Genomic DNA, 44048 nt, shown 5'->3' with positions numbered 1-44048 from the left:
ATCGGCGCGCTCAAGGATTCGCTCGCCCATCTGACGCGCGAGGGCCGCGTGGTCGAACTCGACGTGCTCGACGTCGACCCCTCACCCTTCCCCGATCGCCTCGATCCCCATGACGGCGGCGCCACCGAGGCGGCGCTCACCCAGTCGATCCGCATCAACGGGCAGGAAGTGCCGGTGCTGGTGCGGCCCCACCCGACGGCCCGCGATCGCTATCAGATCGTCTACGGCCACCGGCGCCTGCGCGCGGTCGCCGCCATCGGTGGCCGCAAGCTGCGCGCGGTGATCCGCGACCTTTCGGACGCCGACCTGCTGCTCGCCCAGGGCATCGAAAACTCGGCCCGCGAGGATCTGAGCTGGATCGAGAAGGCGGTGTTCGCTGCCCGCCTCGAACGCTTTGCTGCCGACAATGGCATCGATCCCACGCGCATGGTCACCCAGGCGCTTGCCATTCACGCGCCCGACGCCAGCCGTTTCCGCACCACGCTGGAAGCGGTGCCGGCCGACGTCATCGATTTCATCGGCACCGCACCCAAGGTCGGCCGCACCAAGTGGCTGGCGCTGGCCGATGCGCTGCGCACCCGTCCCATCCGCCTCAAGACCGTTCGCGCGGTGCTGGACGCCAGCAGCTATGGCGACCTTTCCAGCGACCGGCGCTTCGATCTAGTGCTGAAGGCGGCGCTGTCGGACAAGGTGATGGAGGCCGAGGCGCAGGGCGTGCGCCCGCTGGTCGCGGAGGATGCGTCCGAGCTTGGCAGCTTGCAGGAATTTGCCCGCGGCGCGCGCCTGCAGCTCGCCGACAAGGGCTTCGCGCGCTTCCTGGCCGATCGCATCGACCGGTTGCATGCTGAATATAAAGAGAAATCAGAAGTTATCCCCGGTCCTGGCGAACGGGGATAAGATCGGATCATCGTCCGGCGCCGGCGCATCGGCAGGCGGGCGGACAGTCAACGGATAAAGCTCGTGCCGGCCCGGCCGGTGCGAGCAACAAGAGGATCACCACAGGCAAAGAAAAAGGCCCCCGAAGCGGCGTACCACCCGAGAGCCTCAATCGTAGTCTTAAGCAAACCAACGATTAAGCCTCTCCGAATCACTTGTCAAGATTCCGCGGCGTCATTTCGGCGAACCCTTGAGCTTTGCCCGAACGGTACGGGCTTGGACCGCATGGTTCCGGGTTTCGTACGCCGTCTTCGGATCCATTCCGCCCCGCGGGATAGGCCCGAAGCCGATTAAGTCGGCAAAGGAGGGCTGCTCAGCCCATGGAACATATCCTGTCGGCGCCCTTCGGGGCGCGCGGCCTGTCGGCGGGGATGCTCGCAGGACAGGCGATGGCGGAGGCTTGCCCTCAGACGGCCAGGGTCGGCAAGTGGAGCCTGGTGCGGGCGCTGTCGGAGGCGCGCGCCGCCTTCCGCCTCGGCGATCGGGCGGTGACGGTGCTGTCGGCGCTGTTGTCCTTCCATCCCGGCGACGAGGTGACCGGCGACGGCCAGACCATCGTCTTCCCGTCCAATCTCGAACTGTGCCGCCGCGCCCATGGCATTTCCGAGCCCACCCTGCGCCGGTCGCTGGCCCAGCTGGTGGACGCCGGCCTGATCGTCCGTCGCGACAGTCCCAACGGCAAGCGCTATGCCCGCAAGGGCGAGGGCGGCGCCATCGAGCGCGCCTTCGGCTTCGACCTGAAGCCGCTCGCCGCCCGGGCCGAGGAGATCGCCGCCGCCGCCCGAGCGGTTGCCGCCGAACGGCGCGAACTTTCTGCCCTGCGCGAGGAAGTGACGCTGCTCCGCCGCACCATCATCAAGGGCCTGGAGCTGGCCGCCGCCGAAGAGCTGAGCGGCCCCTGGGCCGAGATCGCCGCCGGCTTCCTGCCGCTGTCGCGCCCCTCCAACCGCGGCCTGTCGCGCACGGAACTCGAAGAGTTGCGCTTCGAGCTTGGCCTCCTCGCGGCCTCTGTGGACAAGTCACTGAAATCTGAGATGAATTTCCTCAATATGAAGGGCAATGACAGTCAGACTGAGCGTCACAAACAAGATTCAAACCCGAATCCCATATTTGACTCTGAAACCTTCGAAACCGAAGCTCCGCAAACGGACGGCACTCCATCCGGCGAGCGCCGCGCCTCGGACGATCTGACGGCGGTCGAGCATCTGGCGACCCGATCGGGCCTGAGGGATCCCGACCGGCTGCATCTGGGCACCATCCTCAAGGCCTGTCCGTCCATCCTGCCCTTCGCCCGGCACGGCATCGGCAACTGGGCCGATCTGCTGGAAGCGGCGGAGAAGATCCGCCCTGCCCTCGGCATCTCGCCGGACGCCTGGGCCAAGGCCGTGGCAGCCATGGGCGAAAGCGGCGCGGCGGTGACATTGGCGGTTATCCTCGAACGGGTCGACGCCATCCGCTCGCCGGGCGGCTATCTCAGGGCGCTGACCGCCAAGGCGGGCGATGGAGGCTTCACGCCGGCACCGCTGATCTTCGCCCTGTTGCGATCCACTGCCGGCAAGGCCGCCGATTAGCAGATGCTAATTGCGTTCGATGGTCTTGCGGTTCACACTGCACCGCTCAACGAGCAACGGGGAGCCTGACAGCATGAGCGACCTGGTCACCTGCCTCTGGTTCGATCACGGCCAAGCGCGCAAGGCGGCGAGCTTCTACGCCGCCACCTTTCCCGACAGCGCGATCACCAGGGTGAATGCCGCGCCCGGCGATTTCCCCGGCGGTGATGCCGGCGTCGAGTTGACGGTCGAGTTCACCCTGCTGGGACGCAAGTTCGTCGGTCTCAACGGTGGACCGGTCTTCACGCCCAACGAGTCCGTCAGCTTCATGGTGGTCACCGAGGATCAGGCGGAAACCGATCGCTACTGGGACGCCATCCTCGCCGCCGGCGGTTCGCCCAGTGCCTGCGGCTGGTGTCGCGACCCCTGGGGCTTCTCCTGGCAGATCACCCCGAGGTGCCTGCTGGAGATGACCACCAGCCCCGACCCTGCCCTCGCCCGGCGGGTGTTCGATGTCATGATGACCATGGGCAAGATCGACATCGCCAGGCTGGAGGCCGCCGCGCGCGGCTGAGCCCCCTGCCCTTCGCTCCATGGCCGGAACGGCGCGATCAGATCCTCAGATCTTGAGTTCGTGGTCGCTCCACAGGCGGAAGCCGCCCTCGAAGGCGCTGGCGTTGCTGCCGCGCCGGCATTTGGGCGGCAGCTCCTCGAGCTTCTTCACGTTGCCGCCGCCGATCACCAGATATTCCGGTGCCAGCGCGTCGGTCAGCCGGCCGACCACGTCGAACACATGCGTCCGCCATTCGTCATTCCCGAGCCGCTTGCGGCCGCGATCGCCGACATAATCCTCGAAGGTCATGCCCTTGCGATAGGGAAGATGGGCGAGTTCCAGCGGATGGGCCACGTGTTCCATCACCATGGCCGCGCCGAGACCGGTGCCCAGGCCCAGGAACAGCATGCGCCCGCCCTCGTAGCTGCCGATCGCCTGCATCAGCGCGTCATTGACGAGGCGGATCGGCTTGCCGAGGGCGCGTTCGAAGTCGAAGTCCACCCAGCCGGGGCCGAGGTTATGCGGATCGACGGCGATGCGATTGTGCATGACCGGGCCGGGATAGCCGATGGAGATGGTGTCGAAGGTCAGATCGCGCGCGATCTCCAACGCACCAGAGACCATCACCTCGGGAGTCAGGCCTGGGCCTGACGCGAACTTGCGCGATACCCGCTCGTCGCTGGTCATCAGCTTCACATTGGAACCGCCGATGTCGATCGTCAGGACGACGGGTTCCTTCCCCGGAGCGTCTTCAGTCATGGTGCCCGATACCCCTTGGCTCACCCGAATTCGGTATCCTCGCATATACTATAATCGCGGCCTCCGGAAAGCCGCAGGAAAGCGTATCTCCCCAGCCAAATGAGGGCATCTCGTCATGGCCCGCCGGGCGGACATGAAAGAGGCCGGGTGACGGTGCTCCGCCTCCCGGCCTTGCCAATTAGCAGCTGCTAATTTCGCAGCGCCAGCCGAACCGCCCTGCCCGCTCGGCGCGCGCTGTCACGGACAGGCTTGAAGCGTCTTCACATGCTCGGCTGTTTCAGGCTGCGACCTCAGATCGATGTCCCGCGTCACCGTGACGAAGCCTTGGGTTTCCGAGGTGGCGAGATAGGTGGTGACGGGCAAGGCGCCGTCGGAAAGCTCGCCGAGGCGGCAGAATTCCTTCGTCGCGATGCCGAGGCCCAGCGTCGCCTCGCCGCCGGCGTCCACTTCGGCATAGAGGCGGTTGCGCAGTTCGGAGAGGCGCAGCACGTCGGCCGACATCATGCGAAAGACATGGACGCTGCCGCTCTCGCCATCGTCGGGCACGGCGGCCCGCTCGACGGGATCGTCGACCGGCGCCAGCGCGTAGCTGGTGGTCTGGTCCGGCGCGCCGGGGCGCTTGACCACGGCATCGAGCTTCACGCCGCCGGGGCGCGGCTTCAGGGCGTCCGGCAGGCGCACCGCCACGCGCAATTGGCCGAGGTCGGTGCTGCGCGGATCGATCCTGGCGAGGCTGACCAGCGACGTCAGCGGTACGGAGGTGCAACTGGCGGCGACGAGCGCGAGGGCCAGGGCAATGGAGCGGGAAAGCGAGGTCATGAGGTGGGTCCGATGATGTCAGCCGGCAACGCGGCGATGGTGGGGAGGTCGCAGATAAAAGAGGCCCTGCCCCCCGGGACAGATGCAACAGCCGGAAGACAGGGCGAGGAGGCTTTGGGACTGAGAAGCTCAACGGGCCGGTGTTGCCGAGAGCATGTCCCCTTCGTCGCTGGACGCGACGGCATTGCCGGCTGAAGCGGCGGTGATCTTCAAGGTGCCGCTATAGGTTCCGCCCCAACCGCTGGCGTTGTAGACGAAGACCGAATAGGTGCCCGTGGCCGGGGCCGTGTAGATCAGCGGCAGGCCGACGGGGTTGGCGAGCACCTTGCCGTAGCCGTCGATGAGGCGCAGCGCGATGTTGGTGGCGCCGGCCGGCAGGCGGAGGGTGTCACCCTTGTTCAGGACAACGCGGAACTTGGTGTAGTCGCGGACATTCGTCCTCAGCACCGACGTCAGCGAGTTGCCGGAGACCACGGTCTTGTAGGTGGCGGAGTTGGCATTGCTGGCGTAGATGCGGATCGACATGGTCGACGCCGTGTCGGGAGTGATCATGAACTTGTAGGTCCCGTCGGCCATGATCGGCACGGGCAGGGTGATCACGTTGGTATTGGCGCCGCCGCGGAAGCTGAACAGCGTCTTGTTGCCGGGCCCGATGACGCTCAGCTTGAAATCGGCGGTGATCCCGCTGAGCCGCCAGCTCATCACATGCCCCGCTTTCAGCGCGAAGACCTGGACGAGCGGCGCAGTCCTGGTGGCGGTGAAGGTGTAGGACTGGTTCGTTGCGTAGGTCTGGCCACCCACCGTGAAGGTTGGCTGCGCGATCGGCATGTCGCGGACGAACAGCCAGTCGCTGTAGACGCCGATCCCCTTGTAGGTGGCGCTGGAACTCAGCACGAACCGCTTGTTGACGGCGTCATAGGTGTAGGTCTGCCGATAGGCGTCCGCCGTGGAATAGCCCGTGCCGGAAAAGCGCAGATTGTCGAAGGTGACAGCGGTGTTGCTCTCCATCTTCGGCTGGCTTCCCTCGAAATGCGGCGTTCCCGCCGCCAGTGCCGGGCCCGCCAGGGCCAGCAACAAACCGGTCGCAGCAATCCTGCGCATGATCGTGATCTCCTTCGCCAGAGGCATTCCGTCGGGGACTGCCGAGGTCGCGAAGGGTAGCGGCGAGGGGAGGGGAGGCAACCGCGCCGGCGTCCCCGGTACATCGGAACGGCGCCTGATCGGGCAGGGGAGGCTACATCAGCCGGGCGCGAACCGTCGCCGCATAGGTCCGCCCCACCCGCAACTCGCTACCGTCGGACAGAACCACCATCAGCGCGCCGAAAGCGCCCTGGCGAATGCGCGTCACCGCGCTTTTCCGCACGATGGTGCTGCGGTGAATGCGCAGGAAGTCGTCGGCGTCGAGCCGGCTTTCGAGGGAGTGAAGGCTTTCCTGATAGAGATAGTCGGCACCCTCGGTGTGGAGGCGGACGTAATCCCGTTCGCCCTGAATGCGCAGCACGGTCTCGGCGGCGATGCGCAGGTGTTCGCCGCGGGAGCGGACCCAGAAATCCGCGCCTGCCCTGGCTCCGGCCCGCTGCTTGTGGCGCAGCACCTGCTTGAGGGCTTCGATCGTCTCCTGCAGCTCGGCGATGCGGTCGGCCTGCAGGCGCGAGCTGGCGGCGAGCCGCGCCCGTTCGAGCGCCAGACCGAAGCGGCCGGGTTCGATCGGCTTGGTGACATAGTCCACCGCATTGGCCTCGAAGGCCTTCAGCGCATGTTCGTCGAAGGCGGTGACGAACACCGTCGCCGGCGGCGTCGGGCCGAGGCTGTCCAGCAGGTCGAACCCGCTGCCGCCGGGCATCTGGATGTCAAGCAGCAGGATGTCAGGCTGCATGCGGGCGAGGATGCGCCGGGCATCGGCCACATTGCCGGCCTCTTCCACGGCGTCGACCCAGTCGAGCCGGGTGATCAGCCGCACCAGGCGCCGCCGCGCCAACGGCTCGTCGTCGACGACGAGAATGCCGAGCCCGCTCATGCGGCCCTCCAGGGAATGTCGAGACTGACGCGGAAGCGGCCTGGCCGGATCAGTCCCCAGGACACCAGCCCCTCCTTCTGGAACCGGGCGCGCAGCCGCTCGGCCACGTTGGTGAGGCCGACCCCGATGCCGGCCGCGCCGGTGTCCGGGCGGTCGCCTCCGGCTTCGTGCGGCGGAACGTCGTTTTCCAGCGTCACCCGCAGCCGGCCCTGTTCGCGCCGCGCCGTCAGCGCCACTTCCACCGGCCCGGCATGCCTGCCAACGCCATGCTTGATGGCGTTCTCAATCAACGGCTGCAGAATGAGGCTCGGCACCAAAGCCTCCCGCGCGTCGTCGCTGAGGTCGATGGTGAGCGCCATGCGGTCGGAAAAGCGCTCGCGCTCGATGGCCAGATAGCCCTCCTGCAGCGCCAGTTCGTCGGCGAGCGTCACGTCCTCGAGCGGATCGAGCGTCAATGTGGTGCGCAGGAAGGACGACAGTTGCAGCACCATGGCCTGGGCCCGGCCGTTCTGCTGCTCCTCGACCAGGGCGGCGACGGAGTTCAGCGTGTTGAACAGGAAATGCGGGTTCACCTGATAGCGCAGCGCCCGCATATGCGCGGCGAGCGCTTCCTCGCGCGCGGCCGCCAGCCGCCGTTCGCGCTCGCGGATGTCATGGTCGAACAGCTTGCCGATGAACAGGCAGGACCAGCCGAAGAAAATGGCGGCGCCATAGACCATGTCATAGCCGAAATCCGTGGCGTTGAAGGGCAGGGGCTGCGGCGCGGTGCAGAGCCTGGCGATCTCGTAGCCGATCAGCGCCCAGAGCGGGGCGGCGGCAAAGGAAAAGACGAAGGACAGCACGCCCAGCACCGCCAGCGTATGGCAGGAGGAGAAGCGGTTCATGGCGCGGTGGGTCAAATAGAGCGCAAAGCCGAGCGCCGCGATGATCAGCGAGCAGGAGGCATAATGCGCGATCTTGCCGCGCGCCGAGTCCCAAGGGTCGACGCCGAGCAGGCCGAACAGCAGGCTCGAGAAGACGAAGACGCAGATCCAGTAGATGAGGCCGAGTTTGACGGCATCGCTACCGATTTCGGCGGCTCTGGAAGCCGGGATTGCGCTCATGGTGTCCCTCGTCTCGTGCTGTGGCAGAAGCCGTTCGTCGGCTCCAGACAGCGCTTCGCAGATTTTTCGGCCCCGCCGTCGTCCCGGCATGGCCCTTCGCCGGATGGCGGATGAGCCCTCGTGCCGGGGATGCTACTCCGAAGACCGATGTTTGCACTGGATGTTTGCGCATGGAACTGAATTTTGCCAGAGAAAACCGCCTCGGTTCGGCCGTTTACCCGCCGCTGCCGCCAGAGGACGACGAGACCATCACGCTGGTGCTGCGCGCCCGTGATGCCGATGGCCTGATCGAACGGGTCTGCGAGGCCCTGCCGCCGGGCTGTCTCGTCTACGCCCGCCGGGATGGCGCCGCTCCGTCCGGCTCGTCCGAGCTGACGGCGCGGCAGCGCGAGATCCTCGAGCTGCTGCTCCTCAATCTCTCCAACAAGGAGATCGGCCGCCGGCTGGGCCTGTCGCATTTCACCATTCGCAATCGCGTGTCCCAGCTGTTCCGACACCTGAATCTGTCCTCGCGCGCCGAGGTGATCCGTCGTTTCGGTGCCGCCCATGCAGCCGGATCACCGCGCCCGTGAGGAAGGTTCCGGACGCGGTGTAAGTTTTCGGCCTTTTCCCGGCAAAGGCAACTGCCGCCCGTGTACCGGGTGCGTTGCGCCTCGCCGAGCGGTCAGAGCTTGCCGAACCACACGCCGAAGCCGGACAGCTCCACCGTCTGTCCCGCCAGCGTCGCCGTCGCCTCGAAGCCATGGCCGGCGAGCGGCGTGGCGGGGGAGGGGAGGGCGAGGTGCGCCGGGGTGGCCGCAAGGTTGAAGGCGCAGACGATGCGGTCGGCCCCGAGCCTGCGCTCGAAGGCGACGATCTCGCCGGCAGGCGCCAGGAAGGTCAGGTCGCCATCGCGGAGTGCAGCCTGCGTGCGCCGCCAGTTGAGGAAGCGGCGGACGGTGTGAAGCGGCGAGGTGGGGTCGAGCTCCTGCCGGGCCACCGACATGGTCAGGTGCCGGTCAGGCACCGGCAGCCAGGGCTTGCCGGCCGAGAAGCCGCCGGTCGGGTCGTTGTCGGACCAGACCATGGGCGTACGGCAGCCGTCGCGACCCTTGAAGTCGGGCCAGAAGCGGATGCCATAAGGATCCTGCAGCGCCTCGAAGGGCACTTCGGCCTCGGTCAGCGCCAGTTCCTCGCCCTGATAGACGCATGCCGTGCCCTTGAGCGAGGTGACGAGCGCCACGCCGAGCGGCCCGAACCGGGCGGCATCGGCCTCGTGGCCCCAGCGGGTAACGACGCGGGTGAAGTCGTGGTTGGAAAGCGCCCAGCTCGGCCAGCCGTGCGGCGCGCCGTCCAGCATGGCGGTGACCGAGCGGCGGACGTGCTCGGCGGTGTTCTTGGCGCTCAGGAGTTCGAAGCTGTAGGCCATGTGCAGCCGCTTGCCGGTCTCGGTATAGGCGTCCATCATCTCGTAGAGATTTTCGTCCGTGCCGAGTTCGCCCACCGAGGTGGTGCCGGGATAGCGGTCCATCACGGTGCGCAGGCGCGACAGGAAGACGAGATTCTCCGGCCGGCTCTTGTCGTAATAGTGGAGCTGCCGGGCATAGGGGTTGGAATCTTGCACCGTGGCGACGAAATGGTCCTTGGGGGCAGGGGGATTGTCGCGCAACTCCGCATCGCAGAAATAGAAATTCACCGTATCCAGGCGGAACCCGGCGACGCCGCGATCGAGCCAGAAGCGGGCAACGTCCAGAAGCGCGTCCTGGACGGCGGGATTGTGGAAGTTGAGGTCGGGCTGCGAGGTCAGGAAGTTGTGCATGAAATACTGCCGGCGTCCGGCGTTCCATTCCCAGGCCGGTCCGCCGAAGATCGACAGCCAGTTGTTGGGAACCGTGCCGTCTTCCTTGGGCTCGGCCCACACATACCAGTCGGCCTTGGGATTGTCGCGCGACCGGCGGCTTTCCTTGAACCAGGGGTGCTGGTCGGAGGTATGCGACAGCACCAGATCGATGATGATGCCGAGGCCAAGCTCGTCGGCGCGCTTCACCAGCGCGTCGAAATCGGCCAGCGTGCCGAACATCGGGTCGACGTCGCAATAGTCCGACACGTCATAGCCGAAATCGTCCATGGGCGAAGTGAAGAAGGGCGACAGCCAGACGGCATCCACGCCCAGCGAGGCGATGTGGTCCAGCTTCTCGGTCACGCCCTTGAGGTCGCCGACGCCATCGCCGTTGCTGTCGGCATAGCTGCGCGGATAGACCTGATAGATCACCGCGCCGCGCCACCAGTCCGGGTCGACGCGCCGCCGCTCGGACATGGTCATTCCCCCCGTTGCCCCAGCCGTGACCTTGGACATGATCGCTTCCTTCCTCGTTGCGTCAGTTATGGCGCCCGTCAGCCCTGCAAGCTGCGGCAGCCTCGTCTTGTCTTGATGACTTCTTCAGGATCGCTTCTCGCGGTCTTCAGGCGCCAAATTGGCGGCTCGAAGCGCTTTGAAAGCATGCTGCGGCGCAGATGTCCTGTCAAGGTGGGTTGGTTCGGCGCGCCCGCGACCGGCTTGAATCGCTCAGCTGCTGGCGGTCGCCGCGCCGCGCAGGAAAATGCTGATGGCCCGGCGGATATGGCGGCGGCGCCAGTCCGGATCGGGGGCCTGAAACTCGGCTCGATAATGGGTCGCCAGTGCGCCGAAGGTCATGTCGAGCAGGATGGCGGCGGTGTCGAGCGGATCGTCGCCAATGTCGAGGCGGCCCCGGCGCTCCTCGATCATCAGCCAGTCGGCCATCAGGCGCGTGCCGCGGTCGACGCCCTTCTCGCAGATGAGTTCGGCCACTTCCGGATGCTCGACGGCTTCGCTGTTGATCATCTCGAAGAAGCGCACCCGCTCGAGATCGTCCGCCGGATCGATGTCGATGTCGAAGATCTGCTCCAGCGTCCAATCGAGCGGCATCTCTTCATCGGGAGGGCGGGGCAGGGCGAGCAGCGACCGGTGAAACACCTCGGCCACCGAGGTGAACAGATCGAACTTGTTGGAAAACAGCCGATAGAGCGTCTGTTTCGAGATCCGGCAGCGCGTCGCGATGGTGTCCATGGAGGTGGCGCTGTAGCCGCCTTCCAGGAAGACGTCATGGGCGGTCGCCACGATGATGGCACGGCGTTCGTCGTCGCCGACAAGCCGTGGACGGCCTCGCGGACGGCGCTCTTCTGCCAGTTGGGACCCCATGAAACTGTCTCCGATCACGAAATTGTGCCCAGCCGTGGCCCGAGTTTGAATGCGGCGATCATGGGTTTCAATTGACCTGACCGTCTGCTTCTCTATTAATGGTACCTACTCGTACTGTAAATAAGGGCTACATCGTGACCGTTCCCGTCTTTCCTCGCAATATCCTTAGAAACTCGGCACTGCGTCGCCCTTTCCCCCTGAGCCGCGCGGTCGGCCTGGCGCTGGTGACAACCGTGATTCTCGCCGGCTGCCAGGAACAGTCGGCGCCCGCCGGTGCCGGTGGTCCGCCGCCGGGCAAGGCCATGGTGAGCGTGATCACGCTGCATCCGCGCTCGGTCGCTGTGACCGCGGAACTGCCGGGCCGGACCACCGCCTCGCTGGTCGCCGAAGTGCGACCGCAGGTGAGCGGCATCATCAAGGACCGCCCCTTCAAGGAAGGCAGTGAGGTGAAGGCCGGCGATCTTCTCTACGAGATCGACGCGGCCTCCTATCAGGCCACCTATGACAGCGCGCTCGCCGCGCTGCAGAAGGCCGAAGCGGGCGTCCCGAGCGCCCAGGCCAAGGTTGACCGCTACAATGGCCTTCTCAAGCAGAATGCCGTCGCCAAGCAGGATGTGGACGACGCGGTCGCCTCGCTCGCCCAGGCCAAGGCCGACGTAGCCTCGGCCAAGGCTGCGGTGGAAGCCGCGCGCATCGATCTCGAGCATACCCGGATCACCGCGCCGATCTCCGGCCGCATCGGCGCCTCGACCTATTCGGTCGGCGCGCTCGTCACCTCGCAGCAGGCGACGCCGCTGACCACCATCCGCGCCCTCGACCCGATCTATGTGGACGTCACCCAGTCGAGCGCCAACCTGCTCAAGTTCCGCAAGGACGTGGACGACGGCCGCCTCAAGATCGCCGGCGAGCATGTGGCGGTGAAGCTCCAGCTGGAGACCGGCACCACCTATGACCAGAGCGGCAAGCTGGAGTTTGCCGAGGCCAATGTGGACCAGTCGACGGGCAGCTTCACGCTGCGCGCCACCTTCGCCAATCCCAAGCGCCTGCTGGTTCCCGGCATGTATGTCCGGGCGACGGTGGAAGAGGGCGTGGCCGAAAACAGCTTCCTGATCCCGCAGCGCGCGGTCAGCCGGACCCCCGCCGGTGACGCCACGGCGCGCTTCGTCAATGCCGACGGCAAGGTCGAGGATCGCATCATCACCACCGAACGGACGGTCGGCAACAACTGGCTGGTCGACAAGGGTGTCGCCGAGGGCGATCGCGTCATCGTCGAAGGCGGCATGATGATCCGGGCCGGCCAGGACGTCACCCCGCAGGAAGTGACGATCGACGAGGCCACCGGGGCCGTCAAGGCCGCTGCCGCCGCCGAAGAGCCGGCGAAGGCTGCCGCAAGCACTCCCGCCGCCCCCACAACTCAGACCAAGTAAGGCTTTACGATGTCTCGCTTTTTCATCGATCGCCCGATCTTTGCCTGGGTCGTGGCCATCTCCATCATGCTCGCGGGCCTGTTGGCCATCCGCGAGCTGTCGATCTCGCAATATCCGCAGATCGCGCCGACCACCATCCAGGTGCACGCCACCTATCCCGGCGCCGATGCGCAGACGGTCGAAAACTCGGTGACCAAGGTCATCGAGCAGGGCATGACCGGCATCGACAACCTCGATCACATGACCTCGACCTCCACCTCGGACGGTCAGGCCTCGGTGACGCTGACCTTCAACAGCGGCACCGATTCCGACACCGCCCAGGTGCAGACGCAGAACAAGCTGCAGCTGGTCACCCCGCAGTTGCCCACCGTGGTGCAGAGCAACGGCCTTGCGGTCACCAAGTCGGCCGAAGGCTTCCTGATGGTGGTCGGCTTCGTCTCCACCGATGGCCGGATGAGCGCGGCGCAGCTCAGCGACTATGTGAAGAGCACGCTGAACGACACGCTGCAGCGCGTGCCCGGCGTGGGCAGCGCCCAGTCCTTCGGCGCCTACAACTCCATGCGCATCTGGCTCGATCCGGACAAGCTCGCCAAGTATAACCTGATGCCGAGCGACGTGTCGGCGGCGATCTCGGCGCAGAATACCCAGGTCTCCGCCGGTCAGCTGGGCGGCATGCCGCAGCTCGAGGGCCAGCAGCTCAACGTCACCGTCACCGCCAAGGGACGGTTGCAGACGCCCGAAGAGTTCGAGAACATCATCCTGAAGGGCGCGTCCACCGGGTCGATCGTCCGCCTCAATGACGTGGCGCGTGTCGAGCTGGGTTCGGAAAGCTACGACATCAACAGCCTCTACAACGGCAAGCCATCCACCGGTATCGCCATCTCGCTGGCCTCCGGCGCCAACGCCATCTCCACCTCTGCCGGCGTCAAGGCCGCCATCGACCGCATCCGGCCGACGCTCCCCGAGGGCGTCGAGGTGATCTATCCCTATGACACCACGCCCTTCGTCATGCTGTCCATCGAGGAGGTGGTGAAGACGCTGGTGGAGGCCATCGGCCTCGTGTTCCTGGTGATGCTGCTGTTCCTGCAGAACATCCGCGCCACGCTGATCCCGACGCTGGCGGTGCCCGTGGTGCTGCTCGGCACCTTCGGCGTGCTGGCAGTCGCAGGCTTCTCCATCAACACGCTGACCATGTTCGCCATGGTGCTGGCGGTGGGCCTTCTGGTGGACGACGCCATCGTCGTGGTCGAAAACGTCGAGCGCGTGATGGCCGAGGAAGGGCTTGGGCCCCGCGAGGCGACCATCAAGTCCATGGGCGAGATCACCGGCGCGCTGATCGGCATCGCCGTCGTGCTGTCGGCCGTGTTCATTCCCATGGCCTTCTTCTCGGGCTCGGTCGGCATCATCTACCGGCAGTTCTCCATCACCATCGTCTCGGCCATGGTGATCTCGGTGATCGTGGCCCTGATCCTGACGCCGGCGCTCTGCGCCACCATCCTGAAGGACCAGCATAACTACGGCGAGCACAAGGGCGTTTTCGGCTGGTTCAACACCGCCTTCGACGCCGCGGCCGGCGGCTATCGCAAGAGCGTTGGCGGCATCCTCAAGCGCTCGCTGCGCTTCCTCATGGTCTTCCTGCTGATCGGCGGCGGCGTGGGCTATCTGTTCCAGAAGCTGCCGTCCTCCTTCCTGCCGACCGAAGACCAGGGCATCCTGATCGCGGCTGTCATGCTGCCGGCCGGCGCCACGCAGGATCGCACGGAACGGGTGCTCGAACAGGTGCGCGCCCATTTCGCCGACACCGAGAAGGATCACGTGGACGGCGTGTTCACCGTGCGCGGCTTCGGCTTCAGCGGCACCGGGCAGAATGTGGGCCTGGTCTTCATCAAGCTGAAGGACTTTGCCGACCGCACGACGCCGCAGGCCTCGGCGACCGCCATTGCCGGCCGGGCCATGGGCGCGATGATGCAGCAGGTGCACGACGGCATGGTCTTCGTGCTGGCTCCGCCGGCCATCCAGGGCTTCGGCGCCACCGGTGGTTTCGACTTCTACCTGCTCGACACCAACAACGCCGGCCATGAAAAGCTGACGGCGGCGCGCAACCAGCTGCTCGGCATGGCCGGACAGAGCCCGCTCCTGATGGGCACTCGCCCCAACGGGCAGGAGGACACGCCGCAATTTGCCGTCTCCATCGACGAGGAGAAGGCCACTGCGCTTGGCATTCCGCTTGCCAGCATCGACCAGACGCTGTCGGCGGCCTGGGGCGGGTCCTATGTCAACGACTTCATCGATCGTGGTCGCGTGAAGAAGGTCTACATGCAGGCCGATGCGCAGTTCCGCATGCAGCCGGAGGATCTCGACCGCTGGCAGGTGCGCAACGAAAGCGGCGACATGGTGCCCTTCTCGGCCTTTGCCACGGGACGCTGGACCTATGGGTCGCCGCGTCTGGAACGCTACAACGGCCTGCCGGCCATGGAAATCCAGGGAGCGGCCGCACCGGGCGTCTCCTCGGGTGCCGCCATGACCGCCGTCGACCAGATGGTGAGCCAGTTGCCGCCGGGCTTCGCCCATGAGTGGACAGGCCTGTCGGCGCAGGAGCGCCTGTCGGGCAACCAGGCCATGGCGCTCTATGCCATCTCCATCCTGGTGGTGTTCCTGGCGCTGGCGGCGCTTTACGAGAGCTGGTCGATCCCGTTTGCGGTGCTGCTGTCGGTGCCGATCGGCGTGTTCGGTGCCTTGGTGGCGGCAACCTATCTGGGGCAGACCAACGACATCTACTTCAAGGTCGGTCTGCTCACCACCATCGGCCTTGCCGCCAAGAACGCGATCCTGATCGTGGAGTTCGCCATCGAGGGCCAGCGCAAGGGCAGGGGCCTGATCGATGCGACGCTGGACGCCGCGCGCCAGCGTCTCCGGCCCATCATCATGACCTCGCTCGCCTTCATCCTCGGCGTGCTGCCGCTGGCCATCGCCTCGGGTGCCGGTTCGGGCGCGCAGAACTCGATCGGTATCGGTGTGATGGGCGGCATGATCGCCGCCACCATCCTCGGCATCTTCTTCATCCCGCTGCTGTTCGTGGCCGTGCGTCGCATCTTCAAGGGCAAGATCGCCGCACCGGGCACGCCGTCAGCACCGGTGGTTGCCGAGGCGGGGCAGGGCGAGAAGTAAGCAATGACAATGGCCGTGGCCGTGAGGCCACGGCGCCGCGCTTTCCTCGGGTTTCCGCTGTGCATGACCGCCGGCGGACGCTTCTGCAGAGCGCTTGGCTTCGATAGGGTTAACAACAGGTAAATGGCCGGGCGCGTCCGATTCCGGAGCCCTCTTTTTGGCCAGGCCTTTCAGCTGATCTGGAGTGGGAAATGGTGTCTCGTTTTGCTCGGTTGCCGGTTCCTGCGAGCCTGCTCGCAACGCTGCTGCTGGCAGGCTGCGCGGTCGGACCGGACTATGCGACGCCGCAGTTTCAACTCCCCGGCCATTGGTCCAATGCGCCGAAGTCGAGCCAGTCGGCCACGGCGCCGGAACTGGCGCGCTGGTGGGAGAAGCTCGGCGACAAGACGCTCAACCGCCTGGTCGACGAGGCCGTCGCCGGCAATCTCGATGTCGCCAAGGCCAAGGCCAACATTCGCGCCGCACGCGCCACGCTGGTCAAGACCGGCGGCACGCTGGAGCCGACGCTCAGCACGTCCGACAGCGCCCAGCGCCTCCGCAGCAAGGGCAACGTGGACAACATGTTCCAGGCCGGTTTTGACGCCAGCTGGGAACTCGACCTCTTCGGTGGCAATCGTCGCGGCGTCGAAGCGGCTACCCATAGCGCCGAGGCGGCCGAGGATGATCTCTATTCGACACTGCTGACCCTGATCGGCGATGTGGCCACCAACTATATCGAGGCGCGCGGCTATCAGGCGCGCATCGCGCTCGCCAGCCGCACCGCCGCCTCGCAGCGCCAGACCGCAGCGCTGACCAAGGCCAAGCTCGACGCCGGCACGGCTTCGGCCGTCGATGTGGCCAAGGCGGACGCCATCGCCGCCAGCACGGAAGCCAACATTCCCGCCTATCGCCTGGCCTATTCGCAGGCGGTGCACCGGCTCGGCATCCTGCTGGGACGCGAGCCCGAGGCGCTGATCGCCGAGATGAACCGTGGCGGCGCGATCCCGCTGCCGCGCCGTGGCCTGCCGATCGGCATTCCCGCCGACGTGCTGGCCAACCGTCCGGATGTGCGGGCCGCCGAGCGTCGCCTCGCCCAGTCGACCGCGCTGATCGGTCAGGCGGAAGCCCAACGCTATCCCTCCATCTCGCTCACCGGCTCCATCTCGTCGTCGGCCACCAGGATCGGCGACATGGGCAAGTCCACCGCCATCGGCTGGGCCTTCGGGCCGACGCTCACCGTGCCGATCTTCAACGGCGGCCAGCTCGCCGCCGCTGTCGACGTGGCTGCCGCCAACCGCGACGTCAGCTTCATCGCCTTCAAGGCGTCGGTGCTCGGCGCGCTGGAGGATGTTGAGAACGCGCTCGTGGCCGTCACCCAGCAGCGGCTGCAGATGGCCAAGCTCGACGAGGCCGCCTCGCGCTATCGCCAGGCTGCCGAGCTGTCGCGCACCCTCTACCAGACCGGTGCGTCTTCCTTCCTCGACGTGCTCGACGCCGAACGTTCGCTCTATTCGGCCGAGGACGCGCTGATCGTCAGCCGGACCAACATCGCCACCGACTATGTGGCGCTGGCCAAGGCTCTCGGGGCCGGCTGGGACAAGCCGGTCGACGTGACCAAACCCGAAGTGGTGGACCAGAACACTGGTCCGCATCTGGCGCTGAACAAGGCGCAGTAAGGGGCAAAGGCGCCCCTCGGCGCTCTCGCACGAGGGCGCCGGCGGGTTCGGCTCTGGCTGAAAGACGTTTAAATACAATTGGATGGATGGAGTTGATCCAGGGTTCGGGCGGGCGGACATCCGCCTGCCGTATTCTCATATTGCTTTTATACTCATAATGATTATATTGCGACTCACATTAAATACTCAATGTGAGCATAATAATGGCCATCGAACCGCATGCCCTCGACCGTCTGCGTGATCTGCTGCCGCCGCCCGATTGGGCGCTGTTCGAGCCGGAGATTGCCGCCATTGCCGAGCTGAAGCGGCGGCGCAAGGCGGTGGTTCTGGCCCATAACTACCAGACGCCGGAGATCTTCCACGGCGTCGCCGACGTGGTGGGCGACAGCCTGCATCTCGCTCGCGTCGCCGCCGGGCTGGAGGCGGAGGTGATCGTCATGGCCGGCGTGCATTTCATGGCCGAGACGGTGAAGCTGCTGAACCCGCGCCGGCGCGTGCTGATGCCCGACCTCGAGGCCGGCTGTTCGCTGGCCTCCTCGATCACGCCGGAAGACGTGCTGGCGCTGAAGGCCGCCCATCCCGGCGTGCCCGTCGTCACCTATGTCAACACCTCCGCCGCGGTGAAGGCGGTGTCGGATATCTGCTGCACCTCCGGCAACGCCCGCGCGGTGGTGGAAAGCCTCGGCGTGCCCCGCGTGCTGATGCTCCCGGACGAGTATCTCGCTCGCAATGTGGCGCGCGAGACCCATGTGGAGATCATCGCCTGGAACGGCCATTGCGAGGTGCACGAGCGCTTCACGCCGGCCGACATCGCCGAGTTGCGCGAGACCTATCCCGGCGTCACCGTGCTCGCCCATCCCGAATGCCCGCCGGAGGTGGTGGCTGTAGCCGATCTCTCGGGGTCGACGGCGGTGATGGCCAACTATGTGGCGGCCCACAAGCCCGCGCGCGTCGTGCTTTTGACCGAATGTTCCATGAGCGACAATGTCGCCCTGCTGCATCCGGACACCGATTTCGTCCGTCCCTGCAATCTCTGCCCGCACATGAAGCGCATCACGCTGAAGGCCATCCGCGCCGCGCTGGAGGAGGACCGGCACGAGGTGACCGTTGACCCGGCGATCGCCGTCCCGGCGCGGCGGTCGATCGAACGGATGCTGGCGCTATGACGGCGCCGCTCGCTCAAACTCTTGAATCTGGCGCGCTTTCCAGTCGACCTGATGGTTCCGCCAGGTCGGAAAGCGCTCTGGAGCATCCGCCGATCATGTTGACCCAACATGATCGAAAAGCGGCTGCTCAAACTCTTGAATCTGGAGCGCTTTTCTGTCGACCTGACGGTTCCGTCAGGTCGGAGAGCGCTCCAGCCGACCGGCCGGTGATCGTCGGCGCCGGCCTTGCCGGCATGCTCGCGGCACTGGAAATGGCGCCGCGGCCGGTGCTGCTGGTGACGCGCGCCGGACTCGGTGCGGAGGCCTCCACGGCACTGGCACAAGGCGGGCTGGCTGCGGCGATCGGGCCGGACGACAGTGTCGAGGATCATCTCAGCGACACGCTGGCCGCCGGCGCCGGGCTGGTGGACGCGCCGGCGGCGCGGGCCATCCTCGCGCGCGCGCCGGACGTGGTGGCGGCGCTGATCGGCCATGGCGTGGTGTTCGACCGCGCTGACGACGGCGAGTTCGCCCGCGGCCTCGAAGCGGCGCATGGCCGTCGCCGCATCCTGCATGCGGGCGGCGACGCCACCGGTGCGGTGATCGCCCGGGCGCTGGTCGCCGCCGTGCGCCGCACGCCGTCGATCACGGTGATCGAGGGCGTCGAGGCGCGGCGGCTGATCGTCGAGGACGGGCGGGTTGCCGGCCTGCTCTGCGCCGCCGGTGCCGCCGCGCTGGTGCTGCCGGCCGCCCATGTGGTGCTGGCAAGCGGCGGCGTCGGCGGGCTCTTCGCCCATGGCACCAATCCGCCGGGCAACTTCGGCGCCGGTCTGGCACTCGCCGCCCGCGCCGGCGCGGTGATGGCCGACATGGAGTTCGTGCAGTTTCACCCGACCGCGCTGGACGGGACGGGCAGCCCGCTGCCGCTCATCTCGGAAGCGGTGCGAGGGGAGGGCGCCGTCCTGGTCGACGAGACCGGCCGGCCGCTGATGGCAGGTGTGCCCGGCGGCGATCTCGCCCCGCGTGATGTGGTGGCCCGCGCCATCGCTGCCGCCGGCGCGGCTCAGGGCAGGGTGTTTCTCGACGCCCGCGCGGCGCTCGGCCCCCGTTTTGCGACGCGCTTTCCCACCATCGCCGCCGAACTTGCCCGCGCCGGGCTCGATCCCGCCCGCGATCTGATCCCGGTGCGGCCGGCGGCGCATTATCACATGGGCGGCGTCGCCACCGACGTCCGCGGACGCACCTCGATCGAGGGCCTGCATGCTATCGGGGAAGTCGCCTGCACCGGGCTGCATGGCGCCAACCGGCTCGCCAGCAACTCGCTCCTGGAGGCGGCGGCCATGGCGCTCGCGGTCGCCGAGGATCTCCGGGACGCGCAAACGCTTCCCTTGCGGATGCCGCCGGTCGGTCCCCTGCCGCCACGCGCCGACGCCGGTCCGGTCCGCCCGATCGTCTCCGCCGCCCTCGGCCTGCTGCGCAACGGTGACGGGCTGGCCTCCGCCATCGCCGCCCTCGCTCCGCTCGCCTTCGGCGAGGGAGCTGCCGCCGATCCGGCACTGGTGGGGTTGATGATTGCCACGGCGGCACTCCGCCGCCGGCAAAGCGTCGGCGCGCATTGCCGGGTGGATGGCGATGAGGGGGCAATCGCCCCGCCACGAGTTTCGACACTCGCGGATCTCCTGGCCGGGCTCGACGTGACTAACCTGGTGCTGCCACCAACATTCGTGCTGCAGGGAAAGGGAGAGCCTGGTGTTGCCATCCGCGAGTCCCCCCGTACCCGCGTTCTTTACGGATCCAATCGGCACTCTCTCCCCCCTTGTGGGGGAGAGTTGGAGAGAGGGGTAAGCAACTGAAAACAAAAGTTTTTCGCTCGATCCATAGCTCTCCCAGCCCCGCAAGCCGATTGCTTGTCCGGTCTGTGGTTCACCCCTCTCCCTGTCCCTCCCCCACAAGGGGGGAGGGGACGATAGCGGGGAGGGCGGTGATCGACCGGCAAGGGGGCGCTTGGTGTGAAAGCGTGCCAATCGCCCTGGGCGCAAGCTCTGGCGTGCCGGTTCCGCCCTGAATCCCCCCCCCTGCGGGGGGCAGGGGTAAGCCACGGAAATTAAAAGACAATAGGCCTCCCAACAACACGCCCACCACTTCAACCCGAAAGCCTTGACCCATGTCCTCCCTCGCGCCGCTGCCTGCCTTTCTCTATGAACCCATCGTCCGCACCGCCCTGATGGAAGATTTCGGGCAGGCGGGGGATGTTACCTCGGCGGCGGTGATCCCGGCCGACCACGTCAGCGAGCTGGCGCTCATATCGCGGCAGGTCGGCGTGCTGGCCGGGATTGAGGTGGCGGCGATGGCCTTTCGCCTGGTCGATCCGGTCATCGCGATCACGCCGCTTCTGAGGGACGGCGAGGCGCTGGCCCCCGGCACCGTCATCGCCCGCCTGTCCGGCCCGACGCGCGGCTTGCTCGGCGGCGAGCGGACGGCGCTCAACTTTCTTGGCCATCTCTCCGGGATCGCCTCGGTGACGGCGGCCATCGTCGCGTCGGTCAAGGGCACCAGGGCGGCCATCGTCTGCACGCGCAAGACGACGCCGGGCCTGAGAGCGCTGGAGAAATACGCCGTGCGCGCTGGCGGCGGCGCCAACCACCGTTTCGGTCTCGATGATGCCGTGCTGATCAAGGACAATCACGTTGCCGCCGCGGGGTCGGTGACTGAAGCGATCGCGCGGGCCAAGGCGCATGTGGGGCACATGGTGAAGATCGAATGCGAGGTGGATCGGCTCGATCAGCTTGACGAAGCGCTGGCCGCCGGCGTCGACGCCGTGCTGCTCGACAACATGGGGCCGGCGCAGCTCGCCGAGGCGGTGCGCCGCATCGATGGCCGCGCACTGGCCGAAGCCTCCGGTCGGGTGACGCCCGACACGGCGCCGGCCATCGCCGCAAGCGGCGTCGACCTCATTTCCGTCGGCTGGATCACCCACAGCGCTCCGGTGCTGGACATCGGTCTCGACGTGCTGGAGAGTTGACGACCAGCGCCGCGGCGACAGGGTCAAGCTCGGTCCAGCTAGCCCTGTGAAATTCCATAACACTTATTATGCGAAGTACGAATATAGGCGCAAAGTTGGAATGTCCCAGTCCGGCAATTTAGGAATGTCACACTCCCCCTGGCGCGCCGACCGGCGCGCGCAGGCCTCCGGTCTGTCGCAGTCGAAGGCGCTTACAGGTTTTCCTTGATAAGGACTTCGATGCGGATCTTTTCCTGCGACGCGAGAATTTCGCGGCGGTCGCGGCGGGCGCGCAGGATGCGCATCGCGCTGCGCACGAGATGGCCGGGATCCTGGGTGATCAGGGCGTCAACCTGATTGGAGCGCAAGGCGGCCTCGGTGAAGGGCGTGCGCTCATGGGCGATGATCACCGGCTTGTCCCTGGCAAACACCTCGGTGACCACCTCGAGGGGAACGCGCGCCTCGGAACTGACGATATAGACGCCGGCAATGGCCGGCTGGCTGAGGAGGCCGTTGCTGATGATCCGCGCCGTGCGCTCCGGATCGCCATAGGTTTCCAGGGACGGCAGTACCCGCAGATGCGGATAATCGGCATTGATGATTTCATCGAAGCCCAGTCGCCGCTCCAGGCTGTCGCGTGCGAGCATGGTCTCGGCAATGATCAGGATCGTGCCCGCCGTCCGGCCGAGAAAGCGCCCCATCAGCCGGCCCGCCGTGGCGCCTGCCGCGTGGTTGTCGATGCCGACAAAGTCGTCATGGTCGCTGGTGATCTGCCCGGCGATGAAGCTGACGGTGTCGATGCCCTTCTCGATCAGGCGGGCCTTGGCGTCGCGAACCTGGGGCGACTCCGGCGCCATGATCGCGACCCCGTCCACCTGTTGCGGATCGAGCGAGCCGAGCAGGTTGGCGATCTGGTGCGGATCATTCTGGTGAATGTGCATCACATCCGCCTGGATCATCTCCGCCGCGAAGATCTGGTTGGCCTCGCCGATGCAGGCGACCAACCCGGCCAGGAATTCGTCGCCGGTGCGCGGCAGCAGAAACAGGAAGCGATAGCTTTTCCCGCGCGCCAGGTTCGCTGCGACCACATTTCGAATGAATCCCAGCTTTTCAATGGCTTGGTTGACCTTGTCGATCGTATCCTGGCGCACGCCGGGCCGATCGTTCAGCACCCTGTCCACCGTCGCGAGACTGACGCCCGCCTCTGCCGCGAGATCCCGTGTTGTCGGTCGCATCTGACCTCCAGCTTTGCTCATACTGTTCTTTTCATTCAAAAAATCGGCGAACGCAATAGACTTGAGGTACGTACCTAAAATTTTGCTTGCCTTGAGGCACGTACCTCACATATGGTGTTTCCCGTAAGTGTGGTGGCGAGGAGGCTGCCCCTTGCATTCGGGAGGACCAACCACATGAACGCGAAACAGTTGTTGACGCCAGCAATGCTTGCCGCAATGGCAAGCATTGCCATGGGCACCAGTGCGGCACGGGCGACGGACCTGACGCTGTGTTGGGCAGCCTGGGATCCGGCCAATGCGCTGGTTGAACTCAGCAAGGAATATGAAGCCCAGTCGGGCAACACCATGCATTTCGAATTCGTGCCCTGGACCAGCTTTGCCGACCGCATGCTGAACGAGCTCAATTCGGGCGGCAAATTGTGCGACCTGATGATCGGCGACAGCCAGTGGATCGGCGGCGCTGCGGAAAACGGCCAGTATATCAAGCTCAACGACTTCTTTGATGCCAATGGCATCAAGATGGACGACTTCATTCCGGCGACGGTGGTCGGCTATGCCGAATGGCCCAAGAACACGCCCAACTACTGGGCCTTGCCCGCCTTCGGCGACGTGGTCGGCTGGACCTATCGCAAGGACTGGTTCAATCGTCCGGAACTGCAGGCCGAGTTCAAGGCCAAATACGGCCGCGCGCTGGCCGTGCCGAAGACCTTCGACGAGCTGAAGCAGATTGCCGAGTTCTTCCAGAACCGCGACATCGACGGCAAGAAGGTCTACGGCGCGTCGATTTACACCGAGCGCGGCTCGGAAGGCATCACCATGGGCGTGATGGACGTTCTCTACAGCTACGGCTTCAAGTATGAGAACCCGGACAAGCCCTACGATATGGAAGGCTTCGTGAACTCGGACAACGCCGTCAAGGGGCTCGAGTTCTACAAGTCGCTCTACGACTGCTGCGTGCCGCCCGGATCGTCGAACGGCTACATGGGCGAGGGTGTCGACGCCTTCAAGTCCGGACAGGTCGCCCTGCAGATGAACTTCGCCTTCACCTGGCCCGGCTTCAACACCGACGCCAATGTCGGCGGCGACCGCACCGGCTACTTTGCCAATCCGGCAGGTCCCAACGGCGACAAGTTCGCCCAGCTCGGCGGACAGGGCATTTCGGTTGTCGCCGCCTCGGACAACAAGGACGCGGCGCTGACCTACATCAAGTGGTTCGCCCAGCCGTCCGTCCAGGCCAAGTGGTGGAAACTGGGCGGCTATTCGGCCCTGCGGGCCGTGGTGGAAGATCCCGGCTTTGCCACCAGCCAGCCCTATGCGCAGACCTTCCTCGACTCCATGGCGATCGTGAAGGATTTCTGGGCCGAACCCAGCTACGCAACGCTGCTGCAGTCCTCGCAGAAGTGGTTCCATGACTATGTGGTGGCCGGCCACGGCACGGCCAAGGAAGCCCTCGACGGTCTGGTGGCCGATTGGCATGCGACCTTCGAGGAAGAAGGCAAATACTGACCCTCGTGCCACCCGCCGCGCCTGCCGCGGGTGGCCTTTCCGTGAGGCTCATGCGCGCCGGACCTTTCCGGTGCCGATGATCTGTCGCTCCAGGAAAGCTGTATCATGCACGATGATCTTGCCCAGCGTGTCGCGGCAGCGACACCTCCAGCCCTTGCACGCCGGCTGCGGGGCGTCTCCGACCGGACAATCGCCTGGCTGTTCGTGACGCCGACCATATTGCTGCTGCTGGCGGTGAACATCTTTCCGCTGAACTGGACGATCCGCCTGAGTCTCACCAACTTCCGCACCAACCGGCCCAACAATCCGGTCGAGTTCGTCGGCATCGAAAATTACCGCAAGATCCTGACCAATCCGGACACCTGGGCGTCCTTGCAGGCCACGGCGCATTTCCTGATCTGGACGATTGTGCTGCAGGTGCTGATCGGCTTTGCGCTCGCCTATCTCATCAACAAGAAGTTCCGCGGCAACGATCTGTGGACCACGCTGATCGTGCTGCCGATGATGCTGTCGCCGGCGGTTGTCGGCAATTTCTGGACCTTCCTGTACCAGCCGCAAATCGGGCTGTTCAATTACTTCGTTGCCTTCCTGACCGGCGCAGACCCCGCCAGCTTTTCCATGATCGGCGAGGTTTCGCTGGCGCCCTGGGCCATCATCATCGTCGACACCTGGATGTGGACGCCTTTCGTGATGCTGATCTGTCTGGCGGGTCTGAGGTCCATTCCGCCCAGCATCTACGAAGCGGCCGAATGCGATCGCGCCAGCAAATGGCGGCAGTTCTGGACCATCACCTTGCCGATGGCCCTGCCCTTCCTGATGCTGGCCGTGCTGTTCCGCGGCATCGAGAATTTCAAGATGTTCGACCTGGTGGTGCAGCTGACGGGCGGCGGCCCCGGTGCCACCACGCAGCTGACGTCGATCGACCTCAAGCGCGAAGCCTTCGAGAAATGGCGGACCGGCTTTGCCTCCGCCTATGCGGTGATCCTGTTCGTGACCGTTTTCGGCCTCGCCTCGATCTACGTGAAGGCGCTCAACAAGGTGAAAGACAGATGAGTTACTCGATCACCGAACCTTCAAGCCGCCAGAAGTGGATCGCCGGAATTCTGGTTGTCGGTTACGCGCTGCTGACCTTGCTGCCGCTGGTCTGGATCATCGCCACCGGCTTCAAGACGCCCGCCGACGCCATCGCCTATCCCCCCAAGGTGGTGTTCACTCCGTCGCTGGAGGGCTATGTCAACCTGTTCACCTCGCGCAGCCGGGTGACGCCGGAAGATCTGGCCGCCCTCGGTCCGCCGACCACCTGGTATGACGCGATCGTGCGCCAATATGACATGGTCATCACCGGCCCCTCGCGCTACGGCGAGCGCTTCATGAACTCGGTGATCATCGGCTTTGGCTCCACCTTCCTGTCGGTGTTCCTCGGCACCATCGCCGCCTATGCCTTCAGCCGCTTCAAGGTGCCGCTCAAGGACGACCTGCTGTTCTTCATCCTGTCCACGCGGATGATGCCGCCCATCGCCGTCGCCATTCCGATCTTCCTGATGTACCGGGAACTGGGATTGAGCGACACGCATCTCGGCATGATCCTGCTCTACACGGCCGTGAACCTGTCGCTGTCGGTGTGGCTGCTGAAGGGGTTCATCGACGAAATCCCGATCGAATATGAAGAAGCGGCCCTGATCGACGGCTACACGCGCTTTCAGGCCTTCTACAAGGTGGTGCTGCCGCAGGCCGCCACCGGCATCGCGTCGACGGCGATCTTCTGCCTGATCTTCGCCTGGAACGAATATGCCTTTGCGGTGCTGCTGACCTCGGGCACCGCGCAGACCGCCCCGCCGTTCATTCCGACCATCATCGGCGCCGGCGGCAAGGACTGGCCGGCCGTGGCCGCCGGCGCGACGCTGTTCCTGCTGCCGATCATGGTCTTCACCATCCTGCTCCGCAAACACCTGCTGCGCGGCATCACATTCGGAGCTGTCCGCAAATGAGCAATTTCATCCGTGGGCTTATGCGATTGCGCCGCGGTCCCTGGGAGATGGTGGCCACCATCCTGATCGCCGCCGGCGTGGTGATGCTGATGCAGCCCCTGGCCTTGGTGCTGTTCACCTATTCCTTCCTCGTGACGCTGGTGGGAACGGTCCTGTTCATCATCGTCAGCCACTTTCCGGAGTGAACGATGGCACAGATCGTCATCAAGAACCTACGCAAGGAATTTGGCGCCTTCACTGCCGTCCAGTCGTCCAGCTTCACCATTGAAGACGGCGAGTTCTTCATGCTGCTGGGCCCGTCCGGCTGCGGCAAGACCACGACATTGCGCATGATCGCCGGGCTGGAACTGCCCACGTCCGGGGAGATCTTCATCAACGGTACCGAGGTCAGCCAGAAGCCGGCGTCCAAGCGCGACATTGCCTTCGTCTTCCAGATGTTTGCCCTTTATCCGCACATGAACGTGCGCAAGAACATCTCCTATCCGCTGGTCAGCCAGGGCATGCCCCGCGATCAGGTGCGCGCCAAGGTGGCCGAGGTGGCCGAGATCCTGGGCATCACCGCCTTGCTGGACAAGCCGGTCGGCGGATTGTCCGGCGGCGACCGCCAGCGCGTGGCGCTCGGTCGGGCCGTGGTGCGCGATCCCGCCTGCTTTCTCATGGACGAGCCGCTGGGTGCGCTCGACGCGGAGTTCCGCGAGCGCATGGCGCAGGAGCTGCGTGCTCTGCACGACCGGATGAACGCCACGACCGTCTATGTGACGCACGACCAGCTCGAGGCCATGCAGATGGGCGACAAGATCGTGGTGATGAACCACGGCGTCGTCGAGCAGTTCGGGCGGCCGCAGGACATCTACGACTGGCCCGCCACGCTGTTCGTGGCGCGCTTCATCGGCTCGCCGGCCATGAACCTGCTGCCCTTCGAGGGCATGGTCGGCAATGGCGCCACCTCGGTCACGCTCGCCGGAGTGCCGGTGGCCATCCCCAAGATGATCAGCGGCGGCGACGGAACGCTGACTCTGGGCGTGCGGCCAGAGCACGTCCATTTCTCCGACGATGCCGGCTATCGCGGCCGCATTCTGGCGGTGGAATATCTGGGCACCACGCAGATCGTCACGCTGGAGACGGCCCTCGGGCAGGTCAAGGTTCGCATCGGTTCGGACCGGGCGGCGCATGTGGGCGAGACCGTGGGCCTGCGCTTCGACACCCGTTCGATCTCGCTGTTTTCCGACACGGGCCATGCCTTGATCTCCACCGCAAACCAGAAGGTCCTGACCCATGGCTGAGATCATCTTGCAAGGCGTTTCCAAGTCTTTCGGTCCGCAGGTTGCCCTTGCCGACGTCGACCTGACGGTGCCGGACGGCGCCTTCGTTGTGCTGCTGGGGCCGACCGGCGCGGGCAAGACCACGCTGCTGCGCATGGTCTCGGGATTGGACCAGCCCGATGCCGGCGAGGTCTTCATTGCCGGACAGGCCATGAAGGGACTGCCGCCGGCACAGCGCAATGTCGCGATGGTGTTCCAGCAATATTCGCTCTATCCGCATCTGACGGTGCGCCAGAACATGGAGTTTCCCCTCAAGTCGCCGCTGCTGCGCACACCGAAGGAAGCCATCGCCGCCAAGGTGGCCGAGGTGGCGGAGATCCTGCAGATCAGCCACAAGCTCGACAACAAGGCGACGGCCCTGTCGGGGGGCGAAATGCAGCGGGTCTCCATCGGCCGCGCGCTGGTGCGCAGTCCCTCGGTCTATCTGATGGACGAGCCCCTGTCGTCGCTGGACGCCAAGCTGCGCGCCGATCTCAGGATCGAGCTGAAAAACATCCAGGCCAATCTCGGCGCCACCTTCCTCTATGTCACCCACGACCAGATCGAGGCGATGACCATGGCCACCCATGTCGGCGTGCTCGACCACGGCCGGCTGGTGCAGTTCGGCACGCCGCGCGAGATCTATGAACAGCCTGTCAGCATCTATGCCGCCGGACGCCTCGGCCAGCCGCACATCAACATCCTGCCGGCCGATCTGTTCGGTCCGGCCCCGCATGGCGCCGTCTATATCGGCATGCGCCCCGAGCAGATCCGTCAAGGGGAAGGCCAGGACGCCCTGGTCAAGCGGGTCGAACGCCTGGGCGACCAGACGCGCCTGCATCTGGCGTTCAAGGCGCATGACCTGACCACGGTGATCGATGCCCACACGCCGCTGCGCACGGGGGACATCGTGAAGATCGAGCCGCACCGACCCTTCTATTTCGACGCCGACGGAGCCCGCATGGTCTAGTGCTGCGCTTCATCTAATTTGGAGGCATTCAGGCCTCCAAATTAGATGAAAAAGGCGCCGCACCACAAAAAACGAGTGCCCTGCCGAACGTCAGTTTAGGTGAAGCAGGGCACTAGGTCTCAGGCCGATCGCATCACCCTGTTGGTGAAAGACAAACACAAGACTTCGAGCCCATTCGCATCATTCAGATCCATAGGACTGAGCGGAATTTGCTCCGGGAGGACACCATGACGCAATTCATGAACAAGCGTGAAAACATTGTCACCGAGGCGATCGACGGCACCGTGATGGCCTCCGGCGGGCGTCTGGTCAGGCTCGACGGCTTTCCGCATATCCGCGTCGTGCTGCGCGCCGATTGGGACAAGAGCCGCGTTGCCATCGTGTCCGGCGGCGGTTCGGGACACGAGCCGGCTCATGCCGGCTTTGTCGGGCCGGGCATGCTGACGGCGGCAGTCTGCGGCGACGTCTTCGCCTCGCCGTCGGTCGACGCGGTCCTCGCCGGCATTCTGGCGGTGACCGGCCCGGCGGGCTGTCTGCTGGTGGTGAAGAACTACACCGGCGACCGGCTGAACTTCGGCCTCGCCGCTGAACGGGCGCGCGCTTTCGGCCTCAAGGTGAACATGGTCATCGTCGACGACGACATCGCCTTGCCCGATCTGCCGCAGTCGCGCGGTCTCGCCGGCACGCTGTTCGTGCACAAGGTCGCCGGTGATCTCGCGGAAAAGGGCTGCGATCTCGCAACGGTGACGCAGGCGGCCGAAAGGATCATCGCCGGCACCCGGTCGATCGGCATGTCGCTCGATACCTGCACGGTGCCCGGCTCGATCAAGGAAAGCCGCATCGCCCCCGGTCGGGCCGAACTTGGCCTCGGCATTCACGGCGAGCCCGGCGTCGAGCAGATCGACTTCATCAACGCCGAGCAGGCGATGGCGGCGATGATCGACAAGCTGGCGACCCAGGCCGGGGATCGCGACTATGTGGCGCTGCTCAACAATCTCGGCGGTGCGTCGGTGCTCGAAATGTCCGTGCTGGCCTTCGAGCTGCTGCGCTCGGAGCTCGGCAAGAAGATCAAGTATATCGTCGGTCCCGCCGCCATGATGACCTCGCTGGACATGCGCGGCGCTTCCGTGTCGATCTGCCCGCTGACGGCCGAGGACACGGCATCGCTGTGCAGCGATGTCGCCCTGTCGGCCTGGCCCGGCTGCCATCCGGTCAAACCCACCGTCACCCTGGCGCTCCCCGACGGCCTGACGCCGATCCGCCCGATCCCGTCGCACCATCAGGCGACGCGCGATTTTCTCGCCAAGTGCTGCAACATCATGATTTCGCTGGAGTCGGAACTCAATGCCCTGGATGCCAAGTCGGGCGACGGCGATACGGGCTCGACGCTGGCCGGCGCGGCAAAGGCCCTGATCGGCGCGCTGGACCATCTGCCGCTGGCCGACCATACCCAGCTTTACCGGGCCATCGGCCTGGAGTTCAGCCAGACCATGGGCGGATCGTCGGGCGTGCTGCTGGCGATCTTCTTCGCGGCGGCGGGCGATGCGGCCTCGAGCGGGTTGTCCATGCGCGATGCGCTGGTGGCCGGCCTGACCCGCATGCAGGAAATCGGCGGGGCCCGGCCGGGCGACCGGACCATGATCGACGCCCTTCACCCGGCGCTGGCCGTTCTCGACCAGGGGCTCGCCGCCGCGGCCGGTGCCGCCCGCAAGGGCGCTGATCACACGGCAACCCTGAAGGTCGCCAAGGCAGGTCGCGCCGCCTATGTGAACGCTGAAAAGCTGACCGGTCATGCGGATCCGGGTGCGGAAGCCGTCGCGCGATTGTTCGAGGCGCTGAGTTCCTGAGCCGCCTGTCTTGGGGCGCAGGGCTTTCGGCTTCGTGAGGCAGTGTCAAATTCATCCATTGCCTCAAGGACATGACGTGCCCTCGCCTGCGCTAGCCCGGGGTGCGGACGGGTAGCTTGTTGCCGGCGTCGGGATGCTCTTCAAGGACGGCATGGCGGAAGCGGAAGAGCTTGGCGGGACGGCCGGCGCCCGAGACTTCGCTGTCGCCGGTCTCCTCGACCAGTTCCTGCGTCTCGATGAGGCGGCGGAAATTCTGCTTGTGCAGACCGACGCCGGCCAGCGCCTCCACCGTACGCTGCAGCTGCAGCAGTGTGAAGGCGGGCGGCAAAAGTTCAAACACCACAGGACGATAGCGTATCTTCGAGCGCAAGCGGGCGATGCCGGTGGCCAGAATGCGACGGTGGTCGCCGGTCATGGGCCGACCGAGCCCGTCGGCGCCGGCGCCGGCTTCGGAGACGAGACCGGCTTCGAACAGCAGCTCGTAGCGCTGCAGCACCAGCTCGTCCTTCCAGGGCAGGCCGTCGCGGCCGAAGGCGAGCGCCACGCGGCGGCGGCGCTGTTCGCCGAGCGCGACGCTGCCGGCCCGCCCGGCCCAGACCGCAAGGCGACCGGCGACGAGATCGAGCACCGGCGGCGGCCCCTGGCGGTGATCTTCCCAGGGAAAATAGGCGTACCAGTCGGCCCAGGCCGACGCGCCGGGATGTCCGCCGAGCCCACCCTCGCTGCGGGTCAAGCCCAGGTAGGCGATGGAGATGATCTGCCGGTCCGGGCCATTGCCGGGCCGGTCGCGGTCGGCGAAGGTATAGAGCTGTTCGAGATAGCCCGGCCGCAACCCCGTCTGTTCGCTGACCCGTTCGCCGAGCCCCGCCTGCAGCGAGGGATGGCGCCGTTCCAGCGGGCCGGCGGGCAACAGGCGGCCGCGGTCGAGCGTCATCACCTTCGGCACGCCATCGGCCACGGCCACCAGCACGGCGATCAGTTCGGCCTCGACGGAAAGATCGGTCACGATTGCCAGCGGTTCCCTTGCCTAGCGCGCGCATCCGCGATGGCGGATGTCTGCTTCGTCAGGTGCTATAGCACAGCCGACAGCGCTAGTGGTTCGATTCTGACATTTGCATCCGCCTGATACCACCCGTCGAGCAAATGTCAGAATCATGAGAACCACTAGCAAGTCTCTGTTTCTAGTGGAGCTTTAGACTTTGACATTTGAGCGCGAGGCCGATGTCATCCGGGACTCAAATGTCAAAGTTGCTCCACTAGAGCATCCGCCGATCAGCGTGGTGCCATGCGCAGGGCGCCGTCGAGGCGGATGATCTCGCCGTTGAGATAGCGGTTGTCCAGGATGTGGGCGACCAGCGCGGCGAACTCGTCGGCATGGCCGAGACGCTTGGGGAACGGAATGGCGGCGGCGAGATTTTGTTGTGCCTCTTCAGGTAGTTCGGCCAGAAGTGGCGTCAGGAACAGACCCGGCGCGATGGTGGCGACGCGCACGCCGAAGCCGGCAAACTCGCGGGCGATCGGCAGTGTCAGCGCGGCAATCCCGCCCTTGGAGGCGGCATAGGCGGCCTGACCGATCTGCCCCTCGAAGGCGGCGACCGAGGCGGTGGAGACGATCACTCCGCGCTCGCCGTCTTCGAGCGGTTCGGCGGTCGACATGGCCGCGCCGGCGAGGCGGATCATGTTGAAGGTGCCGATCAGGTTGACGCGGATGACCCGCTCGAAATCGGCAAGGGGCATCGGACCGTCGCGACCGACCACCCGCTTGGCCGTACCGATACCGGCACAGTTGACGAGTGCGCGCAGCGGACCATGATGATCGCGAGCCTTTTCAAGGGCTTGGGTGGCGCTCGCCTCGTCCGCGACATCGCCGACAAGGGCAAGACCGCCGGTCGCTTCCGCGATGGCGCGGGCGGCTTCCGGATTGCGATCGAACACGCCGACCCTGGCGCCGGCTTTGGCCAACCGCAACGCCGTCGCCGCGCCAAGACCCGAACCGCCGCCTGTCACAATGACGGATTTGTCTTTGATATCCATGGGTTGGGCCTCTTGTGTGGTGTGGGGTTTAAGGCGGGGTACCCCCCTCTCCAACTCTCCCCCTCAAGGGGGGAGAGAGTGCCGATTGGTTCAATACAGAAACAATCAACGCCGAAGGCTATGGCCGGAAGCACCTGTCCAACCCTCTCCCCCCTTGAGGGGGAGAGTTGGAGAGGGGGGTAGCAACGCGTGAAGACTTGACGCGACCATACTCACTTCAGTCCAAGTATTCCCATGGCATTCTGCTTGAGGATCAGGTCGTGGACCTCGTCCTTGAAGCCGGCCTCGCGGAATTGATCTATCCATTTCTCCGGTGTGATCAGCGGGAAGTCGGAGCCGAACAGCATCTTCCTGCGCAGGGGACCGTTGGCATAGGTGATCACCTGGGGCGGGAAATACTTTGGCAGCCAGCCGGACAAGTCTATGAAAACATTGGGCTTGTGCAGGGCGATCGACAGGGCTTCGTCGGTCCAGGGCCAGGAGGGATGGGCGAGGATGATGGTCATGTCGGGGAAATCGACGGCCACATCGTCGAGATGGATGGGTTGCGAATACTTGAGCCGCAGTCCGCCGCCGCCGCGCATGCCGGTTCCGATGCCGGAATGGCCGGTGTGGAAGATGGCCGGCAAACGATATTCTGCAATGACTTCATAGAGTTTGTAGGCCAGACGATCGTTGGGATAGAAGCCCTGGCAGGTGGGATGGAACTTGAAGCCCCTGACCACGCCGTCCTCGATCAGGGCCCGCGCCTCGCGGGCGCCGAGCATGCCCTTGTGCGGATCGATGGAGGCGAAGGCGACCATGATGTCGGCATTGTCGCGCGCCGCCTGGGCGATTTCCTCGTTATGTATCCGTCTGTTACCGATCTCGAACTCGCTGTCGACGGTGAACATCACAAAGCCGATGCGCCGTTCCCGATAGTAATCGATGGTTTCCTGAATGGTCGGGCGCTTGCCGGTCTTGAAATACTTGCCGGCCGCCTCTTCGAAGGGCGTCCAGAAGGGGTCGGGTTCCTGCCGGCAGGACACCTCGGCGTGGGTGTGCATGTCGATGGCAATGAGATCCTGCGGGTTCATCAGGCCCTCCTTCAGGGCGTCCTCACATGTCACGGTTATGTCGCATCGACCGCGATCAGGGCAGGCGCCAATGTCGCACTTTCGGAACGGGTGTCACAAGGCTCACAGCGTGATCACCTCGGGCGGCGGGTTGGTCGCATAGAGCGCCTCGACCAGATGCGCCCGACGGGCCAGAACGGCGCGCTGGTTGATCGAGCCCTTGTCGGTGATCTCGTTGGCGTCGATGGACGGCGGCTCGGCCAGGAGCACGATGCGCTCGACGCGGTTGGACGAGCCGGTGCTCTCGGTGGCGAGATGGGCGAGACGGGCGGCGAAGGCGTTGTGGACGATGAAGTCGGCCAGCACCGCCGCGTCGCTGAGGCCCGCAGCCTCGCGCGGCAGCAAGGCCCGGCAGGCGGCCATGTCGGGCAGCAAGAGGGCGGTGACGCGCTCGCGGTCATGACCGGCAATGACGGCGTCCTTCACCAGCGGGGCGAAGGCGGCGACGATCTTCGCCCGGAGCGGCCCGACGCTGACCCAGGTGCCGGTCATCAGCTTGAAGTCCTCGGAGATGCGGCCGTCGAACACGAAGCCGGCGTTGACGTCGGCCTCGTCGACGAATTTCACCGCGTCGCCCAGCTTGTAGAAGCCCTCCTCGTCGAAGGACTTGGCGGTCTGTTCCGGATCGCGCCAATAGCCGGGCATGACATTGGGGCCGGAGACGCGGATCTCGAGCTTGCCGGCGGTGGGCACCAGCTTCAACGCGGTGCCGGGCATGGGCAGGCCGAGCTGGCCGGGACGGGCAAGGCGCTTGTTGGCGCCCATGGCCGATGGCGCCGTCTCGGTGGCACCGAGGCCGGAGACCATCAGATAGCGCTTGCCGGTGGTCTCCACGGCCAGCGCGTCGAGATCGTCGGAGATGTGCCTGGGCAGGCTGGCGCCGGCATAGAAGGTGATCCTCAGATCCTTGAAGAAGGTCTTCCGCAGCTCCGGATCGGCGCGCAGATAGGGGATGATCTCTTCAAAGCCCTTTGGGACGTTGAAATAGAGCGTGGGGGACACGTCGCGCAGATTGCGCACGGTTTCCAGGATGCCGCGCGGGGTCGGCTTGCCGTCGTCGATATAGAGCGAACCGCCGGTGTAGAGCACCAGGCCGAAATTCTTGTTGCCGCCGAAGGTGTGGTTCCAGGGCAGCCAGTCGATCAGCACCTGCGGCCGTTCCAGCACGAAGGGGAACCAGTGATGGGCGATCATCTTCATGTTGGCGCACATCATGCCATGGGTGTTGATGACGCCCTTGGGCTTGCCGGTGGAGCCGGAGGTGAACAGGATCTTGGCGATGGTGGCGCTGCCGATGGCGGCATTGGCCGCGTCGACGGCGGCGGCGTCCTCGGGCTCGGCGATCAGATCGTCCCAGAGCGTGGCAGTCCGACCGGCAACCGTGCCCTCACGGCCCACAAGCTCCACGTCGGCCGGCACGGCATCGAGGATGCCGGCGGCATGCGCCGAGAGGTCGGAGCCGTAGACGAGGCCGGGGGTGAGGCGCTCGATGATCGAGCGGATCTTCTCGAAATCGGTGGCCACCAGCGTATAGGCGGGCGAAATCGGCGCATAGGGAATGCCGGCATACATGGCGGCGAGGCCGAGCAGCCCGTGCTCGATCTCGTTGCCCGAGAGGATGGCCAGCGGCCGGTCCGGGCCGAGACCGCGCCGGAGAAGCGCCGAGGCGAGACGGCGCACCAGCGCCCGCGTCTGACCATAGCTGACCCGGCGCCAGTCGCCGAAGCCGCCCTGCAGCTTGACGCGCTGGGCCAGGAAGGTGGCGTCGGGCGTCCGTTCCGCCCACACGTCGAGCCGATCGGTGACGGCGCGGCCATAGGGCCCGAGATCCTGGCGCGGCCGCACGATGATCGAGCCGTCGGCGCGGTGCTCCATGGCGGCATCGAACTGGCCGAGGTCCACGTCGTGAAAATCTGGTGTCATGCGTTCCCTCCCAAGAACAATGACGTTTCAACTCCGCCTTGGCGACCAACTCCCGGCGCCGTCATGGTCCGCGGAGGCGGACCATCCATGCAGTCAAAGGAACAAGAGTCCGAAGGTCAGTGCATATGCCTTTGATGCCGACTGAAGGAGATGACATTTGATTTTGATTTCGAATGTGATCGTCTTTCAGGACTATTCCGTAACTTTCGCGTTCCTGCCCCTCTGCCGATCAATATGGCCGTCAACTTCCTTGCTTGTGACTGCGTGGATGGTCCGCCTTCGCGGACCATGACGGCGTTGGGGTAGTTGTCCGACCGCGTCTGGGCTTCCCCCCTACTCGCGATGCGTCACCTTGGCGGCGCGCTTTTCGAGGAAGGCGCGGAGCCGTTCCTGGGCGTCGGGGTGGGTGTCGGCAATGGCGGCCATCAGCGATTCGGTGAACAGGCCCTCCTCCGGGCCCATTTCGGCGATGCGCGGCAGGGCGTGCAGTACGGCGAAATTGGTGGCCGGCGCATTGCCGGCGGCCTTGTGGGCGAGCTCCATCGCCTTGGGCAGGGCGGCGCCGTCGTCCACCACATATTGGCTGAAGCCGAACATCAGCCCGTCGCGGGCGGAAATGGTGCGGCCGGTCAGCATCATGTCCTGCATCAGCGGCACGCCGACGAGACGCGGCACGCGAACCGAGCCGCCGCCGCCGACGAAGATGCCACGCTGGCCCTCGGGCAGCGCATAATAGGCCGAGCTTTCGGCGATGCGCACATGGGTGGCGGCCGCCAGCTCCAGCCCGCCGCCGACCACGGCGCCATGCAGGGCGGCAAACACCGGCACCGGCGCATACTGGATCTCGTCGAAGGCCTTGTGCCACATGCGCGAATGGCGGATCGAGCGCAGGATGTCCGGGGCGCCGGAGATCTCGCCGAGGTCGAGACCGGCGCAGAAATGGGCCCCGGCACCGTGGACCACCACCGCGCGCACGTCCGGGCCGAGCCCGGCAAAGAAGGCGCGGATGCCCTCGATGGTGTCGTCATCAAGCGCGTTGCGCTTTTCGGGGCGGTTGAGCTTCAGGATCGCGACGGCCTCGTCGCGCGTGACCTCAAGCGTCTCCGGCAATGCGGCTGAGGGCATGACACATCCTCGCTATGGGACGGGGTGGGTGCCGTCCGGAAAGGCTGACAAGGGAAAGGCATCCGGGCGAGCCGTGCGGCGACGGCCCCTCCGCGTCCTCCGGTATCGACAGCGTCTCTCCTCCCACCGTCGATGAAAATGGTTATGTAATATAACTATTATCATGTCAAGGAAAATACGTAAGCGGGAAGAGCGACAGGAACCGGACGGGCAAGCGGACATCCAGCCGGACGTGCACTTGAAACAGGTGGACCTATCCTTTTGAAATAGCTATGTTTCACCTACAAGAGAACCGGACATGGGAGCGGACGTTGCCGCGCAGCGAGGTCGCCGGCCTGCTCGGGCTGGGCGATCGGCAGGCAAGACGTGTGACGTCCGAGCTGCTGCGCCAGGGGGTGCTGACGTCGCAAACGCCCAAGAGCCCCCTGCATTTGGCTATCCCCTCGGCCTGTGCGGCGAGCTGGATGCCGGGGCTGTTTCCCGAACGCGGGTGACCCGGCCCCTGTCTCGCGCGCCTGTGCGGCCTCTCCTCACGCCGACTTGCGGGCGACCAGGACGATGCGGCGGTCGGGCGTCTTGCTGCCGTGGCGGAGCTCCTGGACGATCTCGAAGCCGGCGGCGCGCTGTTCGGCGGCAAGCTCCGCTGCCGTGAAGAAGGCGGCCGGCGGGGCGAAGCCGAGCGTGCGCATGACCGGCAGCACCAGGCGGAGAAGCGGGGTTGCCTCGGCCAGGCAGGGCGTCTTGGTGATGAGAAGGCCGCCCGGCTTCAGGATGCGCAGCATTTCCGCATGGAGCGCGGGCCGGTCGGGCAGCAGGTGCAGGATGTTGAAGCCGATGGCGACATCCACCGACGCCGGCGCCAGTCCGCTCGCTTGCGCATGCCCGACGGCAAAGCGCAGGCTCGGACAGGGCGGCGCGGCGGCGGCCCGCTCCTCGGCAATGGTGATCATGCGCTCGGCATAGTCGACGGCGAAATAGCTTGCCGTGTCGGGCGCCAGGCGGAGCGCCGTGGTGCCGGGGCCGCAGCCGAACTCATAGACCCGGCTCTCCGGGCCGAGATGGCCGGCGATCAGATCGAGCGTGCGCTGATAACCGGCGGTGTCGCTGATGGGGTTGGCGGCATAGCGGCGGGCCATCCAGTTCCAGAATTTCGAGCCGTCCTGCGGCATGTGAGCCTCCTTGGGTCCTTGTGCCCGTGCCAAGGATGGGGACGCGCCCCCTGACCTTCAAGGCCCGCCGGTGCACCGGGGCGATAAAGGGACGGGGGGAGGCGCTGGCGGTTCCGGTCAGATCTTGGGGGCGGTAGGATGGACGGGGCGCATCGGTCGCCGGTCTCCCCGGACCTTCCCGTCATCGTCCCCCTTGCCGAGGCGCGGGAATTTCGGGACAAGAGGGGATGGACGCGGAGAGGGGCGGATGGAAGCGGGGGACGAGGAGACGGAGATCCACGGGGCGACCGGCGATGATATCGACATCGGGCCGCTCGGGCAGGAGATCGGCTATGTGCTGCGGCGCGCCCAGCTGATGATCTTCCGCCGCTTCTTTGCCGACTTTGCCGCCGAGGACATCAAGCCGGCGCAATATTCGACGCTGATGATCGTCAGCCGCAATCCCGGCGTGGCGCAAGGCCGCGTGGCCGCCGCGCTCGACATCAAGAAGACCAACTTCGTGGCCATGGTCAGCGAACTGGAACGGCGCGGCCTGATGCTCCGGCGCCCGTCGGCCACCGACCGCCGCAGCCAGTGCCTGCATCTGACCGACACCGGTGTGGCACTGGTGGAGCGCCTGCGCTCCATCGCTGCGCGCAACGAGGACCGCATCGCCGCCGCGCTGGGAGACGGCGTCTACGACGGGCTGTTCGCGCCGCTGCGGCGCATCGCGCGCGGGGAATTCTGAGGCTGCTTCCGCGATGTCTCGGGCTGTACTGTCACGGCAAACATGCTGCGCAAATCGCCGCATCTGAATTCTTGAGCGTGATGATATAGTTTATGGTGCCTGCGAAATGCATGTACAGACACACAAATCTTATATCTTGAATATACCTACAAGGCGTAAAAATATTTCGAACTGAACAGGGCATACTGCACATATGCAATAATAATAATCCTTTCTTCTATCCGATTTTATCGAACTTGTTCAAGTTCGGCCAGATTTTACAGAATTTTAACGCACATATATTCAAGTGATTTGTGCGTAACGGGATACCGCTCTTCGGCGCTTTGAACCGTCATTGGGTCCTGAAGCAAATCGGTCAGCGCAACACTTTGCAGTTCGCGGCCGGGATCATCCTGCGGTGGAAGGGCAGTGAGTCTTGTCCACCCCGCAACCGCATCGGCGCAGCGTTGGGAGCCCCTCATGATTTGGACCGTAGCCCGCAGACTTGCCGCAAGTGTTGCAGTGCCCCTCCTGGGGCTCGCCATCGTCATCGGCCAAGGCTATTTCGCCACGGAGCAGATCGAGGCGCTGTCTGAGGCTGCCGACGCGGCGCATGACAATCTCGAGGTGGCAAAGGATCTGGTGACCGTCGGCGCCGAGCTCGGCAACATCGTCGGATCGGCGGAGATCAATCGCAATCTCGCCGCCTCCGCAACCGAATGGGCCGACGCGGTCAGTGCCGCCGAAAAGGACATCGTGGCAGTGCGCGCCTCGGCCGTGTCCGGCGAGGAAAAGGCGACCGTGGAAACCATCGTCGCCACCTTCGAGCAACTGAAGCGGGCCTATCGGGACAAGCTGCTGCCGCAGTTGCAGGCCTCGCAGGAGCTGACGCCGGCGCTTCGCGCCATCGACGAGGAGATCGACGGCCTGGTGGACCAAATCGGCGAGGCCAGCGCCAGCCTTGCTGACGTTCAGAAGCGCGAGGCGGATGCGGCCGGCGAGGCCTTGCAGAGCCTGGCCGCGCAAGTCCAGACGGCCATGCTCGGCGTCGGGCTGCTCGCCCTGCTGGCCGCGACAGGCGTTGCCTATCTCGTGGTCGGCTCGGTGACGCGCCCGGTGGACCGGGTGAGCCGGCGCATGGAGACCATGTCGGGGGGCGACCTGCAGTCGGCCATCCCGGACGTCGAGCGCAAGGACGAACTCGGCGCCATGGCCCGCGTGCTCGAACGCTTCCGGGCCGAACTGGCCGACGCCGAGGCGGCACGGATGCGCCAGGCCGAGGCCGAGGCGCTGGAAGCCGAACGGCTGCGCAGCCGCAACGCCATCGCCGACCGCTTTGCCGAGGACATGCAGGCCCTGGGCCGGCAGTTCGTGGCCTCGTCCAGCGAAGTGGCGACGGCGGCCCGGCATCTGTCGGCGACCGCCGAGGAGACCTCGCGCCAGGCGCAGGCGGTCTCCGGTGCGGCGGAAGAGGCGGCCACCAATGTGCAGACCGTGGCGGCAGGCGCCGAGGAGCTGTCCGCCAGCGTCCGGGAAATCAACACGCAGGTGAGCCATTCGGCCGGCATCGCCCAGGAGGCCGCCGAGGAAGCGGCCCGTTCGACGCAGAACATCCAGGCGCTGTCGTCGTCGGCACAGTCCATCGGCCAGGTGGTGGTGCTGATCCGCGCCATCGCCGAACAGACCAACCTGCTGGCCCTCAACGCCACCATTGAAGCGGCGCGCGCCGGTGAGGCCGGCCGGGGCTTTGCGGTGGTCGCCAGCGAGGTCAAGCAGCTGGCCGCCCAGACCGCCCGCGCCACCGACGAGATCGGCGCCAAGATCGGCGACATGCAACACGCCACCACGGTGACCGTGGACAGCATCTCGCGCATCGTCAACACGATCAACACGATCCGCGAGGTGACCAACTCCATCGCCGGCGCCGTGGAACAGCAGGGCGCGGCGACGGGCGAGATCGCCCAGAATACCCAGCGCGCCGCCACAGGCACCACCGACGTCACCTCGAACATCGTCGGCGTCGGCTCGGCCGCCGAAGTGACCGGCGCGGCGGCGACGCAGCTGATGTCGCTCTCCACCTCGCTGCAGGACAATTCGAACCACCTGCAACAGAGCGTAAACGACTTCGTGCGGTCCCTGCGCTCAGCGTGAGGCCCCTCACCGCCCCCGTCCGCCGGCCAGCTCCATGAGCTGGCGGCCGCTGGCGAGGGCGCGGCGGAGGTTGCGCTGGGCGTTGCGGGCGTGTTCGCGGAGGATGGCTTCGGCGCGGCTGCCCTCGCGGGCGGCAATGGCTTCGAGCGCGGTGCGGTGCTGTTCCTGGGCGATGGTCAGGACGTGATGGGTGGCCGGCGAGCCGGCTTCGAGCGGCACCAGCGCGCTCGGCGAGGCGAAGGGCATGGCGGCGACACGCTCGATCTCCAGCGTCAGTGCCGGGCTGCCGGCCATCTCGGCGATCAGCGCGTGGAAGCCGGCGTTGAGGTCGACGTAGAGCGCAAGATCGATGTCGAGATCGAGGGGGCGGACGATCCGGTCGATGCCGTCGAGGATCTCGCCGGCTTCCGCCAGATGGGCAGCGCTGACGCCGCGTTCGGCGGCGAGGCGCCCGGCGAGACCTTCAAGCGTGCCGCGCATCTCGATGGAGACGAGGATATCCGGCTCGGACAGGCGGCGCACCGCATAGCCGCCGCCGGGCAGCGCCTCGACGAGATTTTCCTGTTCGAGCCGCATCAGGGCGGCGCGCACCGGCGTGCGCGACACGTCCAACCGCTCGACCATCTGCAGCTCCGGCACCCGCTCGCCCGGGGCCAGCTCGCCCGAGACGATGAGGTCGCGCAGTTTCAGAACGGCCTTCAGGGTCTGCGAGGCGGCTTTCTCGCCACGGGCGGCGGCAGGGGAACTCATGGGGCGATCCGGTCAGGCGTGTCGAGAACGAGGCGGCTGCCGGAGAAGCGCGACACGCAGGTGCACAGGCGCGCCCCTTCCGCCTTTTCCTCGTCGGAGAAGAAGACGTCACGGTGATCGACCTCGCCGTCAGCGTCAAGGATCGGCAGGGCGCACAGGCCGCACTCGCCCTTGCGGCAATCGGATATCATGGCCACGCCCGACCGTTCCAGCGCTTCGAGCAGCGTCTCGGTGGCGTCGACGGTGATCGCCCGGTCGAGCCGGGGGATCGCCACCTCGAAGGGCGCGGTGACCAGGCGGCCGGAGTTGCCGAAGGTCTCCATCCTGACCTGGGTCGCCGGCCGACCGGCGCGGGCCCAGGCCTGGCGGGCGGCGTCCATCAGGCCGATGGGGCCGCAGACGTAGAACTCGCCCCCCTGCGGCAGGGCGGCGATCTCCGCGTCGAGGTCGACGCGCTCGCCGTGGTCGTCGGCGAAGGTGGCGAGGCGGTCGCCGATCACGGCCCGCGTCTCGTCGGCCAGCACGTGATCGGCGGCGGAGCGGGCGGCGTAGAGCATGCGGAAATCGGCGCCCGCCCCGGCCAGCGCCAGAGCCATGGAATGGATGGGCGTGATGCCGATGCCGCCGGCGAGCAGGAGATAGGCCGGCCGGTTGCGCTTGAGCTCGAAATGATTGCGCGGCAGGGCGATGCGCAAGGTGGAGCCCGCTTCGAGCGTCCACATGAAGGCCGAGCCGCCGCGCGAGGTGGCGAGCCGCTTCACCGCGATGCGATAGACGCCGTCACTTGAGGGGCCGACGGTGGAGTAGCAGCGGCTTTCCTGCCGGTCGCCGATGCTGACCAGCACCTGGATGTGGCTGCCCGGCGTCGGCGGGCGGAAATCGGCGGATGGTTCGATGGCGAACAGCCGCACGTCGGCGCTGAGGTCGACGGTGGAGAGAAGGCGCGCGTCGCGCCAGTCGAGATGGCTTTGCATGGGGGCTTACTCGGCAGCGGCGGACGTGGTCGTGGCTTCGCGGGCGATCATCTGGTCGATCATGCGGTGCGCCCAGAGCACGCCGGCGTCGATGTTGAGATTGTAGAAGGGCATGCGCGGATGCTCGTCGATGGCCCGCTGCTGCGCTTCGAGGACGAAGAAGTCCTGGTCGTAGACGCCCTTGCCGTCGTTGACATGGCCCTTGTTGAGCGCCTGCGACAGCTCCTCGTTTTCCTTGTCGAAGTTGCGCACGAAGTTCCAGAAATAATGGCAGGACGTCTCGGTCTCCGGCGTGATCGCGGCGAGAAAGGCGCCGTTGACGCCCTGGCTGCGGTCGCCGTCCGGCGCGCCGGTGCCGGTGACGGCCACGCCCACATCGCCGACGATGGTGGATGGCGCCTGCAAGGTGACGATCTGCCAGCGGTCCACATGAACGCCGGGCTTGCCGAGCAGCTTCTTCCAGAAGGGCGGCGGCTCGATGCCGATCATCCAGCGGGTGAGCGTGACGGTGCGGTCGGTATGGGTGACGTCGAAGGGGGCGGCGGTGATGTTGTCGTCGCCGATGGAGCCGGCATGCACATAGGACTCGTGGGTGAGATCCATCAGATTGTCGACGACGAGGCGATAGTTGCACTTGAGGCCATAGCGCGTGCCGCCGGTGCCGACCCAGTCGGTGCCGTCATTGTGGTGGAAGTCGGGGATCGTCGCGGGATCGGCCAGCGCCGGATCGCCCGGCCAGATCCAGATGAGACGATGCCTTTCGACCACCGGATAGGCGCGGACGCAGGCCGAAGGGTTGATGGTCTTCTGCGCCGGCATGAAGGTGCAGCGCCCTTCCGGATTGAAGACGAGGCCGTGATAGCCGCAGACCACCTCGTCGCCGCGCAGAAAGCCGAGCGACAGCGGCAAGAGGCGATGCCAGCAGGCATCCTCCAGCGCGGCGACGGTGCCACCCTGCTGGCGATAGAGCACGATCGACGTGCCGCAGATCTTGCGCGGGGTGAGCTTGGCGCCGACCTCATGGGTCCAGGCGGCGGCGTACCAGGTGTTCAAGGGAAAGCTGTGTGCGGTCATCGGCATTTCCTCCCAGAATGCGACTGGGGGTGAGTGTATACAGGAATGCCGGGCCGGCAAGGCTTCGAGGCGGACTATTGGCCGCAGGTGGGGGCTGAAGGCGGTGTTTCGGGGTGGCATTGTATACCAAATGCCGGTTTGCGATCCGGAGGCGCCGCAGCCGCCGGCACAGGAAATCGCAAGCCTGCAAAGGGCTTGACCCGGTCGGTGGCCGCGAACAGAAGAGCTCACACCTTGGGACAAGGCGAGCGCACAAGTGTGCGCTATTCGCACGAGGGGCAAGGCGGAGCCGGTGGAGCGGCCCCTTGAGGCCACCTTTCTTGCAAAATGTGGGCTTGAAGCGATGGGGCGGAGCCGATGTCTCGCCAGATGGAGGGTGGCTTGGAGGCCGCATCCCGGACGAGAGGGGCGCGCCGGTATGAGAAAGCGCACGCCAGCCAGAGGGGCCGACGCGCGCCTATCTCCTGGTCATCGATCGGGCGCCGCAGGCGGTGCAGGAGGCGCTTCGGCGGGCCTGAGGGCCCTATAAACCCCTCTGAAGCCATTTCGCCCAGGATGCTGACGCATCGGCTCAGGCAAGATGTTCCCAACTTCTCATGGCATCCGGGCATGAGAATTTCGAAAGCGGAAAACGCAGACCTCACGACAATGAGCCACATGCCTTTGCCAGACACCAACTGACCCAGATGTCATGGTCCGCGAAGGCGGACCATCCACGCAGTCAAAACAAAGATGTAGATGGCATTTTTGGTGTTGTGGTGATGGACTATGCTGCGTCGATAGGGTTTGGGTCAATCTTATCGCTGGCAAGGACCTTCGGACATTTTTGCAATGACTGCGTGGATGGT

General features: G+C 65.8%; 37 protein-coding genes and 1 pseudogene. 21 read left to right on the top strand and 17 right to left on the bottom strand.

Annotated features, from left to right (window positions below; translation table 11 throughout):
- The 3 genes from repB to L2I41_RS19765 form a co-directional block, all read left to right on the top strand.
- A partial coding sequence (gene repB / locus L2I41_RS19775) for a plasmid partitioning protein RepB (RefSeq protein ID WP_237155322.1) occupies positions 1-897 on the top strand: 897 nt, incomplete at its 5' end.
- Between the two features lie 359 nt (positions 898-1256).
- Positions 1257-2507 carry a plasmid replication protein RepC gene (gene repC / locus L2I41_RS19770; protein WP_237155320.1) on the top strand — a complete coding sequence of 417 codons (1251 nt, stop codon included), beginning with the start codon at positions 1257-1259 and terminating at the stop codon, positions 2505-2507.
- 73 nt (positions 2508-2580) lie between these two features.
- Entirely contained in the window at positions 2581-3060 is a 480-nt protein-coding gene (locus tag L2I41_RS19765; RefSeq protein ID WP_237155318.1) for a VOC family protein, read from the top strand.
- A 45-nt stretch (positions 3061-3105) separates the two neighbouring features.
- Here L2I41_RS19765 and L2I41_RS19760 read toward each other — a convergent pair whose 3' ends face one another.
- The 5 genes from L2I41_RS19760 to L2I41_RS19740 all read right to left on the bottom strand — a co-directional run bounded on the left by L2I41_RS19760 (position 3106) and on the right by L2I41_RS19740 (position 7737).
- On the bottom strand, positions 3106-3798 hold the full coding sequence (locus L2I41_RS19760) for an ROK family protein (RefSeq protein WP_237155317.1): 693 nt from the start codon (positions 3796-3798) through the stop codon (positions 3106-3108).
- Between the two features lie 237 nt (positions 3799-4035).
- Positions 4036-4617: a hypothetical protein gene (locus L2I41_RS19755; RefSeq protein WP_237155316.1), complete on the bottom strand. Its 582-nt coding sequence runs from the start codon at positions 4615-4617 to the stop codon at positions 4036-4038.
- A gap of 129 nt (positions 4618-4746) precedes the next feature.
- Complete coding sequence (locus L2I41_RS19750) at positions 4747-5718, bottom strand: hypothetical protein (protein WP_237155315.1); 972 nt, start codon at positions 5716-5718, stop codon at positions 4747-4749.
- A 133-nt stretch (positions 5719-5851) separates the two neighbouring features.
- Positions 5852-6634 (bottom strand): LytR/AlgR family response regulator transcription factor, encoded by a 783-nt coding sequence (locus L2I41_RS19745; RefSeq protein WP_237155314.1) that lies wholly within the window; start codon positions 6632-6634, stop codon positions 5852-5854.
- On the bottom strand, positions 6631-7737 hold the full coding sequence (locus L2I41_RS19740; protein ID WP_237155313.1) for a sensor histidine kinase: 1107 nt from the start codon (positions 7735-7737) through the stop codon (positions 6631-6633). Before L2I41_RS19740 ends, L2I41_RS19745 begins: the two co-directional genes overlap by 4 nt.
- 170 nt (positions 7738-7907) lie before the next feature.
- Here L2I41_RS19740 and L2I41_RS19735 point away from each other — a divergent pair, with 170 nt between their 5' ends.
- Complete coding sequence (locus L2I41_RS19735; protein ID WP_237155312.1) at positions 7908-8309, top strand: response regulator transcription factor; 402 nt, start codon at positions 7908-7910, stop codon at positions 8307-8309.
- A gap of 92 nt (positions 8310-8401) precedes the next feature.
- Here the strand turns inward: L2I41_RS19735 and L2I41_RS19730 are convergent, their stop codons facing one another.
- Together L2I41_RS19730 and L2I41_RS19725 are read right to left on the bottom strand one after the other, a co-directional pair.
- On the bottom strand, positions 8402-10072 hold the full coding sequence (locus L2I41_RS19730) for an alpha-glucosidase (RefSeq protein WP_237155311.1): 1671 nt from the start codon (positions 10070-10072) through the stop codon (positions 8402-8404).
- Positions 10073-10282: 210 nt separating this feature from the next.
- Positions 10283-10936, bottom strand: a complete 654-nt coding sequence (locus tag L2I41_RS19725) for a TetR/AcrR family transcriptional regulator (protein ID WP_237155310.1) — start codon at positions 10934-10936, stop codon at positions 10283-10285.
- A 224-nt stretch (positions 10937-11160) separates the two neighbouring features.
- On the opposite strand from L2I41_RS19725, the gene L2I41_RS19720 reads away from it, so the two are divergent.
- The 6 genes and pseudogenes from L2I41_RS19720 to nadC all read left to right on the top strand — a co-directional run bounded on the left by L2I41_RS19720 (position 11161) and on the right by nadC (position 21353).
- Positions 11161-12363 (top strand): efflux RND transporter periplasmic adaptor subunit, encoded by a 1203-nt coding sequence (locus tag L2I41_RS19720; RefSeq protein ID WP_313791154.1) that lies wholly within the window; start codon positions 11161-11163, stop codon positions 12361-12363.
- A gap of 9 nt (positions 12364-12372) precedes the next feature.
- The gene (locus L2I41_RS19715; protein WP_237155309.1) at positions 12373-15531 is read left to right on the top strand and encodes an efflux RND transporter permease subunit; all 3159 of its coding nucleotides are present in this window, start codon (positions 12373-12375) and stop codon (positions 15529-15531) included.
- A gap of 191 nt (positions 15532-15722) precedes the next feature.
- Positions 15723-17186 (top strand): efflux transporter outer membrane subunit, encoded by a 1464-nt coding sequence (locus L2I41_RS19710; protein WP_237155308.1) that lies wholly within the window; start codon positions 15723-15725, stop codon positions 17184-17186.
- Positions 17187-17389: 203 nt separating this feature from the next.
- Positions 17390-18352: a quinolinate synthase NadA gene (gene nadA, locus L2I41_RS19705; RefSeq protein ID WP_237155307.1), complete on the top strand. Its 963-nt coding sequence runs from the start codon at positions 17390-17392 to the stop codon at positions 18350-18352.
- A gap of 200 nt (positions 18353-18552) precedes the next feature.
- A pseudogene (locus tag L2I41_RS19700) lies at positions 18553-20184 on the top strand (L-aspartate oxidase); the annotation flags it as partial.
- 311 nt (positions 20185-20495) lie between these two features.
- Complete coding sequence (gene nadC / locus L2I41_RS19695; protein ID WP_237155305.1) at positions 20496-21353, top strand: carboxylating nicotinate-nucleotide diphosphorylase; 858 nt, start codon at positions 20496-20498, stop codon at positions 21351-21353.
- A gap of 191 nt (positions 21354-21544) precedes the next feature.
- Here nadC and L2I41_RS19690 read toward each other — a convergent pair whose 3' ends face one another.
- Entirely contained in the window at positions 21545-22567 is a 1023-nt protein-coding gene (locus tag L2I41_RS19690) for a LacI family DNA-binding transcriptional regulator (RefSeq protein WP_237155304.1), read from the bottom strand.
- A gap of 204 nt (positions 22568-22771) precedes the next feature.
- Between L2I41_RS19690 and L2I41_RS19685 the strand changes: the two genes are divergently transcribed.
- The 7 genes from L2I41_RS19685 (at position 22772) to L2I41_RS19655 (ending at position 30179) form a co-directional block, all read left to right on the top strand.
- On the top strand, positions 22772-24073 hold the full coding sequence (locus L2I41_RS19685; protein ID WP_237155323.1) for an ABC transporter substrate-binding protein: 1302 nt from the start codon (positions 22772-22774) through the stop codon (positions 24071-24073).
- A gap of 105 nt (positions 24074-24178) precedes the next feature.
- Complete coding sequence (locus tag L2I41_RS19680) at positions 24179-25126, top strand: carbohydrate ABC transporter permease (RefSeq protein ID WP_237155302.1); 948 nt, start codon at positions 24179-24181, stop codon at positions 25124-25126.
- Positions 25123-26061, top strand: coding sequence for a carbohydrate ABC transporter permease (locus L2I41_RS19675; protein WP_237155300.1), 939 nt, complete (start codon positions 25123-25125; stop codon positions 26059-26061). Before L2I41_RS19680 ends, L2I41_RS19675 begins: the two co-directional genes overlap by 4 nt.
- The gene (locus L2I41_RS19670; RefSeq protein WP_237155298.1) at positions 26058-26246 is read left to right on the top strand and encodes a hypothetical protein; all 189 of its coding nucleotides are present in this window, start codon (positions 26058-26060) and stop codon (positions 26244-26246) included. Before L2I41_RS19675 ends, L2I41_RS19670 begins: the two co-directional genes overlap by 4 nt.
- Before the next feature lie 3 nt (positions 26247-26249).
- Entirely contained in the window at positions 26250-27344 is a 1095-nt protein-coding gene (locus L2I41_RS19665; RefSeq protein ID WP_237155297.1) for an ABC transporter ATP-binding protein, read from the top strand.
- The gene (locus L2I41_RS19660) at positions 27337-28332 is read left to right on the top strand and encodes an ABC transporter ATP-binding protein (RefSeq protein WP_237155295.1); all 996 of its coding nucleotides are present in this window, start codon (positions 27337-27339) and stop codon (positions 28330-28332) included. Before L2I41_RS19665 ends, L2I41_RS19660 begins: the two co-directional genes overlap by 8 nt.
- A gap of 227 nt (positions 28333-28559) precedes the next feature.
- A complete protein-coding gene (locus tag L2I41_RS19655; protein WP_237155294.1) occupies positions 28560-30179 on the top strand; it encodes a dihydroxyacetone kinase subunit DhaK in 1620 nt (539 codons plus the stop codon).
- A gap of 91 nt (positions 30180-30270) precedes the next feature.
- On the opposite strand, the gene L2I41_RS19650 is transcribed toward L2I41_RS19655, so the two are convergent.
- From L2I41_RS19650 to L2I41_RS19630, 5 genes are all read right to left on the bottom strand, one after another.
- The gene (locus L2I41_RS19650; RefSeq protein WP_237155293.1) at positions 30271-31185 is read right to left on the bottom strand and encodes an NUDIX hydrolase; all 915 of its coding nucleotides are present in this window, start codon (positions 31183-31185) and stop codon (positions 30271-30273) included.
- Between the two features lie 266 nt (positions 31186-31451).
- Positions 31452-32213 carry an SDR family NAD(P)-dependent oxidoreductase gene (locus tag L2I41_RS19645; protein ID WP_237155291.1) on the bottom strand — a complete coding sequence of 254 codons (762 nt, stop codon included), beginning with the start codon at positions 32211-32213 and terminating at the stop codon, positions 31452-31454.
- 212 nt (positions 32214-32425) lie between these two features.
- Complete coding sequence (locus L2I41_RS19640; RefSeq protein WP_237155289.1) at positions 32426-33289, bottom strand: amidohydrolase family protein; 864 nt, start codon at positions 33287-33289, stop codon at positions 32426-32428.
- A gap of 102 nt (positions 33290-33391) precedes the next feature.
- Entirely contained in the window at positions 33392-35251 is a 1860-nt protein-coding gene (locus L2I41_RS19635) for a feruloyl-CoA synthase (RefSeq protein ID WP_237155287.1), read from the bottom strand.
- A 333-nt stretch (positions 35252-35584) separates the two neighbouring features.
- The gene (locus L2I41_RS19630) at positions 35585-36376 is read right to left on the bottom strand and encodes a crotonase/enoyl-CoA hydratase family protein (protein WP_237155286.1); all 792 of its coding nucleotides are present in this window, start codon (positions 36374-36376) and stop codon (positions 35585-35587) included.
- A 272-nt stretch (positions 36377-36648) separates the two neighbouring features.
- On the opposite strand from L2I41_RS19630, the gene L2I41_RS19625 reads away from it, so the two are divergent.
- Positions 36649-36870, top strand: coding sequence for a hypothetical protein (locus L2I41_RS19625; RefSeq protein ID WP_237155284.1), 222 nt, complete (start codon positions 36649-36651; stop codon positions 36868-36870).
- A gap of 36 nt (positions 36871-36906) precedes the next feature.
- On the opposite strand, the gene L2I41_RS19620 is transcribed toward L2I41_RS19625, so the two are convergent.
- Positions 36907-37545, bottom strand: a complete 639-nt coding sequence (locus L2I41_RS19620; RefSeq protein WP_237155283.1) for a class I SAM-dependent methyltransferase — start codon at positions 37543-37545, stop codon at positions 36907-36909.
- Positions 37546-37792: 247 nt separating this feature from the next.
- Here L2I41_RS19620 and L2I41_RS19615 point away from each other — a divergent pair, with 247 nt between their 5' ends.
- Positions 37793-38272 carry a MarR family winged helix-turn-helix transcriptional regulator gene (locus tag L2I41_RS19615; RefSeq protein WP_237155282.1) on the top strand — a complete coding sequence of 160 codons (480 nt, stop codon included), beginning with the start codon at positions 37793-37795 and terminating at the stop codon, positions 38270-38272.
- Positions 38273-38731: 459 nt separating this feature from the next.
- Positions 38732-40402 (top strand): methyl-accepting chemotaxis protein, encoded by a 1671-nt coding sequence (locus L2I41_RS19610; RefSeq protein ID WP_237155281.1) that lies wholly within the window; start codon positions 38732-38734, stop codon positions 40400-40402.
- 6 nt (positions 40403-40408) lie between these two features.
- Here L2I41_RS19610 and L2I41_RS19605 read toward each other — a convergent pair whose 3' ends face one another.
- The 3 genes from L2I41_RS19605 to L2I41_RS19595 are packed head-to-tail and all read right to left on the bottom strand — an operon-like array spanning position 40409 to position 43200.
- Positions 40409-41152 carry a GntR family transcriptional regulator gene (locus tag L2I41_RS19605; RefSeq protein ID WP_237155280.1) on the bottom strand — a complete coding sequence of 248 codons (744 nt, stop codon included), beginning with the start codon at positions 41150-41152 and terminating at the stop codon, positions 40409-40411.
- On the bottom strand, positions 41149-42126 hold the full coding sequence (locus L2I41_RS19600; RefSeq protein ID WP_237155279.1) for a PDR/VanB family oxidoreductase: 978 nt from the start codon (positions 42124-42126) through the stop codon (positions 41149-41151). The genes L2I41_RS19605 and L2I41_RS19600 overlap by 4 nt, the downstream gene beginning before the upstream one ends.
- 6 nt (positions 42127-42132) lie before the next feature.
- The gene (locus L2I41_RS19595) at positions 42133-43200 is read right to left on the bottom strand and encodes an aromatic ring-hydroxylating dioxygenase subunit alpha (RefSeq protein WP_390634513.1); all 1068 of its coding nucleotides are present in this window, start codon (positions 43198-43200) and stop codon (positions 42133-42135) included.
- Positions 43201-43796: 596 nt separating this feature from the next.
- Between L2I41_RS19595 and L2I41_RS19590 the strand changes: the two genes are divergently transcribed.
- On the top strand, positions 43797-44048 hold a 252-nt coding region (locus L2I41_RS19590; protein WP_237155277.1), incomplete at its 3' end, for a hypothetical protein.

The sequence above is a fragment of the Oryzibacter oryziterrae genome, from assembly GCF_021864535.1.
GTDB classification, from domain to species: domain Bacteria; phylum Pseudomonadota; class Alphaproteobacteria; order Rhizobiales; family Pleomorphomonadaceae; genus Pleomorphomonas; species Pleomorphomonas oryziterrae.
Note: the sequence above shows the minus strand (reverse complement) of the source record. Positions and strands in the feature narration are given on the sequence as shown.

What these genes read in the sequence shown, in the direction of transcription:
- repC (WP_237155320.1), top strand. Translation starts at nt 1,257, where the DNA reads ATGGAACATATCCTGTCGGCGCCCTTCGGGGCGCGCGGCCTGTCGGCG.
- L2I41_RS19765 (WP_237155318.1), top strand. Translation starts at nt 2,581, where the DNA reads ATGAGCGACCTGGTCACCTGCCTCTGGTTCGATCACGGCCAAGCGCGC.
- L2I41_RS19760 (WP_237155317.1), bottom strand. Translation starts at nt 3,798, where the DNA reads ATGACTGAAGACGCTCCGGGGAAGGAACCCGTCGTCCTGACGATCGAC.
- L2I41_RS19755 (WP_237155316.1), bottom strand. Translation starts at nt 4,617, where the DNA reads ATGACCTCGCTTTCCCGCTCCATTGCCCTGGCCCTCGCGCTCGTCGCC.
- L2I41_RS19750 (WP_237155315.1), bottom strand. Translation starts at nt 5,718, where the DNA reads ATGCGCAGGATTGCTGCGACCGGTTTGTTGCTGGCCCTGGCGGGCCCG.
- L2I41_RS19745 (WP_237155314.1), bottom strand. Translation starts at nt 6,634, where the DNA reads ATGAGCGGGCTCGGCATTCTCGTCGTCGACGACGAGCCGTTGGCGCGG.
- L2I41_RS19740 (WP_237155313.1), bottom strand. Translation starts at nt 7,737, where the DNA reads ATGAGCGCAATCCCGGCTTCCAGAGCCGCCGAAATCGGTAGCGATGCC.
- L2I41_RS19735 (WP_237155312.1), top strand. Translation starts at nt 7,908, where the DNA reads ATGGAACTGAATTTTGCCAGAGAAAACCGCCTCGGTTCGGCCGTTTAC.
- L2I41_RS19730 (WP_237155311.1), bottom strand. Translation starts at nt 10,072, where the DNA reads ATGTCCAAGGTCACGGCTGGGGCAACGGGGGGAATGACCATGTCCGAG.
- L2I41_RS19725 (WP_237155310.1), bottom strand. Translation starts at nt 10,936, where the DNA reads ATGGGGTCCCAACTGGCAGAAGAGCGCCGTCCGCGAGGCCGTCCACGG.
- L2I41_RS19715 (WP_237155309.1), top strand. Translation starts at nt 12,373, where the DNA reads ATGTCTCGCTTTTTCATCGATCGCCCGATCTTTGCCTGGGTCGTGGCC.
- L2I41_RS19710 (WP_237155308.1), top strand. Translation starts at nt 15,723, where the DNA reads ATGGTGTCTCGTTTTGCTCGGTTGCCGGTTCCTGCGAGCCTGCTCGCA.
- nadA (WP_237155307.1), top strand. Translation starts at nt 17,390, where the DNA reads ATGGCCATCGAACCGCATGCCCTCGACCGTCTGCGTGATCTGCTGCCG.
- nadC (WP_237155305.1), top strand. Translation starts at nt 20,496, where the DNA reads ATGTCCTCCCTCGCGCCGCTGCCTGCCTTTCTCTATGAACCCATCGTC.
- L2I41_RS19690 (WP_237155304.1), bottom strand. Translation starts at nt 22,567, where the DNA reads ATGCGACCGACAACACGGGATCTCGCGGCAGAGGCGGGCGTCAGTCTC.
- L2I41_RS19685 (WP_237155323.1), top strand. Translation starts at nt 22,772, where the DNA reads ATGCTTGCCGCAATGGCAAGCATTGCCATGGGCACCAGTGCGGCACGG.
- L2I41_RS19680 (WP_237155302.1), top strand. Translation starts at nt 24,179, where the DNA reads ATGCACGATGATCTTGCCCAGCGTGTCGCGGCAGCGACACCTCCAGCC.
- L2I41_RS19675 (WP_237155300.1), top strand. Translation starts at nt 25,123, where the DNA reads ATGAGTTACTCGATCACCGAACCTTCAAGCCGCCAGAAGTGGATCGCC.
- L2I41_RS19670 (WP_237155298.1), top strand. Translation starts at nt 26,058, where the DNA reads ATGAGCAATTTCATCCGTGGGCTTATGCGATTGCGCCGCGGTCCCTGG.
- L2I41_RS19665 (WP_237155297.1), top strand. Translation starts at nt 26,250, where the DNA reads ATGGCACAGATCGTCATCAAGAACCTACGCAAGGAATTTGGCGCCTTC.
- L2I41_RS19660 (WP_237155295.1), top strand. Translation starts at nt 27,337, where the DNA reads ATGGCTGAGATCATCTTGCAAGGCGTTTCCAAGTCTTTCGGTCCGCAG.
- L2I41_RS19655 (WP_237155294.1), top strand. Translation starts at nt 28,560, where the DNA reads ATGACGCAATTCATGAACAAGCGTGAAAACATTGTCACCGAGGCGATC.
- L2I41_RS19645 (WP_237155291.1), bottom strand. Translation starts at nt 32,213, where the DNA reads ATGGATATCAAAGACAAATCCGTCATTGTGACAGGCGGCGGTTCGGGT.
- L2I41_RS19640 (WP_237155289.1), bottom strand. Translation starts at nt 33,289, where the DNA reads ATGAACCCGCAGGATCTCATTGCCATCGACATGCACACCCACGCCGAG.
- L2I41_RS19635 (WP_237155287.1), bottom strand. Translation starts at nt 35,251, where the DNA reads ATGACACCAGATTTTCACGACGTGGACCTCGGCCAGTTCGATGCCGCC.
- L2I41_RS19630 (WP_237155286.1), bottom strand. Translation starts at nt 36,376, where the DNA reads ATGCCCTCAGCCGCATTGCCGGAGACGCTTGAGGTCACGCGCGACGAG.
- L2I41_RS19625 (WP_237155284.1), top strand. Translation starts at nt 36,649, where the DNA reads ATGTTTCACCTACAAGAGAACCGGACATGGGAGCGGACGTTGCCGCGC.
- L2I41_RS19620 (WP_237155283.1), bottom strand. Translation starts at nt 37,545, where the DNA reads ATGCCGCAGGACGGCTCGAAATTCTGGAACTGGATGGCCCGCCGCTAT.
- L2I41_RS19615 (WP_237155282.1), top strand. Translation starts at nt 37,793, where the DNA reads ATGGAAGCGGGGGACGAGGAGACGGAGATCCACGGGGCGACCGGCGAT.
- L2I41_RS19610 (WP_237155281.1), top strand. Translation starts at nt 38,732, where the DNA reads ATGATTTGGACCGTAGCCCGCAGACTTGCCGCAAGTGTTGCAGTGCCC.
- L2I41_RS19605 (WP_237155280.1), bottom strand. Translation starts at nt 41,152, where the DNA reads ATGAGTTCCCCTGCCGCCGCCCGTGGCGAGAAAGCCGCCTCGCAGACC.
- L2I41_RS19600 (WP_237155279.1), bottom strand. Translation starts at nt 42,126, where the DNA reads ATGCAAAGCCATCTCGACTGGCGCGACGCGCGCCTTCTCTCCACCGTC.
- L2I41_RS19595 (WP_390634513.1), bottom strand. Translation starts at nt 43,200, where the DNA reads ATGACCGCACACAGCTTTCCCTTGAACACCTGGTACGCCGCCGCCTGG.